The following is a 57,671-nucleotide window of genomic DNA, read 5'->3' on the forward strand; positions in this document are numbered from 1 at the left end:
GGCAGCGGTCGTCTGCTCAGCAAATTCGCTGCACGGGGAGCTGTGCTACACAAGCATATTATATTTTTGAATTTGTAAGGTACTGCACGGCTGTCGCTTTATTTTCAGTCCGAGACCTGCTCATTGTCAGTCAGAAATAAGTCGCACTGCTTCGCTTTCGCTCCCATTGCTCTGTATTTCTTCCACGGCAAGCCAATTTCACGAACTGTCCGCAGAAGCCATACCCTTAACAGTATAATTATACAATATCAGCAGAAAAAAGTCAAGGGGGAGACCATATTTTTCGCCTGACAGAAAAAAACGGCGGAGCGACCGCCGTTTTTTCTGAACACACTTTCTATTTTCGGTTATTAGTTTGCTTCTGTTACTGTAGTGTCGAAGTCCTCTTCATCGAACTCAAAATCGCCTTCAGTTGAGAAATCGAAGGAGAATTCCTCGTCCTCAGGGATCTCACTGAACTCGTTGACCTTTTCAAGGTAAGCAACGAACTCACTTTCATCATCACTCATATCCATAACAAGCTTTCCGTCCTTCAGTGACATATCGAAGTCATCCTCCTCGTCAGAGAATTCCTCGTCGATGAGCTTGATGTTGCCATCATCTGTAAGCTCCCACTCGATCTCGGTAAACTCATATTTCTCCTTGAACTCAAGGGACGAGAAGAAATTAGCCTTGCCGTCTTCGAGGAGCTCGATCTGGAACAGTGCAAATGCATCCATTCCGTAGAAGTTATCTGACTTCTCGCCGTCGATAACGATCTCCTTGCACTCCCACTTGCCGAGATAATCGGAAACATCAGCATCTCCCTCAGCCTTCTTCTCGGCTGTAGTATCCTCAGCTGTGGTATCTGCGGCAGTTGTTGCAGCAGTAGTAGTCTCAGCATCCTTGGATGATGAATCCTTCTTATCTCCGCAGCTGAAAAGGCTTGCAGAGAGGCAAAGAAGAGCGGTTGATAAACATAATAACTTTTTCATGGTAAAAATCCTCCTAATCATTGATCAAACAAGTTCCGAATAACTCTGTACGAGTTCTTTTGAACCTTTGACATATGCATTATACCATAAAAAAATCCGGATGTCAAGTTTTTATCAAAAATTATTAATCTGCACTTTTTGCCTGCAATACGTTGAAATCTCACTTATTGTTAGCTTGTACCAACAAAAATAACTATTTTACACAGCACTTTTTTCACACAAAACATAAGCCCGAAGGCGGTTCCAAAACCACCCTCGGGCAATAACTTCATAGGAAATATTATCAATAGTCCTCGCCGTCGCTGCTCTCGTCAGCGCTGTCCCCGGTCTCCTCGCTGTCAGTATCCTCATCGGAGGTCTCGCTGTCCTCGAATGACTTTGTGGGAGCTTCCTCCACAACGGGCTTCTGACCCTTATATACTGTTACGATGAAGCCGTCCACATTGTTGCCGGATATCTCATATCTTGTACCTGTGGGAACGGGCACTGTGGTCTTTTCGGAGCCGTCATCGGAGGCAACGAAATAAACCTCATAGTCATTTCCGTCGTTGTCTGAGAACTCAAGATGTTCTCCGTCATATGGGTGCTCGCGGACGAGGTCGATGTACTCCTCAAGGCAGAGGTCCTTGCTGTCCATGTAATAAGCATGGGGAATGCCAACATAGCGGAAGTGCCAAGGCTCGTCCTGTATCTTGGTCAGTCTCTGCTTTGCCTCGGTATATCTGACGATAAAGCCGTATTTGAAGCAGTTTGCGTTTATCCATGCGAAGTCGCCCGTACCATTATAATCGTGGTTCACCGACTCGGTAAAGTCAAATGCAAGACCTGTTTCGTGCTCGCTGAATCCGGGCTTTGCGACTCTTGTGGACTCTCCGTCGTCCGACTGGGCAAGGTCGTCCTCGTAGAGCTGCTGCTGGAACTCGGTAGTTCTGTACGAACCGTATATTATAAGGGTATCGTTGTTGTACTTATCGTAGAAGTCCTGAATCATCTCTGCCATAGGACCGTAGACATGTCTGAGAATGGTATAGGTAGAGTCAACAGCGGTAAAGCAGCTGATCTCGTTTTCATAGTTCATATCGGTTATGCTGACAAGGTCCTCATCGCCGCCGAAATACTGGTGCTCCTCATTCACAAGGATGAGATCGCCCTTGAACTTGTCCGTTGTATCTACCTGAAATGACTCATAGATAGTCTGGTTCGGGTCGGGTACAGTAACGTCCGTAGTATCGGGGATCTCTATATCGTTCTGGTCGAAGTAAGGCGACGAACCTACGTCCTTCATATTGGAAAAGGTATTCTTTACAAAAAAAGCGCAGGTGCCTACAAGTACGAGGCTGATGACAGCTTCTGTCATAGTTTTGGCACGCCTTATGCTTTTTTCCTTGCTGATCTTCTGCTTTGACATATGTTCTGCTCCAATCCGCTGCCTGTGCAGCTGAAATAGGGAGTCTGAATAACTCCGTTTACTTTTGTTCTTTTTATCTCTCTTTTTCTACGAATATCGGAACCATAAAATATATCAGACCGTATAAACACACGCGTCTAATAAGCATTATACCATATTTCTCTGTGAAAATATAGAGGTTGGGGAACATCTTTGTAATTCTGCTGTATGCAAACTGATATCCGCCATGTTTGATTGTACTGTTTTCACAAAAAGTTTCCCCTCATACAGCTGCTTAAAATCCCATATATTTAGCTAAAAGCCTCATATCTCCGTCATATAGTGGTAATCTGTACAAAAAGCAGGTATATTTTAAAGCTGTATTGCACAATCTTTTATGTAAGCACTTGAAAAAGAATTAAATTAATGCTATAATGTATATTGTGAAAGTATGGGCACAGCTTGCTGCGGGCGGCATTTGGGTACCGCCTGTTTCGTTTTTTCTATAAAATCACTGTATTTTCACTATAAGGAGTGATTTCTATGAAATGTCCCCGATGCGGAACTGATAACGAAGCGGGTTTCAGATTTTGCGTAAAATGCGGAGTCAATCTTGAAGATCCGCAGGATATCAATATTGAACAGGTCGATATGGGCGGATATCATTCTGAAGAAGATCCTGCTTCGGGTGGCTACACCTTCGGAAGCGGAACATTTACAATTAGTGACACACCTTCGCGCGAGTCTTCTTCCGATCTTTATACCGCCGATGAGCTGAACGACTCAGATGAGGAGTTCGATTTCAGCAGCTTCGACGAGCCCTTTATCCCCAAGCTCGATACAGGACGAGTTACACTCCCCGAGCAGTCAAGGGCTGTAAGACAGGCTCAGTTAAACAATCAGGGCATGATGCGCCCACAGAACAATATGCACACGGCTTCCCGTCAGGGTATGATGAACGGTATGCCTCCTCAGGGCAGTATGCAGGGACTTCCTCCCCAGCAGGGCATGATGAACGGTATGCCTCCTCAGGGCGGTATGCAGGGACTCCCCCCTCAGCAGGGCATGATGAATGCCGTATCTCCTCAGGGCGGTATGCAGGGACTTTCCCCTCAGCAGCCCATGATGAACGGTATGCCTACTCAGAACGGTATGCAGGGTATCCCCCCTCAGCAGGGCATGATGAACGCCGTACCTCCTCAGGGCGGTATGCAGGGACTTCCTCAGCAGAATGGTTCTCAGCAGATGAACGGTATGCCCATGTACGGTCAGCCTATGATGTACGGTCAGCCTCAGATAGTCGGCTACGATCAGAACGGTATGCCCATGTACGGTCAGCCCATGATGTATGGTCAGCCCCAGATAATCGGCTATGACCCCAATGGTATGCCTGTCTACGGTCAGCCCATGATGTACGGTCAGCCCCAGATAATCGGCTACGACCCCAACGGTATGCCTATTTACGGTCAGCCCATGATGTACGGTCAACCCCAGGCTCCTGATACTCACGAGGGCGCTCCCATGGGACAGATGGCAGGTATGCAGGCAGCGCCGTTAAAGCCCCTGAAGCCTATCCCTCCTCCGCCTCCCGCAGAGGATAAGGAAAAGGTGGAGGTGCCCGATGATTTCTGGGAGTTCTTCGACGGCGGAAAGGCTACCGAACACGCAGAGGTGGACTCTGCCGACGACTTCTTCGGAAAGCGCGGCGACGAGATCGAGGGCATGAAGCGCTTCGAGAAGAAAAAGGACGCCTATATGAACGATACGCCCCTTGTGGACGCAAGCAAGCTCAGAAAGAATGAGCCTGCAAAGTTCAACAAGTTCTATATGAAGGCAGCAGGTATAGCCGATCCCGACCAGCTTGAAGCCAAAAAGCAGGAAAAGCATATAGACTATATGAGCGCCACAAAGGACGTTGACGCAAGCGAGCTCCGCGTACACGAGAAGTCAAAGTCGTGGAATATCATGAACAAGGCCGACAAAGCCAACGCAGACGAGCTGGAAGCCAATGTGACCGAGCATAGAGAGGCTCTTATGGCACAGGCAGACCACGCTGTTCAGGCTATGCCAAAGAAACCCAAGACCTACAACGACGAGATCGACGCCATAGAGCTCCCCGAGTCCATGAAGGCGAAGAAAACCCAAAAACAGGTGGAAATTCCCGGCTTGCCGGAAATTTAATAAATCATAATTTTCATATTAAGGAGATGTTGTAAAAAATGAAGAAGTTTTTACAGGAATTCAAGGAATTCGCACTCAAGGGCAACGTTATGGACATGGCAGTCGGCGTTATCATCGGTGCAGCTTTCGGTAACATCGTTACTGCTCTCACAGAAGATTTCATCAACCCCCTTATCGCTTGCATCGGCGGCGCTGAAGTAGCAGGTAAGATCAAGCTCGGCGACACAGGTCAGTACCTCAACTGGGGTCACTTCGTAACAGCTATCATCAACTTCCTCATCATGGCATTCTGCATCTTCCTCATGGTAAAGGCTGTAAACAAGCTCATGAGCCTTGGCAAGAAGAAGGAAGAAGAAAAGCCCGCAGAGCCTCCGAAGGAAGAAGTTCTTCTCACCGAGATCAGAGACCTGCTCAAGGAAAAGAAGTAATTATCCTGTATTACATAAAGACCTCCGCTGCTGCGGAGGCTTTTTGTTTGTCATGGCATAAAAAAGCCGTCACTTAAGAGCAACACTCTTATAGAAGTTTTACAAGTGATATTGAGGAAAACCCTTTTGAAAAAGGGTTCTTCCTCAAACTCCTTTCCTAAAACTTTCAGCATTAAATTTAGCCCAAACAGGGCGCTCTCAGTATTATTACTGATTTTCACATCTTGTGAAGAGCGCCCTGTCGGGGCTAAATTCAGTTATAAAGTCTTTGGAAAAAGGGGGCTTGGGGGAAAAGAACCTTTCCTCAGAAAGGTTTTTTCCTCCAATAATTACATATAAACTTCTATATAAGTACTACTCTTAAAGTGACGGCTTTTTTATAATCTTTCAATTACAGTCTCATAAATACTCCTGCAACGGAATTGAGGAGAGATAATCCAAGACCGATACAGCCCATTATTAAACCTGCCTTGCCCATACCTGCCTTGTTCGACTCCTTGCCCTTGTTGCCGAGGGTGATAGCTACGATGGAAAGGGGGATTCCTGCGATAGGCAGACACCAGAAAATACAAGCCAGTATTCCGCATACAAGTGCTCCTACAGCCTTGCCGTCGTTCTCGCTTCCGTATCCCATATTCACGTTGCCGTAGAAATCAGGAGCATTATTGTAGGGATTCTGTCCATAGGGATCATTGTACCCATTCTGTCCGTACTGGTTATTCTGCTGTGCATTTGAATAACCGCTGTTCTGCCCGTAGGGAGCATTGTAACCGTTCTGTCCGTACTGGTTATTCTGCTGTGCATTTGAATAGCCGCTGTTCTGTCCGTAGGGGGCGTTATTCTGTCCGCCTAAGTTGTTGGGGTCATTATTGTAATTATTATCCATAACACTAAACTCCTTTGACTTTTATACGCCGGAGGCTTCCTGTATTATCCTTATCACAAAGCCTATATTGAAAAATACACCAAACAAGCCGCTTATAGAGGAAAGAACTATTCCTGCAATAGCAAGGCCCTTTTTTCCGCCTTTGCGTCCCTGAATGCCGAGTATCAGTCCGATGAGGCTGGTACAAAGCCCCAGAACAGGAATACACCAATCAAGCCAGCTGAGAATGCCGACTACCAGTGCAGCTATACCTCTTCCGCCGCTTTCGTCGGGAACAGGCTGTCCATAGGGGTCTTTGAAGCCACCGTAATAATTCGGCGCTGGGTAGGGCTGTCCGTTGGGATATCCGTAGCCGCCGTTCATGGGAGCTCCGCCGTAATTTGGAGCACTCTGCTGTGCATTTGAGTAACCGCCGTTCATGGGAGCACCGCCGTAATTCGGAGCACTCTGCTGTGCATTTGAGTAGCCGCCGTTCATTGGAGCGCCGCCATAGTTCGGAGCACTCTGCTGCGCGTCCGAGTAGCCGCCGTTCATGGGAGCTCCGCCGTAGTTCGGAGCGCTCTGCTGTGCATTTGAGTAACCGCCGTTCACGGGAGCTCCGCCATAGTTCGGATCGCTCTGCTGTGCGTCTGAGTAACCGCCGTTCACGGGAGCGCCGCCATAGTTCGGAGTGCTCTGCTGAGGATCATAGCTGCCGACAGACTGAGTGTCGTACTGTGCTGATATATTGCCTTTAAAGCTGTGCTGACCGCCGTACTGCGGCTCAGGCTCAGCACCGCCTGAATTATTCTGATCGTTATTGTAATTGTTATCCATTGCTTTTTAGCTCCTTGGTATCCTGCACTTTTATCGGAACATTATCCGATGCAGGACAGGCTGCGCCTTACGTTCAAGGCACAGCCTGAAAGACTTGTTTTTGATCGTATGAAGTAATGGCTTACTTTATGTCAGCGTGGTGAGCCTGGAGAGACTTTACGCCAAGGTGAGTATTGTTCTTGATAGCCTTGATTCCCTCTGCACTTGCCTTAGCAGCAGCCATAGTTGTCATGTAGGGAACTCTGTGCTTGATAGCAGCCTTTCTGATATAGCTGTCGTCGTGAGCACTTGTCTTGCCTGCGGGAGTATTGATTATCATCTGTATCTCGCCGTTTGCGATCTGGTCAGCGATATTGGGACGTCCCTCGTAGATCTTGAAGATCTTCTCGCAGGGGATACCTGCTTCCTTGATCATCTCATAGCTCTTGCCTGTTGCGATGACCTTGAATCCAAGCTCGTGGAAGGACTTGGCGATGTCAACAAGCTCGGGCTTGTCCCTGTCGCATACGCTGAGGAGAACTGTTCCCTCGAGAGGAAGCTTGTTCTTTGTAGCCTCCTGAGCCTTGTAGTAAGCCTCGCCGAATGAAGGTGATATACCGAGAACTTCGCCTGTTGAACGCATCTCGGGTCCAAGGAGAGGATCTACCTCCGGGAACATATTGAAGGGGAATACAGCTTCCTTTACGCCGTAGTGACCGATCTGCTTATCCTTGAGCTCGGGAACGGGTGAGGGTCTGCCTGTGAGCTTTGAAGTGATGATATCTGTTGCGATACGGACCATGTTGATGTCGCATACCTTTGATACCAGCGGAACTGTTCTTGATGCACGGGGATTAGCCTCGAGAACGTAAACCGTATCGCCTTCGATAGCGTACTGCATATTCATAAGACCGCAGACGTTCATCTCAACAGCGATCTTCTTTGTGTACTCCTTGATGGTAGCTACCTGCTTTTCTGTCAGGTTCTTTGAGGGCAGGATACAAGCGGAGTCGCCCGAATGTACGCCTGCCAGCTCGATATGCTCCATAACACAAGGAACGAAGCAGTGTGTTCCGTCCGAGATAGCGTCAGCCTCGCACTCTGTAGCGTGGTTGAGGAAGCGGTCGATGAGGATGGGTCTGTCAGGAGTTACGCCGACAGCAGCATTCATGTAAACTCTCATCATCTCGTCATCGTGAACGATCTCCATTCCGCGTCCGCCGAGAACGTAGGAAGGACGAACCATAACAGGATAGCCGATCTTGTTTGCGATAGCGATAGCCTCGTCAGCGTTTACAGCCATGCCTGCCTCAGGCATAGGAATGCCCAGCTTGTCCATCATAGCGCGGAAGTGGTCTCTGTCCTCGGCAAGGTCGATGGTCTCGGGAGTTGTACCGAGGATATTTACGCCGTACTTCTTCAGGTCGTTTGCAAGGTTGAGAGGAGTCTGTCCGCCGAACTGAGCGATAACGCCAACGGGCTTTTCCTTCTCGTGGATAGCGAGAACGTCCTCAAGAGTAAGGGGCTCGAAATAGAGCTTATCCGATGTATCATAGTCAGTGGAAACTGTCTCGGGGTTGCAGTTTACGATAATGGACTCAAAGCCCAGCTTCTTCAGAGCAAGTGCAGCGTGAACGCAGCAGTAGTCGAATTCGATACCCTGACCAATTCTGTTGGGACCGCCGCCGAGGATCATGATCTTGGGCTTTTCGGTGCTTACGGGGCTCTTGTCCTCGTCAAGGTGATATGTTGAGTAGTAGTAAGATGCATTCTCTGTACCGCTTACATGAACGCCCTCCCATGCTTCCTTGACGCCGATAGCCATGCGGGCATTTCTGATCTCCTCCTCGGTAACATCAAGGAGAGAGCTGAGGTAGCGGTCTGAGAAGCCGTCCAGCTTAGCCTGCTTCAGTGCGTCAGCAGCAGGAACCGAGCCCTTGTTTGCAAGGAGAGCCTCCTCCTCGTCAACAAGCTCCTTCATCTGCTCGATGAAGTACTTCTTTATCTTAGTGAGCTCGTGGAGCTCGTCAATAGTTGCGCCCTTGCGGAGAGCCTCATACATAACGAACTGTCTCTCGCTGGTGGGGAAGCGAAGCTCTGAAAGGAGCTCCTCCTTGGACATACTGTTGAAGTTCTTTGCGAAGCCGAGACCGTATCTGCCTGTCTCCAGTGAGCGGATAGCCTTCTGGAAAGCCTCCTTGTAGGTCTTGCCGATGCTCATTACCTCGCCGACAGCTTTCATCTGAGTGCCCAGCTTGTCCTCTGCGCCCTTGAACTTCTCGAAAGCCCAGCGAGCGAACTTGATAACTATATAATCTCCGTCGGGAACGTACTTGTCAAGAGTGCCGTACTTGCCGCAGGGGATATCCTTCAGTGTGAGACCGCAGGCGAGCATAGCTGAAACGAGAGCGATGGGGAAGCCTGTTGCCTTGGAAGCAAGTGCGGAAGAACGTGAAGTTCTGGGGTTGATCTCGATAACGACGATGCGTCCTGTCTCGGGATCTCTTGCAAACTGGCAGTTACAGCCGCCGATAACCTCGATAGACTCGATGATCCTGTATGACATCTCCTGGAGCTCCTTCTGAACGTCCTCGGGGATGGTGAGCATAGGTGCGGAGCAGAATGAATCACCTGTGTGAACGCCGATAGGATCGATGTTCTCGATGAAGCATACTGTGATCTTGTTGTTATCAGCGTCGCGGACTACCTCAAGCTCAAGCTCCTCCCAGCCGAAGATACATTCCTCAACGAGGACCTGTCCTACCAGTGAAGCCTGAAGACCTCTTGCACATACGACCTTCAGCTCGTCTACATTGTATACCATTCCGCCGCCTGCGCCGCCCATGGTGTAGGCAGGACGGAGAACTACAGGATATTTCAGCTTCTCAGCTATCTTTACAGCCTCGTCAACGGAGTAAGCGACCTCGCTCCTGGGCATACCGATGCCGAGAGCGCTCATAGCGTTCTTGAACTCGATACGGTCCTCACCGCGCTCGATAGCGTCTACCTGAACGCCTATTACCTGAACATTGTACTTCTTGAGCACGCCTGCCTTGTCCAGCTCGGAGCAGAGGTTAAGACCCGACTGTCCGCCCAGATTGGGGAGGAGAGCATCGGGGTGCTCTTTCTCGATGATCTGGGTAAGTCTTTCCAGATTAAGGGGTTCGATGTAGGTGATATCCGCAACATCAGGGTCTGTCATTATAGTAGCGGGGTTAGAGTTTACGAGAACTATCTCATAGCCCAGCTTTCGCAGAGCCTTACAGGCCTGAGTACCCGAATAGTCGAACTCACAAGCCTGTCCTATTATGATAGGACCCGAGCCGATAATCATGATCTTGTTGATATCCTGTCTTTTTGGCATATTATTCTCCTGACCCGTACACAGAAAAATGTACGTTGATATATTTGCCATGAAACGTCATGGCGCAACTTCTTACCTTATATAATAACATAAATCGCAACAAATTGCAATATAAAAAATCGCTTTTACGATCAGTACAATTTTGGGGAAATTGCAAAAATCAGGCTGTTGAAGTTTGTTCCCTCTTATAAAACGGCATAGAAAAATCGGAATTTTGCTTTGCAAAATTCCGATTTAAGCCCTTAGCCATCAGCCGTTAGGGAGCGGATTCGACGCTTTATTGTCGGGCGGACATTACCGCCGCGCAAGTGCTGAGAGTGAAGAGCCAATGTGTTCGCTCCGCTCACAATATTTAAATCCTGTCGCCGAAGGCGGCTCCGCAACTATTCACCGTTTATCACAAAATGCCCCTGAGCGTTATAAAACCGCACAGGGGCAAAAATTCTATATGGGTGTTCCTCTTAAAGCAGTCCCTTTTTTATCAATATCTTCACAGCGCCGTAAGCGATGTACAATTATTGGTTATGATAATGTAAGTAAGCTTGCGAACGTCAACGTGGCTGCGGTCGAGCCGGCTCAGCTCGCGCTGCACCTTGCAAGCATAGCAAGGGTCAGGGAAATATTCTCGTTATGTACCGCAACGCCCTTGGGAGCGTTGAGATGTACTGCGGCGAAGTTGAGGATAAAGCGTATCCCTGCCTCAGCCATACGGTCACAGACCTCCTGTGCCGCGGTCTCGGGCACGGTGATTATGCCGATAGTTATATCGTTTTCCTTGCAGAAGCTTTCAAGCTCGTCGATATGGCGGACAGGCTTGCCGTTGATGGAGCTGCCCACCCTTTCCTTGTTGCAGTCAAAGCCGCATACGATATCGAAGCCGTAAGCCTCAAAGCCGTTATATTCCAGCATAGCTCTGCCGAAATTGCCCATGCCTGCCACCACGACCCTGTCATGGTTGGCAAAGCCGAGAAACTTTCCGATATCGCCGATAAGCTCGGCTGTGGAGTATCCCACCTTGGGTCTGCCGCCGCTGCTGACGGAAGCGAGGTCCTTTCTGACCTGCACGTCGTTGAGCCCGAGGGCTTCTGCAATGGCTGTGGCAGATATATTGCCCTTTTTGCGCTCCTCGGGGAGCGAATCGAGGTAGTTGAAGTACATGGGGAGCCGCGAAAGGGTCTGTGAGGTAATATTCTTGGTCATATCATACCTCCGTGGGGAAGGCTCACTTGCTCTGCATATACTTGTCCATAGCTGCCGCAGCCTTCTTGCCTGCTCCCATAGCGAGGATAACGGTAGCCGCGCCTGTTACGGCGTCTCCGCCTGCGTAAACGCCCTCCTTGGAAGTAAGACCGTCCTCGTCAGCGATGATACCGCCCCACTTCTGGGTGTCAAGGCCCTCTGTCGTGGACTTGATAAGAGGATTGGGCGAGGTACCGATGGACATGATAACGCAGTCAGCCTCGATATCGATGAAGGCGCCCTCTATGGGAACGGGCTTTGCTCTGCCTGAAGCGTCGGGCTCCGAGAGCTCCATCTGCTGGCAGTGAACGCTCTTTACCCAGCCGTCCTCAGTAGCCTCTATCTCAACGGGGTTGGTGAGGAACTTGAAGATGATGCCCTCTTCCTTGGCGTGCTCGACCTCCTCTGCTCTTGCAGGGAGCTCAGCCTCTGTACGTCTGTATACTATATAGACCTCAGCGCCCAGTCTCTTTGCACAGCGGGCTGCGTCCATGGCAACGTTTCCGCCGCCTACGATAACAGCCTTTGTGCCTGCCTTGATGGGAGTAGCGCTGCCCTCTTTATAAGCCTTCATAAGGTTGATACGGGTGAGGAACTCGTTAGCTGAGTAAACGCCGTTGAGGTTCTCGCCCTTGATGTTCATAAATCTGGGAAGACCTGCGCCTGAGCCGATGAAAATGCTCTCGAAGCCCTCCTCCTTCATAAGCTCGTCAACGGAGATAGTCTTGCCGACAACAGTATTTGTCTCAACCTTTACGCCCAGAGCCTTGAGACCGCCTATTTCCTTCTGAACGATGGACTTGGGAAGTCTGAACTCGGGAATACCGTAGGAGAGAACTCCTCCTGCAACATGGAGAGCCTCGAATATAGTAACATCATAGCCCTTCTTTGCAAGGTCGCCTGCGCAGGCAAGACCAGAAGGACCCGAACCGATAACAGCAGCCTTGTGACCGTTGGGAGCGGGCTTCTCTACGGGAGCCTCGGGCTGTGCATTATGCCAGTCAGCCACGAAGCGCTCCAGTCTGCCGATAGCAATGGGCTCGCCCTTTTTACCTCTTACGCACTTGCTCTCGCACTGTGTCTCCTGAGGACATACTCTGCCGCAGACAGCAGGAAGCGAGCTTGACTTTGTGATTATCTTGTAAGCCTCTGCGAAATTGCCCTCAGCCACCTGAGCGATGAAGGCAGGGATATCTATCTGTACGGGGCAGCCTGTTGAGCAGGGCTTGTTCTTGCAGCCGAGGCATCTCTTAGCCTCGTCGATAGCCTGCTCCTCGGTATATCCGAGAGCTACCTCACTGAAGTTCTTGTTTCTCACATCGGGAGCCTGTACAGGCATCTCGTTTCTTGTAGGCGACATATTAGGCATATCACTTTACCTCCTTGAACAGATTGCAGGCTTCCTCATAGGCGTGGCGCTCAAAGGGCTTATACATAGCACCTCTTGCCATAGCCTCGTCGAAGTCTATGAGATGACCGTCAAATTCGGGACCGTCAACGCAGGCAAACTTTGTCTGACCGCCGACAGTAAGGCGGCAGCCGCCGCACATTCCCGTACCGTCTATCATAATGGGGTTCATGGAAGCAACTGTGGGTATCTCGTACTCCTTGGTGAGACGACAGACGAACTTCATCATGATAAGGGGTCCGATAGTGATGACTCTGTCATACTTCTCGCCGCTTTCGATGAGCTTCTTGAGGGCGTCTGTAACGAGACCCTTCTCGCCTGCTGTACCGTCGTCGCTCATGAGCACGAACTTAGAGCTGGAAGCTCTGAACTCGTCCTCGAGGATAACGAGGTCCTTGTTTCTGAAACCAACTATCGAATGCACCTCAACGCCAAGCTCGTGGAGCTTCTTTGCCACGGGGTAAGCGATAGCGCAGCCTACGCCGCCGCCTACGACAGCGACCTTCTTCAGACCCTCTGTCTCTGTGGCTCTGCCGAGGGGACCAACGAAGTCCTGAAGGCAGTCGCCCTCATTGAGGTGATTGAGCTTTTCTGTTGTAGCGCCAACTATCTGGAAAATGATAGTAACGGAGCCCTTCTCGCGGTCGAAATCAGCGATAGTGAGGGGGATACGCTCTCCGTCGGCGTCTGTCCTTAAAATTATGAACTGTCCGGGTTCAGCCTTCCTTGCTACCTTGGGAGCATTTATACGCATGAGGGTAACAGTGGGGTTGAGGCTTCTTTTTTCAAGAATTTCAAACATAGTCCATACCTTCCTTGCAATAGATTTGCTGCGCGGGTCACTTCCGCAGCCGTCCCCATTGACCGCCGCAGATACAGGCTCAGCATTGATATATTCAATATTATATCACACAAAACCATGTTGCACAAATATAACAGCGGAATATCGATATTCCGATATCGATATTCGTGTAATGATTCCCGTGCTGACGATTGTCAGAAAAAGCCCTGCCGAGGACGGAAAAGAATGGGAATTATGAAAAAGGGCAGCTTTATGCTGCCCTTTTTATCGGTATGTTTTCGGGAAATATGCTATTCTTTTTGAGAATAGCAGCATTCCCGATGTTATATATTATTTGTACTCCGCAAAGGCACTTTCGTTCCTTACCTCATAGAGCCTGTTTACCAGCTTCAGCTCGTTGTCCGAGAGCTTGTGCCCCGAGGCGTAGATTATCATGTCCTTGAAGCTGTTGTCGGGGAATGAGCACTTTCTCTGCACCAGTCCGTACTTTCCGCAGAGCTCCGCAGGCATGGGAGAGTCCAGCATATAAGCCTGAGGTACGGTCAGCAGGAAGTCCAGAGCGCTTCCGCGGTCGTACATACACACCTTTCTCACGGGAACGTCCGCAGGACGGTTTGCGGCGTAGAGCTTCTCAACAGCTCCCGAAACATAGGGGACTGCATCGTCGCCCTGACCCAGCTCGGTGTAGTTGCAGGACAGGTCCGCATAGGTTATGGACTCGGCATCTGCGGCAGGGTGCTCGGCAGACATTACCGCCAGCATACTGAACTCCCACAGGAGCTTGCCGTCAAGATTTTTCTCGGCGAGGAAGTCGGAAAAGTACTTCTCATGTGCCGTATTATAGCGGATAACGCCGAAGTCATAGCCGTTTTCGCGGACATTCTCGATGGTTCTCAGAGAATTGGTCTCGCAGAAGAATATCTCCATATCCTCGGGAGTATTCAGTGAAGCGATGTAGTCCGAGAAAGCCTTTGAGATATAGCCCGTTCTCGGCACGGATATGCGGAGTCGGCTGTTTTTCGGCTTGTCGGGGGAGTGTATCGCCTCCATATTGTCTATCTGTATGAGTATCTGCTTGGCATATTCAAGGAATTTGAGTCCCTGATCGGTGGGGATAACGCCCTTCGAGGTACGTCTGAATATGGTTATGCCCAGATTGCTCTCAAGCTCCTTTATCGCCTTGCTCAGATTAGGCTGAGCCATATAAAGATTTTCGGCAGCCTGGGTTATTGAACGTGTTTTCTCGATCTCTACTGCATATTTGAAGTGCAGAGTGTTCATGGATCAGCCTTCTTTCGTCAGTTATTTTCTTCTGTCGGGAGCTCCTCCGTTATTTCGGGGATCATCCACTCTTGTCAGCTCAATGTGCCTTCTGCGAGGAGGCTCGGCAGGTCTGATACTGCCGTGCATACCGCTGTTTTCGGGGGCTGCCGCCTTTTTCTCCTCGGGAGCCTTGGCAGGTTCCTCGGGAAGGGGCTCCAGTGTCCTGATGACACGGCAGGGATTTCCTGCTGCCACACAGTTTGAGGGTATATCCTTTGTAACAACGCTGCCTGCTCCGATAACGACATTGTCGCCGATAGTAACTCCGCCGATGACATTGACACCGCCGCCTATCCACACATTGTCTCCTACGGTTATGGGCTTTGCGTATTCAAGCCCCTGATTTCTGAGAGCTGCGTCAACAGGGTGCTCCGCGGTATAGAAACCGCAGTTGGGACCGATAAAGATATTATCGCCGAAGACCACCTGAGCACAATCAAGGATAACAAGATTGTGATTTGAGTAGAAGTTATCTCCGAGAAGGATATTGTATCCGTAGTCGCAGAAGAAATTGGGCTCGATAACGGTCTTCTTTCCCTTCATAGCCAGAAGCCTTTCGAGTATCCTCTCCCTCTTCTGGAAATCGTTGCACTCAACGGCATTGTACTCCGAGCAGAGCTTTTTAGCCTTTATCCTTTCATTTACCAGTTCTCTGTCATCGGCGTTGTAAAGCTCTCCCGCCTGTTGTTTTTCTTTTTCGGTCATTTTCAAACCCTCCTTAAAGTTTTTATATTTATGTTCAGTAATACTTCATCAGCAGCATGGCTCCCCACATAGGAGATGAAAAAAGCAGCAGGAAAATGATCAGGAAGATCAGTTTTTTTATTTTTTTCCCGTTGTATAAGGACATCTGCCTGTAATAACAGAACTCGGGCTGTTGGGGATCCACCGACAGTTCAAGTTCGCCTGTCCTTTCAATACCGGTTGTAAATCCATCCACGATCAGACGGTAATCATTTCCCTCATAATTATATATGTATATGAAGTTGCTTTCCTCATCGCCGCCCGAATCGGGGTCGAGAGGAGATACTGTCATGCCTGTCAGTTCCGCCAAAACAGCCTCCGTGCATCTCTTCTTCCTTGCAGATATGGCAGCAGCCGTGACGATAAGGAATACAGCTCTTCCTATGAGCAGCAGTGCTATGACGGCTATGAGCACCTTCATGCAGCCAAAGAAGACCACATCGCCTTTTTTGTCATCTTTCAGTTCAAAGAAGGTGGTAATACCGATAATAATTATGAATAACCCCGCCATAATGGCCGGTGTCCTGCTCCACAGGGTATTTTTTGTAATTTTGCCGTTGCTTTTGAGCCTCCCTGTATTATTCAGACCCGCAAGAATACATACTAAACCGAAAACAAACATCGCTATAACAGGTAATAAAAAGAATAACGGGAACATTGAGATAAAAAGCACTAAAAATACCTTAGTCGGTATATTAAAGCCCATACCCTTTTCGGTGTAGACATGCCCCTGCGATGATCGTTCATCTGAGGGTATCCATTCAGCTTTTGGCAGCAATTGAAGTTTCATTGCAGACTCCTCCTACCTTCGGCAGAGCACAGCGTTTGCCGACGCACGCTGTTGAACAGCTTATCCTGACTATTCTTCGCTCAGCACGAATGCTGTTGGCGGCTCCTTTCGATATTTGGCCTCGATCTTCCATGCGAAGAACAGGAACGTCACGACAGCAGCTGCCGCAAGAAGCAGGAGCACTGCATTTTTTACTGCCTTTCCGAGATCATATCTCATAAGCCTTTCGTTATAGTATCTTTCGGGGTGCTCGGGGTCTGTCATAATGTCAAATTCGCCCTTATAGTCTATATTTTTTGCGTCCTTTGTGCTGACATACAGCTTGTATCCGTCACCCATATAATAATATGAGTAATAGCAGCCTTTTACTATAGGTCCGATGCCGCTTTCGTTATCGGGCTCAATGACATCCGATGAAACAAACTCTGCTTTTGCAGGCACAGTACATCTGCGGCGTCTGCTCTCCGCGGCAACTGCCCTTATAAGAGGACCTATGCCGAAGATAAGAAAGGCGATGACCGCAGCGATATCTGTGAATATGATCAAAAGCTTTATTGTATTGACACCGAAGAACGCTGTCAGAGACAAATACAGCCCAAATGTCATTATACATATGCCCGGAATTATCGATATCATCCGCTTTTGAGTTTTGTCATTTATTGTCCTGTAGCCTGTTACATTAGATCCCACATTTACGTTTGTCCTGGGATCAAAGCTTGCGGCTATGAATACAACGCCGATGAAGAGTATAAAACCCGGAAGAAATATAAAGAACGATGCTATTGCACCTATCATAGCAAGGCCATATATACAGTTCAAGATCATGTTCCTTATCTTATTATTCTTTTCTGCAGCTGCTTTTTCTTCGTCATTGAACAGATAATTTGCCTTTGCCCTTGGCAGAATTGGTATTATCATTCTTTTCACCTAAATGCAGCCGCGCCCGACGCTTGCTGCCCCCCTATATCCGGCAGCTTTCCGAGCTGCCCTGTGTTTTTCACTTGATAATGTTCTTTATAAATGCAATTATATACGGCGATGTGAACAGAGCGATCAACAGTAATGACCGCATGGCGTTCCACGCCTGAAGTGTATCCACCTTGAAATAGCTGTACAGAAAGAACCTGTCGGGATGCTTTGGGTCAGCGTAGAACTCGGGCTGCTCACCCCTGAGGTCTGACAGATATTCCTTGTCCTTTATCATCACCTCATAATACTGATCGTTGCAGCAGTAGGAATACACGGGGATAGTTACCCCGATCGCTCCCTCCCCCGAGGGATCATCCGAAAACAGGTTTACCTCTCTGAAAAAATTCGAGGGCACCTGCTGACTGCACCGCTTATACCTAAGCCATATGGCGATAAATGTACCGAGGGGCTTTACAGTACATCTGTAAAGCTGTCTCAGGATAAATACCAGCACATAGGCAAAAAAGGGGTGCATACCGCTGTCATTGCCTCTGTCTTTCAGAAAAAGCCCGAGGAACCACAGAAAGATAAGTACTGCCCAGAATATCAGGCCGCCTTCCGCCTTTCCGCCTTTTCTCGACATTATTTCCGCGACCTTTCCGTCCACCATCACTACCATGGTGTTTGAAATAAATTCGGCAACGAAAAGCAGCACGATCATGCCAAAGAATAAGATGCCCAGTATCAATTCCCCTATGGTGACTACCGATGAGCGGCTGACACTGCTCATCAGTAAAGCCGACGCGACGATAACAGCGACGATAACAGCAAACACTTTCATCGGTATATCCAGTTTCAGTATACGGTCATTGAAGGTAGCATTTTCCATGTCCTCCCGTGATATCTTAGTCGCTCTCGGGATAAATGAAGGTAATCTCATATCAGCCTCCGACTAAAGCTCCTGCCGGCTCTCAGCGCTTGCTGCCCTTTGAACCGAAGCTTCCCCCCATTGAAAGGATATTGGTGTCAAAGGTGTAGCTTATCTTCTCGCCCTGTCTGTAACGCTTGAGCGCGAGCTGGATAAGTCTCTCGAGGAGCTCTGTGTACTTCACACCCTTGGGCTCCCAGAGATAGAACGCCAGAGAGCCGGGGATAGTGTTTATCTCATTTATGTATACCTTGTCAGTTGCCATATCTATCATGAAGTCGATACGGGTAACGCCGTTGAGACCCAGATAGCGGAATGCGTCAACTGCTGTCTTTCTGATGAATTCGTCCTGCTCGGGAGTTATCTCGGCAGGGATCTTTCTCTTGAGAGTAGCCATACCCTTGCTGCCGCCCTTGCCGCCGCCGACGTACTTCTGATCGTAGCTGAGGATATCGTCACCGCTTGCCTGAACGGGCTCCTCACATACGGAAGCCTCTGCGGACTCGCTGTCGCCTGCAACAGCGCAGTTTATCTCCTTAAGCTGAACAACGCAGGGCTCAACGAGGATACGGTCAGCGAACTCGAAAGCCTCCTCGATGGACTTGATGAGGCTGTCTCTGTCCTTTCCCTTGGAGATACCAACACTGGAGCCGAGATTGATAGGCTTTACGATAACGGGATAACCGAACTTCTTCTCGACCTCCTCAACCATTCTGTCCATTTCGTTTATCTCGTATGAGGAGAAACGGCAGCAGTCCAGAACAGGGAAGCCTGCGTCCTTGAGGAGTATCTTCATTACGAATTTATCCATGCCCACAGCCGATGCCAGAACATCACAGCCAACATAGGGCAGGTCAAGTGTCTGGAGGTAGCCCTGCAAAGCGCCGTCCTCAACATTGGTGCCGTGAACGATGGGGAAAGCCACGTCTATATCGGAAATGACATTTGAGCCGAACTTCTTCATCTTCTGGCGGATGAGCTGCACCTTGCCCTCGCTCCTTACGAAAACACACTCTGTACATTCCTTCAGAAGTGCGGGGATATCCTTGAAGCTGTTGATATCCATGAGCTTTTCGCCTGTCCAGAATTCGCTCTTTTTGGTCATATAGACGGGGATGATGTTGTATTTCTCCTTGTTTATGCTTGCCATAGCCTGAACTGCCGAGATGACAGATACCTCATGTTCAACGCTTCTTCCACCGAAAAGAACTGCAAGATTGATCTTCATTGTAATTACTCCTTTTATTTAATGCATAATGCATAATTCATAATGCATAATTAATTGTATTCGCTTCGCTCATATATTTATTTTTTCGCCGTAAGGCGACACCATAATTATGAATTATGCATTCATAATTATGCATTGATCAATAGTTGTCGGGCAGGTCGTTTTCAAGAAGGACTATCTTCTTCTTGTCGGTCTGATATGCCCTTACATGGTCCAGAGCCTCTCCGAGGCTGTCTGCCACGAATACGTTGTCCATATCATAGCCTGCGTCCTTGATGCCGTTGTATATGGGAACTGTCTGAGCCTTGCCCACAAGAACTATGTGGTCGCAGGCCTTTGCAGCCTCCTGACCGAACTCAAAGTTCAGTTCCTCCTGCTTTGCACCCAGCTCTACCATACCGGGAGTTACCAGTATACGGCAGGCATCAAAGAGTCCGAGGACATTGAGGGCTGCACGGCAGCCGCTGGGGTTTGAATTGTATGCGTCGTCGATAAAGGTCATATTGCCGCCCTTGTCGAGAAGCTGCAATCTGTGGGGAACTGCGGCGATACGCTTGACGGGGAGAGTCAGCTTGTCAAGGGAGATGCCCGTGCCGTGAGCGTAGGCGATAGCGCCGAGGACGTTCTGAACGTTGTGCTCACCCAGAAGCTTCATGGAGAAGCGCTGTGTCTCGCCGTCGGGAGCAGTTACCGTGAACTCCGTACCCCTGTCGGAAACGGAAATATCAGTCGCGCGGTAGTGGTTGCCCTCGTTCAGACCGTAGAGCACCGCATTGGGGTACTCGGGAGCCTTTTTGCGGATAAGCTCATTGTCGCCGTTGAGGTATATTTTTCCGCCCTTAGCCTTGACGTGGTCGGCAAGCTCGAACTTTGTATTGAGCACGTTGTCGATGGAGCCGAAGGTCTCAAGGTGCTGAGGACCAACGGATGTGATGATACCGTCGTGTGGGTCTGCGATGCCGCAGAGCTCCTTTATCTCGTGAACTCGTCTTGCGCCCATTTCGCAGATGAAGTATTCATGCGTGGGCTTCAGGTCGCGGCGGATAGTTATTGTAACGCCCATGGGAGTATTGAAACTCTCGGGAGTTTTCAGTGTGTTGTACTGGGAGTTGAGAAGCTCGTCAAGGTAGAACTTCATGCTGGTCTTGCCGTAGCTTCCCGTGATACCCACCTTGTGAAGTGTGGGGCACTCGGAGAGTATGCGCTTTGCGTCGTTGATGTACCAGTTCTGTACTGCCTTTTCAACGGGCTTGTTGATAAGATTGGAAAGGGGGACAAGCAGGGGAGTCACATACAGTGCAGAGCCTGCAAGTATATAGGGAAGTCCGTTTGCAAACCAGCGTTTTTCCATAGAATCGTAGGTAAATTCCGTATGAGCTTCATTCCATATACGGCATATATATACCGTAGTTTCGCCTTTAAGGACAGCTATGACGTAATAAACGGCAACGAGGATACAGAATGTAACCATCATGCGCTTCATTCGGGCTGTGTAGACCAGCGGCTTCTTGAACTTCTTGCCCGGCTTGTTGAGCAGTCCGATCATGATATTGAAAAGGCTCAGCACTATTATAAGTGCCACTGCCGCGCCGCTGTGCAGGAAAAGCAGTGCGAACTGCACCACGAACAGCACCGCAGGGAGGATATACCTCTTTGCGTTCTTCTTCATCCAGCGTGAATGCTCGGGGGTCTTGTAGCCGTTGAGCTGGAGCATATGGAACTCTCTCAGTCCCAGAAATACCGTGGCTCCCAGCGCAATGACCGCATATACCACAAATAAAACTATATTCATAAACATCTCCTTAAAATGCGTAATTCGTAATTCGTAATTCGTAATTAATGGTATCGCCTTACGGCGATGAATCAGAAATTTTCCGATCCGTCCGCACAAGCGGACACCTCAATTACGCATTACGCATTACGCATTACGAATTAAAATCATTCTTCTATCTTCATAAAGCTGCACATCACGCGGTTGAAGGTGAACTGCTGCTCTAAGAAGGAATAATGTCCTGCGTTTTCCAGCTTTACAAGACCGGCATCGGGAATGAGCTTCTCCATTTTCTCGCCGTCGGAAAGGGGAGTCGCTGTATCGTTGACGCCCCACACAAGCAGAGTGGGAGCCTTGATATTGGTCAGATAGGGCTCTAAGTCCTCGTTTACCACCTTTACCATGACCTGTCTCATCATGGGTGAAGCGGCGGCGTAGTCCGCGCTGCCCATCTTCTTTCGGAAGTTCTCCAGCGCGTCGGGGAAGAACTTCTTAACTATGCCCCACGAAAGGACAGTCCTGCCCAGCTTGTAATAACGTGTGCGCCAGCTCTTTTTATTGGACTTTGGCGGCATTATGCCTGCACTGTCCACAAGAATGACCTTTGTGACCTTGAAAGGGAGATCGTCGCGGCTGTGCATTTTTATGATGACACGTCCGCCGAAGCTGTGACCCAGAAGCATTACCTCCTTGGTGTCATAGTCCCTGAGGAAGTCGATGACGAACTGCACATACGAGCTTACGTCCCAGACCTCTTTCGGCTCATCGCTCTTTCCGAAGCCCGGCATATCCATTGCCACGACCTTATACTTCTTCGAGAGAAGCTCGATCATATTTGCAAAGAGGGTTATATTGCTTCCCCAGCCGTGAAGCAGGACGATGAGGTCGCCCTCGCCCTTTTCCTCGTAGTTTATCTTTAAACCGTTAACTGTTTTTATCAATTCTTTATCTCCAAACTGTTATTATATTGGGAATGTAGAATGCAGAACTGAGAATGAATGTATTGGCTTTACTCACATAAAAGCAGAATAACTCTCAACTCTCAACTCTATATCATATACGGCATACAGCCGCAAATATACATATATAATTTATTATATCACTTACAGTATTCAATGTCAATCACAGAAGCAAAAAAATTACACAGCTGTAAAAAGTCCCGATAACGCCCTGTTTTCGGGGATAAAAAAATTCTTGACAAAACTCTCCGTTTATGGTATCATATTAAAAGAGCATCGTCTGCTCGTATAAACGGGTATGAAATTCCGAAATATAGATGTGTGGGCCCTGTGCAACAAGACCCCGTGAACCATGTCAGGCGGGAGACCGAGCAGCATTAAGCGGTGCGTGTTGTGTGCCGCAGCAAGCCTGCACATCTATGTTCCGGAATTTTTCTTTAACAGGGGGTGTGCCGTATGTTCCTCAATATGCTCGCCATAAGAGCTAAAAGAGTGCTGCTGTGTATAAAGCGCTCTCTGGTGAAAGCGGCTGCCTTCGCGTTTCTTTGTGTGGCAGTACAGATGCTGTACTACTTCATAACCGACGGTGGCAGTGACGGCATGGACTGGTTCATGATATTCAATATCATCATAACCTCATTCATCGGCTCACTGGTGGGAGCCACACTGCTCTCCCTCAGGGACTACAAGGGAAACCTCTACCACCGCGCCGATGAGGAGATAATCGGCAAAGCCTTTACGGGGCTGGGAAAGAAGTCCCTCATGTTTGAGAAGGGTCTGGAGCTGTTTGAAAAGAGCGATTTCCGCATGGCTCTCGAGGTCTTTACAGACCTTGGAAACAGCAATTTCAAATTCACTCAGCACGAGACCGCCGTCAATGAATTTTACCGCGGACGCTGCTATCATATACTGGGAGCCTATCCCAATGCCCTTATGTGCTATGACAATGCCCGTGAAAAGGGCTTCTATATCCCCGAGCTGCCCATCTTCATCGGAAGATGCATGGCTGCCAACGGGAGTACAGAGCGTGCCGCCGAATACTTTCAGGAGCTGCTCCGCGATGACTATCTCTTTCACGGAAGGATACGCTTCGAGATAGGCAGTATCTACCTGAAAGCCGAACAGGGCGAAAATGCCCTCAAATGGTTCACAGAATCCATCGCACACAATGAAAAGACCGCAGACTCTCTCGGAGGTGCTGCCCTCGCCCATGTCATGCTGGGCAACTGCGAGGAGGGCGAGCGCTGCTTCCGTCAGGCTCTGGTAAACCATATAAGCGACCCTGTGGAGTTCACAGCCTTTTTCAAGGAGATGCTGAGCTCTGCAAAACGAAGCGCAGACAAAGAACAGTGAAAGGAGAAAGGCTGTGTACAAGGCACTCTACCGCAAATGGCGTCCCCTTACCTTTGATGACGTCATCTCTCAGGAATACACCACGGAAGCCCTGAAAAATCAGATAATCAGCGGAAAGACTGCCCACGCATACCTTTTCACGGGTTCGAGAGGCACGGGTAAGACCACCTGCGCCCGTATCCTCGCAAAAGCAGTGAACTGCCGCAACATGAAGGACGGCAATCCCTGCCTTGAATGTGACATCTGCCGTGACGCCGACAGCGGCGCACTTACCGATATCGTGGAAATTGATGCCGCTTCCAACAACGGCGTGGACAATATCCGCGACCTCCGCGATGCCGCAGTTTATACTCCCGAGCGCGGAGCCTATAAGATATACATTATAGATGAGGTGCATATGCTCTCTCAGGGAGCCTTCAATGCCCTCCTTAAAATAATGGAGGAGCCCCCTCCGTATGTGAAGTTCATACTCGCCACCACCGAGATACACAAGGTGCCTGCGACCATAGTCTCACGCTGCCAGCGCTACGATTTCCGCAGGATAAAGGCAGAAGACATCGCTAAAAGGATAAGCTATATCGCTCAGCAGGAGGAGCTTAACCTCACCGAGGACGGCGCCGCCATGATAGCTAAGCTTGCCGACGGAGGTATGCGTGACGCTGTTTCGCTTCTGGACCAGTGCTCCGTGTGTGCCGAGGTAATAAACGCCGAGTCCGTATCCGCTGCCGCAGGTATCGCAGGCAGGGACTACCTATATGATATGCTGGACGCCGTTTCCGACTCCGATGCCCCAAAGGCTCTGAGAGTTACGGCAGCCCTCTACGATATGTCAAAGGACCTGACAAGGCTCTGTGAGGAGCTTATCACCCAGCTTCGCAACATCATGCTCATAAAGGCTTCTCCCGATACCGCGGAAAAGCTCATAGTGTGTATGCCCGACGAGCTTGAGCGGCTGAGAGCTCTTGCGGAAAAGACCGACCTCTCCACCGTTATGGACAGGCTGTCCGTGCTTCAGGAGTGCCGCGAGCGTATGCAGCGAGCCATGAACAAGCGCGTGGAGTTCGAGATGACGCTGATAAAGCTGTGCTCGGGTCCCGCAAAAACCGTTCAGGGTATTGACAATTCAGAAATATATGATAAAATAAAACAGTTGGAGGACAAGATAGCTTCCGCACCGAGAGCCGCCGCAGGTCAGGCTCCCGAGCAGCCCGAGGTCCTTGAGGCAAGTGCCGCACCCTCGGATGAGAAGATAGTCCCCACTATTGATATCAAGAAGCTCAACCCCGAGGATATCGTTAATTGTGAACGCTGGGGAGAGATACTTGAGGAGTTCAAGAACATCAATCCCGCCGTTGCGGGAAGCCTTGACGGCTCCTTCGCAGGCACAGCAGGAAACTACATCTTTATCAAAGTCAAAAACCGTTTTTTCATGGATCTGTTCAAGGTCAAAGAGAACGCAAATTCCCTTGAAATAGCAATAGCAAAGGTGCTCGGTCAGCGATATATAATGAAGGCAAGCTGTGCTACTACCGTCAATGAGCAGAAAAACCTCGCCGAGAGCATCATCAAAAAGGCTATGGAGAGCAAGATAGAGACAGCTGTGGAAAAGGAAAACGCTTAAAAGCAAATACTATTTGCTTTATATAAATATGAAATCAAATTTTCAAAGGAGAATTTAAAATGAAAGCAAGAATACCAAGGAACGTAAACGGCGGCGGCGCCCAGAATATGAACCAGATGATCAAGCAGGCTCAGAAGATGCAGGATCAGATCACAGAGCTCCAGGAGGACATCGAGGCAAGAGAGTTCTCTGCAACCGCAGGCGGCGGTGCTGTTGAGGTAACCATCTCAGGCAAGAAGACTATCAAGTCCCTCACACTCAAGCCCGAGGTAGTTGACCCCGAGGACATCGATATGCTTCAGGATCTCATCATCAGCGCTGTCAACGAGGCTATCAACAATGTTGAGAACACAACAGAGACCGAGATGAGCAAGATCACAGGCGGAGTTTCTCTCCCCGGTCTTTTCTGATAGATAATGGCAGATCATAACGCGCTCCCGCTGGTCATACTGGCTGAGAAGTTCGCTTCTCTCCCCGGTATCGGCATGAAGTCCGCACAGAGGCTGGCTTATCACGTCATGTCAATGGACGAGGAAGCCGTGGAGGACTTCGCAAAGGCGCTTATCGACGCAAAGAAGAATGTTCACTGCTGCAAGTGCTGCCAGAATCTGACGGAGAGGGATATTTGCCCTATCTGCGACGATCCCCAGCGCGACAGGAGCGTTATCTGCGTGGTCGAGAACCCCAAGGACGTAACTGCCTTTGAGCGCACAAGAGAATACGGAGGAGTATATCATGTGCTCCACGGTCTCCTGTCACCCATGGACGGCATAACTCCCGACAAGCTCCGCGTAAAGGAGCTCCTTGCAAGGATAGCCGAGGGCGGTGTCGAGGAGGTCATCATGGCGACGAACCCCACTGTTGAGGGCGACGCCACCGCAATGTATATAGCAGGTCTGCTGAAGCCCATGGGCATAAAGGTGACCCGTCTCGCATTCGGACTTCCCGTTGGCGGTATTCTGGAATACGCCGACGAGGTAACGCTTTTCAAAGCGCTCGAAAACAGGAATGATATGTAAAAAACGGGCATCAAGCCCGTTTTTTTCTGAGTATTTTGTTTTTAAAGGGGCTTTCTCTCAAAGAGCAGCACAGGATAGCCCTCGTAGTAGGGCTTGACTATCTCGGGATGGAGGTCGGCATAGGCAAAGATGGTATCCGCCAGCCCCTCCTTCAGAAAGCCCACAAGCTGAGAAAGGGGTCTGTGATAGAGCTCGTCGCATATGGACGCAAAGGTTATGGCGCGTCTGCCCCCTACCTCCATTATGCGGTAAGGCCAGATACGGCAGTCAAAGGGCTTGTCATCCCCCAGCATACAGCCCTTGTCCGTAAGTGCGGGACATGAGAACAGCTCGTCCCCTTTCAGCTCGCCCACTCTGAATATGTAGCCCCCGTCCTTGGTGACGAACTCGGTCTGCGGACGGGCAGCCTTTATCCTCTCGCAGAGCTCCGCGGTGAAAACGGGGGTCTCCCAGACGTCATAGCGGTCGAATATGCAGCACAGGCGGCACTTCGCACAGGCTTCGCCGCTGAGTATCTTTTTCAGCATGGCTCCTTCTCCTTTCATCAATAAAAAAGGGGCATTTCCGCAATGCCCCTTTCCCGATCACTTCTTGATCTTATCAACGATATCCTCGACCTTGTCCTTGACCTTTTCGAGGTTCTCCTTGGTAGCCACCTTGCCGACTACATCCTTTACCTTATCGATGTTTTCCTTTGTAGCGACTTTGGAAATTGTCTTCTCGATCTTCTCATCGGGGAGGTCGATGCCTGTTTTCTTTTCAACTGCTTCTACTGCTTTTTTGATCTCCATAGGGGGATACCTTCTTTCGTAAAAATTTGTACTTATATTATACCACATCGGGCAGCAAAAATCAATATCTTTTTGAACTTTTGCTCCCGCACCCGACATTTTACCGAAAAACAGGCAATTGCAACCGCCGTGTGACAAATTGTAAAGCGCGGTTGCTTGTATGTAACCGCCCGAAATGATAGAATTTAACCATAGACCACGGGGGATACTCCCGAGGAAATCTTACAACGGAGGAAATAAATATGATACTTGCAGACAAGATAATCGAACTCAGAAAAAGGTCGGGTATGTCACAGGAGGAGCTGGCTGAGAAGCTGGGCGTCAGCCGTCAGTCGGTCTCAAAGTGGGAGGGCGCACAGTCCACTCCCGACATCAACCGCATACTTCAGCTCTCGGAGATATTCAGTGTGAGCACAGATACATTACTTAAAGATGAAGCAGACCTCCCCGCAGCGGAAGCCTCTCCTCAGGAGCCCTCGGTAGAGACCGAGCCCCCTCTCAGAAAGGTATCCATGGAGGAGGCAAACAGCTTCCTCGCCGTAAACGAAAAGCGCTCTGTACGCACACCTCTTGGTGTTGCCCTGTGCATACTCGGCATAGTTCCCACAATTCTCATCGAGTGCTTTGACACCACCGAAAAAATCGCTGATATGCTGGGAGCTCCCCTGCTTTTCATAATGGTCGCCATAGGCGTTGCCCTGTTCATAATCTCGGGACAGAAAATGAAGCCCTATGACTACCTCAGCAGAGAGGGCATCGACACTGAGTACGGAGTTTCAGGCATGGCAGGCGACAAAAAGGCAAAATACGCGCCAAAGCACACTATATTCATCGTTGTGGGCGTTATCCTGCTCATACTTTCGGTTATCCCCACCATCATCATCGACGCCGCATTCCCTGACAGCAGCACTGCCGACTCCGTATCGGGAGCACTGTTCTTCGGCATGGTGGCTCTGGGAGTAGCTTTACTCACCCACACAGGCATAATCATGGGCGGCTACAAGAAGCTCCTTGAGGAGGACGACTTCACACGCAAAAGAAAAAAGCGCAGAAGCAAGCCCAATCCTGCAATGGGAATATACTGGTGCTGCATAACAGCTGTATATCTCCTCTGGAGCATCATCACCAAAGCATGGGATGTATCATGGATAATCTGGGTGCTGGGAGCTTTGCTCTGTCCCCTCATTGCCGTAGCATTCAGAAATAAGGACGAATGATTGACAGTTCCCCTCTTTCGTGGTATAATCAGCACAAAGGAGGGGGATTTCCATGAAAAAATACGAAGACCAGCCCATGAACTACGACGAAAACGGCTATTACTCCGACGAAAAGCCCGAGGACAGCAAGCAATTCAGAGTATTGGATAAGATCACAGGCATTCTTGTGCTTATGCTTTTTGCAGCCGCCGTTATATATATGTTTGTGATGGGAAAACGCAGCGGTGAGCAGTACAAGGCTATATACGCATTTTTCGCCCTTTTCGGCGGAATCGGACTCATCGTCATCATAACCGACCTTATCAAGGGAAAGAAGCTTCAGGCAGGCGCTTTCGTGGCGTTAGCAATAGGTGTTGCAGGCATTGTGTGTGCCCGTATGGTGCTGACAGGCGGCGACAACATGAAAATGAAGCTGGTAAAGCTGTTCGCCTATGGTATACCGCTGTTTTTCGCCTGTCTTGGCGCATACTACGCCTCAGCAGGCATAAAGCACTCCCTTGTGTCAAAGGATAACTGCACAACTCACGTTTCCGCGGTCTGCAAGAGCGTCACCACCGAGACCACCTCCACCAATGGCAGGATAACAAGCATAAAGTACCGTCCCACCTACGAATACACCTATGAGGACAAGACCTACACCGCTGCAGGCGGACGCACATCCTGTCTGCGTGTAAACGGCGACATTTACGACATATTCATTGACCCCGAAAATCCCACTCTCGTATCCGACCCCGAAGCAGAAAAGGAGTCCTTGGGCGGTGCCCTGCTCCGTGCCTTGTTCCTTGTGGGAGGTCCCCTTGCGCTGATGGCGCTGTTTATATACGCTTTTCACGAGGCAGGAATATAATACCACATATCGGACAATAATAAAAAGGCAGACCATTTCGGTCTGCCTTTGGTGTTTTTATCAGAGCTTGTTCTTCTCTTCCTCTATGAGCTTGAGGAGGTCGTCAACGGACATATCCGCAGCCTTCTTCTTGCGCTCATTGTGCTCGGTCTTGCTGATAATATCGGAGATATCGGGAGTGCTGCTCTTTCTGGGCGCCTTGGGAGCCGCTGCTGAAGGAGCGGACTGGCTTCTCAGAGGAGTTGTCTTGGGAACGTCGTTTCTCGACATCTCTGCAAGCTGGCTCTTTGAGAGGATTCCTGTGTTATCGCTTACGGGCTCGGAAGCCTGCTGTGAAGTGCTTGTGGTCTTGATATTGAATGTACCTGTGCGCTCAGCCTCTGCTGTCTTGCGGAGCATTTCCTCTCTGAGGGCGTCGGCTGTGGGAGCTGTAGATGACGAACCGCCGAGGTTTCTTGCGGCGAATGTGCTCTCAGCACTGCGCTGTGCCTTGAACTGCATGGTGCGCTCCTTCTCCTTCTGATAGGGAGAATCGGGGTTTACCTTCTTCTGGCTGAAGTTCTCGGCAATGGACATCTTCTTGCGCTCAAGCTCATTGCTGGGCTGTATCTCCTGAGAGGGCTCAAAGAGGGGATTTGCAGTCTTGTCATGGATATTCTTCCTGCTCTCGAAGTCTGCTCTCTCCTTTTCCTTCTCGTCGTACTCGTAGAAGCCGAACTCATCATCGTCGTCATCGCCCTTTGAGGAAGCGATCTTTGCAATGAGGAATATAACGAGGAGAACGCAGGGGAGAACGAGGAGTGCGAGTATACCCTTGATGCCCGAAGCAAATCTTATGAGTCCGCCGATCTCATCGCTCTGGGTGTGACCTGTGCAGAGAGCAGCAATCTTGTCCTTGGTTATAGGCTCCTCACTGCCTACGTTGGCAGCGTCTGCGGTAACGTACTTCTCTGTGCCGTCCTCTGCGGTAACGATGTCGTAGATGCTGAGAACGTGGAGCTTTTCGGGATCAGCAGCAGGATAGGCGAGAACTATGTCGCCCTTTGCGATGGTCAGATCCTTTGCGTCGGGAGCTATGAGAGCCGAGCCTGTGGAGACATTGTTGCCCATATTGTCGGATTCCTTGACAATGTAGACGTAGTTTCCGAAGAGCTTGGGAGTCTTGCCGCCCGAGAATGCAATGTTGACGAAGATCGAGATAACGATCAGTATTATACAAAGTACGATAAGAACGAATTTAAGTACCGAGAAACGCTTTTTCTTTTCCATTAAACATCACCTTTTTCATTTTCTTTTGTTGTCTTTTTCTACACTATTTTTCTTCGCGGGTCTGTTTTTCGGGAACCGCTTTATCTATTATATCACATATTATTACAAATTTCAAACATTTTCTAAGTTTTATCTTTTAAAAATATAGAAAATTTTTTCAAACCAAATTTTTTCGTTTTTCTGCACAAATACAGACTTGGTTTTCTTCTCATTCAGTCAATGTGCACAACGCAAAAACGCACCTTCGGGGCACGTTACACTGCTTTTTTGGCGATTTTCCGCAATATGTAAATTTAGTGGACAAATATTTGTTGAAATAAGCACTTGAAATCTCTTATAAATCATAGTATAATTAAAGGTGTATACCGCTTGTAGAATAATTTCTCCCCATTTACCGAAAGCACGTTTGTTATCGGAGAGAGGAGTTATACAAAGGGTAATAACGCCGCTTCTGCGGCAGAATGGAGATCAGATATGGCTACAAAAAAAGCAAACCCTCTCATGGACAGGATCAAGGAAGAGTTCCCGAGAAAACTTCAGCTTTTGTACAGCGTTTCTCCCGAGGAAGCTTCTGACAAACAGGTTTACCATGTTCTTTCCTCGATAATCGTGGAAATTCTTGGTGCAAAGAGGCAGAGCTTCATCAATCACACCCACTCGGTGGGCGGTAAGCAGATCTACTACCTTTCAATGGAGTTCCTCATGGGACGCTCCCTCAAAACAAGCATCTACAATCTCGAGCTTGCTGACGGCATAAAGTCTATGCTGAAGCAGTATGACATCAATCTCGATAAGATATACGAAAACGAGCCCGATGCAGGTCTGGGCAACGGTGGTCTGGGAAGACTTGCTGCCTGCTACCTTGACGGTCTTGCTACCATGGGCTTCCCCGCAATGGGCTATTCTATCTGCTATGAGTACGGTATCTTCCAGCAGAAGCTGGAGGACGGCTGGCAGACAGAGCTCCCCGACAACTGGCTCCCCGGCGGCTCGGTATGGCTGGTACCCAAGCCCGAGCTCTCCATCGACGTCCACTTTGAGGGCGACCTTCAGGAGTACTGGGACAACCAGTATCACTACATCTCTCATGTGAACTACAATACCGTTGTGGCTACACCCTACGATATGTACGTTTCGGGCTACGACTCAGAGGGCGTTTCCGTGCTCCGTCTGTGGTCCGCAAAGGCGCCAAACTTCGATATGGAAATGTTCAACAAGGGCAATTATGAGAGCGCTCTTGCACAGAACTCCATCGCAAACGCCATCTCGAAGATACTCTATCCCAACGACAACCATCTCGAGGGCAAGAGCCTCCGTCTCCGCCAGCAGTACTTCCTCTGCGCGGCTTCAATCGGCGACATCGTAAACACCCACATGAACGTTTACGGCACACTCGAGAACTTAGCCGACAAGGTGGCTATCCACATCAACGACACTCACCCCACTCTGGCTATCCCCGAGCTCATGCGAATACTCCTTGACGACTGCGGCTACAGCTGGGAGAAGTCATGGGATATCGTTACAAAGACCTTTGCCTATACAAACCATACCGTTATGGCTGAGGCTCTGGAGAAGTGGGACGTTAACCTCGTCAAGACGGTCATCCCGAGAATTTTCTCAATCATCGTTGAGATAAACAACCGCTACTGCGCTTCTCTCATGGAGAGAAACGGCGGCGACAGCGCAAAGACTACCCGTATGTCCATCATCAAGGACAACCAGATACACATGGCTACTCTCTGCGTTGCGGCTTCACACAGCGTAAACGGCGTTTCCAAGCTCCACTCGCAGATAATCAAGGACTCCGTATTCCATGATGAATATGAGAATACTCCCGAGAAGTTCAAGAACGTCACCAACGGAATCGCTTACAGAAGATGGCTCTATCAGTCCAACCCCGGACTTACAAAGCTCCTGAAGGACACCATCGGTCCCAAGTTCATCAAGGACGGCGCAGAGCTTGAAAAGTTCCGCAAGTTCGAGAACGACGAGGAAGTCCTCACAAAGCTCATGGCAGTAAAGAAGGAAAACAAGGAAGCCTTCGCAAAGTACGTCAAGAGCGAATCGGGCATCATCCTCAATACAGACAGTATTTTCGACGTTCAGGTAAAGCGTCTCCACGAATACAAGAGACAGCACCTCAATGTCATGAATATCCTTACGGATTACGCATATCTCCTCAATAACCCCGACGCTCCCTTTACTCCCAAGACCTATATCTTCGCAGCAAAGGCAGCTCCCGGCTATTATCTGGCAAAGCAGATAATCAAGCTCATCTGGGCTATCTCCGAGGAGATAAGAAAGAACCCCAAGATAAACCAGAAGCTCTCTGTTGTGTTCCTTGAGAATTACTGCGTAACTCTCTCAGAGCACCTCATGCCTGCTTCCGATGTTTCCGAGCAGATATCCCTTGCGGGTACAGAGGCTTCGGGTACGGGCAATATGAAGCTCATGCTCAACGGCGCAATTACTCTGGGTACTCTTGACGGTGCAAACATCGAGATAAAGGAAGCCTGCGGCGACGATAACATCGTCATCTTCGGCATGACGACTCCCGAGGTCAACGACCTCAGGGCAAGAGGCTACAATCCCTGTGAGCGCTATAACAACGACGGACGCATACACGAGGCTATCGACCGTATGTACCACGGCATAAACGGCTGTACCTTCAACGATGTGGCAAACTCACTGAAGGACAGAGACCCCTATATGGTCCTCGCCGACTTCGACAGCTACAGAAATGCACAGCAGTATATCACTGAGTGCTATAACGATAAGCTGAAGTGGGCAAAGATGTCACTCAACAATATCGCAGGCGCAGGCATCTTCTCGGCAGACCGCGCTGTAACGGAATACGCCGACAACATCTGGCATTTAAGATGACCGGAGCATAAAATACAATAAGGGGACGTTGTTTTCTTCGTCCCCTTTTTACCTTTTTGCAGATACACCCATAAGGGATTATTGATAACGGAGTGTTTTGTTTATATGAGACCTATCTATGATACATGGAATTTAGGCTATAAATCTATATTCGGTGCGGTAAGGCAGTTCGAGACCTGCCGCTTCACCATAAGGCTTCCCAAGGATATCGTCCCCGACTTCTCTCCCGTGCTGGTGCTGTTCAGAACAGGCTTCAAGGAGCGCTTCATCACCATGAACGAGGTCACCGAGGAGGAGGACTGCATAGCCTATACAGCCGAGTACAACGCCAGATACACTGACGTCCACTACTACTATTTCTCCTATACCACAGGAGGAATACGCCACTATATCAAGAAAGTGAACGTCCACGAGGGCGGTCTGGATCAGGGGGATATGTTCCAGCTGACAGTATATAAGAATACCTACGAGACCCCCGATTTTCTCAAGGGCGGCGTTATGTACCAGATATTCCCCGACCGCTTTTGCAAAAGCGGCAAGCCCAAGGAGAATATCCCCGATGGCAGGATCCTACGCGAGGACTGGGACGGCACTCCGTTCTACAAGCCCGATGAGAACGGCCATGTATGGAACAACGACTACTTCGGCGGCGATTTCGCGGGAATACAGTCAAAGCTCCCCTACCTTAAAAGTCTGGGAGTAACCTGCATATACCTCAATCCCATTTTCGAGTCCCACGAAAACCACAGGTACAATACTGCCGACTATATGAAGGCTGACCCCCTCCTCGGCACCAACGAGGAGTTTGAGGAGCTGTGCAGAGAAGCCGAAAGCATGGGGATCTCCATCATTCTCGATGGCGTTTTCTCCCATACGGGCGCTGACAGCGTATACTTCAACAAGTTCGGACGCTATCCCGAGGTCGGCGCTTTCCAGTCAAAGGACAGCAAGTATTACGACTGGTACTCATTCATAGATTACCCCAATACATACGAGGCGTGGTGGGGCATCGACACCCTCCCCAACGTATGTGAGAACAACGAGGACTACACCGAGTTCATCTGCGGCGATGAGGGAGTCCTCCGCTACTGGCTGGACAGAGGTGCCGCAGGCTGGCGTCTTGACGTTGCCGACGAGCTTCCCGACCAGTTCCTCAATAATCTGAGAAAATGCGTAAAGGGCTATGACAAGGACAAGATAATCATCGGAGAGGTCTGGGAGGACGCCTCCAACAAGGAGAGCTACGGCGTAAAGCGCCGCTACCTCCTTGGCGACCAGCTTGACTCCGTTATGAACTACCCCTTCCGCGAGGCTATAATCAGCTTCATGAAGGGCGGCAAGCCCATCGACTTCATAAATTCCGTCATGACAATAGTGGAGAACTACCCCAAGCCCACCATTGATGTGCTCATGAACTTTGTCTCCACCCACGACATCGAACGCGCTATCAACCGCCTCGGCGGCGAGAACTGCGACGACAAGAGCAAGGACTGGATGGCGGAAAAATGGCTCTCAGAGGAGCAGTATGCCCACGGCAAGGAGCTTCTCAAGGCAGCAATGGCGCTCCAGTTCTTCCTGCCCGGAGTTCCCAGCATATACTACGGCGACGAGGCAGGACTTCAGGGCTACAAGGACCCCTTCAACCGCCGCTGCTATCCGTGGGGACACGAGGACACCGACCTTATCTCCTACGTTTCCGAGCTCAGCCGCGTGAGAAAATCCATACCCAACATGATAGACGGCAGGATATACTTCGTCATCAACGAGAAGGAAGTCCACGACAGCCGCCTTATCGGCTTCACCCGTCAGGGTCAGAAGCTGGACTATATCATCTTCGTCAACAGAAGCGGCGATACCGTTCACCTCGGCAATATGAGCGGCATTCTCTCACGCTTTGAGGACCTCCAGCCATTCTACGGAGAATTCATGGACGATACCATCACCGTGAAGCCCTACGGCTATACTATCATCAAGGCAAGATTCGTAAAATGAGCAGAAGCGGCACAGTCCGCGGTATATTGACATATCCTTACTGCTGTGATATACTGTTAGTAACATAAACATCTGAAAGGGAATACAAACATGAATAATCCTGAAATTCTTTACATGGTAGTACCCTGTTACAATGAGCAGGAGGTACTCCGTGAGACCGCAGCACAGCTCAAAACAAAATATAATGATCTGATGTCGGCAGGTCTTATCTCCAAGGACAGCCGCGTGGTCTTTGTAAACGACGGCTCAAAGGATAACACATGGAGCATAATCAAGGAGCTCCATGCAGCCGACCCCCAGCTTTTCTCGGGCATTGACCTCGCCCACAACAGCGGTCACCAGAACGCTGTTCTCGCAGGTCTTATGACCGTAAAGGAGCTCTGTGATATGTGTATCACCATGGACGCAGACCTCCAGGACGACATCGACACCATCGACGAAATGGTAAAGCAGTACTATGAGGGCAATCAGGTGGTCTACGGCGTAAGAAGCGCCCGTGACACCGATACATTTTTCAAGAAATTCACCGCCGAGAGCTTCTATAAGTTCATGAAGGTAATGGGCGCAGATGTGGTGTATAACCATGCGGACTTCCGCCTCATGAGCAAAAGAGTGCTTCAGGAGCTGGCAAACTTCAAGGAGGTAAACCTGTTCCTCCGCGGAATGGTGCCCCTTATCGGCTTCCAGAGCACAAAGGTATACTACGAGCGCCATGAGAGACTGGCAGGCGAGAGCAAGTATCCTCTCAAGAAGATGCTGGCATTCGCCATCAACGGCATCACCTCCTTCAGCACCAAACCCCTGAAGCTCATCACGACTCTCGGTATCATTATGTCCATCGCCAGCATACTTGCCTTTATCTGGGCATTTATCGCCAAGATAGGCGGCTTTACCGAGCACGGCTGGTCAAGCACCATGTGCTCGATCTGGCTCATCGGCGGCTTACAGCTCTTCTGCCTCGGAATCATAGGCGAGTACGTCGGAAAGATATACGCGGAAGTAAAACAGCGTCCGCGCTACATAATCGCGGAATTTCTCACCGATGCCGAGAAAAAGGACGATAAATGATAAGGAATATTTAATATGGACGATATTATCAACAGCATAACCGGTTTTCTCTCGCAGTACTGGGCTATAATCTTATTTATCATCGTACTGATAATACTCATCAAGATAAAGCACAAGATAAAAAAGGCGATATTCTTTGCTATTCTCATAGGTGCAGCCCTGTTCGCATCGGGCATTACCTTCTTCAATTTCCAATGATATTAATGTGTAGGGGCTGGCGTCCCCGACAGCCCGTTTTATGGGACGTCAAGGATGCCGTCCCCTACATTTTTTATTTGTGTCGGGACTTTCTGGCGGTGAAAGAGCGCCCCTGCGATCACGCATTGACTGGAGCCCGTGAACGGGCGCCCCTGCAATGGCTAAAAAGTCTTGACTTTTTCCCGCGTTTGAGTTACAATATAATGTGACTATTAAATTTTAAAGCGAGGTTGCTCATTATGCTTAAAAACAATGAAAAAGTAATGGATAAGATCGTTGACCTTTGTAAATCCAAGGGCTTTGTATACCCCGGCTCGGAAATTTACGGCGGTCTTGCAAATACATGGGACTACGGTCCTCTCGGCGTTGAGCTGAAAAACAACATCAAGAGAGCTTGGATGAAGAAATTCGTCCAGGAGAACAAGTACAACGTTGGTCTTGACTCCGCTATCCTCATGAACCCCCAGACATGGGTGGCTTCGGGACATATCGGCGGATTTTCAGACCCCCTTATGGACTGTAAGGAGTGTAAGACCCGTCACCGTGCCGACAACCTCATCGAGGACTTCGACGGCACTAACGTAGCAGGCTGGTCAAACGAGCAGATGATGGACTACATCAAGGAAAAAGGCATAGTCTGCCCTAACTGCGGCAAGCAGAACTTCACAGATATCCGCCAGTTCAACCTTATGTTCAAGACATTCCAGGGCGTTACAGAGGACAGCAAGTCTGAGCTCTATCTCCGTCCCGAGACTGCACAGGGTATCTTCGTAAACTTCGCAAATATCCAGAGAACTACCCGTAAAAAGGTGCCCTTCGGCGTTGCTCAGGTAGGTAAGTCATTCCGTAATGAGATCACTCCCGGAAACTTCATCTTCCGTGTAAGAGAGTTCGAGCAGATGGAGCTTGAGTTCTTCTGCAAGCCCGGCACAGACCTTGAGTGGTTCGATTACTGGAGAAGCTACTGCAAGAACTTCCTCCTCTCACTGGGACTCAAGGAGGAGAACCTCCGTCTCCGTGACCACGATCAGGAGGAGCTCTGCTTCTACTCAAAGGCTACTACCGACTTCGAGTACCTCTTCCCCTTCGGCTGGGGCGAGCTCTGGGGCGTTGCCGACAGAACCGACTACGACCTGACACAGCACATCAACACCAGCGGAAAGTCACTTGAATACTTCGATCCCGAGACAAACGAGAAATACATCCCCTACGTTATCGAGCCTTCACTGGGCGTTGAGAGACTCTTCCTCTCCATCGTTACCGAGGCTTATGACGAGGAGGAGCTTGTCTCCACAGACAAGAACGGCAACGAGAAGAAGGAAACAAGAACAGTTATGCACTTCCATCCTGCTCTTGCACCTTACAAGGCAGCTGTTCTGCCCCTCGTAAAGAAGCTCACTCCCAAGGCTGAGGAAGTATACGATATGCTCTCCAAGAAGTTCATGGTAGACTTCGACGAGGCAGGTACCATCGGTAAGAGATACCGCCGTCAGGACGAGATCGGTACACCTTTCTGCATCACATACGACTTCGATACACTTGAGAAGGACAACTGTGTAACAGTCCGTGACCGTGACACAATGCAGCAGGAGAGAGTTGCTATCGATGACCTTGTAGCTTACCTCGAAGCTAAAATGGTATTCTAATCCATTAGCCTTTAGCTGTTAGCTATTAGCTTTTAAGGACGCCCAATGGGCGTCCTTTTTAATTTGTAATCACGATGTCTGCCTATGCGGACGAATAAAAAATTAAGGACTGCTTTTGCAGTCCTTTCAGTTTGGCAATAAACCCTGTTCTCGCTGAAACAGATGCGGACGGCATTCTGCCGCCCCTTAATTATGCATAAAAAAGGCACCCTATGATGCCCTTTTTTTATTTCGTTACCTGTCCCTTGCGGTATCTTCCGAAGAATATACCGTCATCGACATATTTATCAGCCTGTGATACCCACATAGGGAATTTTCCCGTAGCCAGAGCAGTCTGACCGTTGAGCATTCCCGTGTGGAAAGAGATATGCCTGAACTGTCTCAGTACCAGCTCCATGCGCGTGTACTCGCAGTTTTCGGGGCATTCATAGAGCATTTCGTCCGTGAGACTGTCGATGTAATCGAGAGTCTTTTTCTCAACAGCGTCCAGATACTCTAAAAGCTGCTCATCCGAGAGAACTACCGTCGTGGGATTATCGGGATTGTCCATGCCCTCCTCATGGAAAGGCGGCTCATCGTAAACACAGGGATTTATGAACCACTTGTCCGCTGAATGTATAGCGTGATACGCCCATCTCCAGCAGGGAGAGCCGCAGCAGAGAGCGTCTCTGTCGTAAGTTCGCAGTGAAGTCCTTATGTTCATAAAGTTAGGGATCACCATTTCCCTGATTATCTTGCAAAGTTCGTTCATAAATATCCCTCCGTTTATAATAATATTGATATAAAAGCCGCCGCCCTCAGACTAAGGGCTAAGGGCTGACGGCTAAAGGCTTTTTTACAGTGTATCGATGATGTCGAGAGAGTGCTCCTCGTTCATAGTTCTGCACATCTCGATGAACTTGTCAAGAGGCACGTTCTTGAGCTGCTTGTTTCCTCTGATGTTGATGGAGACCTGCTCGTTCTCAGCCTCGCTGTCACCGATGATGACAACATAGGGATCCTTGAAGTCCTTGAACTTTCTGATCTTGTTCTTCATGTTGTCGTCAGTGTAGTCCACCTCAGCTCTGATGCGGTTCTTCTTGAGGAGATCGGCTACCTTCTTGGCGTAGTCGTTATGCTCTGTTCTGATAGGAACGATACCTACCTGCATAGGAGACAGCCAGAAGGGGAATGCTCCTGCGAAGTTCTCGGTGATGATACCGATAAATCTCTCGAATGAACCGAATATAGCTCTGTGTATCATTACAGGCTGCTTCTCGGAGCCGTCGGAAGCGATGTACTTCATCTTGAAGTTGAGAGGAAGCTGGAAGTCGAGCTGGATGGTACCCATCTGCCACTCACGTCCGATAGCGTCCTTCATCTTCAGGTCGATCTTAGGACCGTAGAATGCGCCGTCGCCCTCGTTGAGCTCGTATCCGTCGGGACCGTACTTCTCCTCAAGGATAGCCTTCAGGTCAGCCTCAGCCTTGTCCCATACCTTGATATCGCCCATGAAGTCCTCGGGGCGTGTTGAGAGCTCAGCCTTGTATTCAAGACCGAATGTGTTGTATATTTCTGTAGCGATATCCATGATATCGTTGATCTCGGAAGCGATCTGCTCCTCAGTTACGAGGATATGAGCATCGTCCTGTCTGAACTGCTGTACGCGGAAAAGACCGTTGAGCTCGCCTGACTTCTCCTTACGGTGGATAACGTCCACCTGATTGAACTTCAGAGGAAGCTCCTTATAAGAGCGCTGTTTGTTCATATATACCTTGATAGCGTTGGGGCAGTTCATAGGCTTAGCGCAGTAGACCTCGTTGTCCTCCTCAGCAGGGATAACGAACATACCGTCCTGATAGTGGTCCCAGTGACCCGAAGTCACCCACAGCTCCTTCTTGGAAAGAACAGGACCCGATATCTCTGTATAGCCGTGATCCTCATGAACACCTCTCCAGTACTCGAGAAGTGCGTTGAACAGCTTCCAGCCTCTGGGGAGCCAGTAGGGCATACCGGGAGCAGTGTGGTCGAACATGAACAGAGCCAGCTCCTTGCCCAGCTTCTTGTGGTCGCGGAGCTTAGCCTCCTCGATCATCTTGAGGTACTCGTCAAGCTGTGAAGCCTTGGGGAATGCGATAGCGTAAACACGGCTGAGCATCTTGTTCTTCTCGTTTCCTCTCCAGTAAGCACCTGTGCATGAGAGGAGCTTGAATGCCTTTACGGGACCTGTTGTCATAAGGTGAGGACCTGCACAGAGGTCAACGAACTCGCCCTGCTTGTAGAATGAGATAGGCTCGCCCTTGTCAACGTGCTCCTCGCAGAGCTCTACCTTGTAGGGCTCGTCCATTTCCTTCAGCTTTGCAACAGCCTCAGCAGGAGAAAGCTCGAACTTCTCAAGCTCAAGGTCCTCCTTGACTATCTTCTTCATCTCAGCCTCGATCTTCTCCAGCTCCTCGGGAGTGAAGGGCTTCTCAAGGTCAAAGTCATAGTAGAAGCCGTTGTCGATAGCAGGACCGATAGCCAGCTTTGCAGCAGGGTAGAGTCTCTTTACAGCCTGTGCAAGGATATGTGAAGCTGTGTGCCAGAGGGTCTTTTTGCCGTCGAGGCTGTCAAATGTACATACCTCGAAGTGGCAGTCACCGTCGATGACTGTGCGGAGGTCCTTGACCTCGCCGTTTACCTTTACGCAGCAGGCAGCCTTGTAAAGTCCCATGCCGATACCCTTGATTATCTCAGCAGCCGACTGTGCAGCCTCGATCTGACGGACACTGCCGTCTGGAAGTGTTAAATTGATCATATCGATCTCTCCTTTTTATTGATTCATAATTCATAATGCTTAATGCATAATTGTTGCGTTTTTTATGCGATGACCAGTTATTCCTTGCAGAATAATCCATCGTTTTCACGGTTTGCGGGCTTGTTTTCAATGTATTGCCATGCACCGCAGTATTCAAATTCATTCCGCCCAGCCCGATATCTCAAACAGCTCACCGAACAGCTCCACATGGACATAATTTTCCATATAGCCGTCATCGGTGCCTGTCTCGAAGCAGACCACAGTCTCGTCCTCGTCGATATCCACATAGACGTTTCTCAGCTTCAGCAGCTTTGCGAGAGCCTCGGCGTTTCCGCCCTCATAGAAGCCGTCGTCGATAAGCATTGCTGCTATGGTGCTTCTGCCGCCGTCCAGCCTTGCCAGCTTTTTGGCTATATCCGAGAGGTTGGCGATGATAGTCTCCTCGCTGTCGGTATAGAAGCGGACTGTCATCATCTCGTCCCATAGCTTATAGGGCAGCTCGTAGGCTTCCTCCCTCTGGTTGTAGCTGATATTGCTCATCTTGTCACCTCCCCGAAGACAGAATAACAAAAAAGCCCCTTACGCCTGTAATTAGGCACAAGGGACGATAGTCTACCGTGGTTCCACCCTGATTCACACGGAGCTTTCTCCGTATCTCAAGTGCTCTGTAACGGGAGCTCCCGACGCTTATTGGGCGCACTCAGAGGCGGTGTGCTGTATATCCTTTGCCGTGCAGCCTTGCACCGAACGGCTGCTCTCTGTAACGGCTGGGGAAAAGCCTTCCTCATCGACGTTTTACGGGATATTGTACACTTATCTTAGCACAGATTTTACTATTTGTCAAGAGGGAAAAGTGTGAAATCCAAGTTTTTCCGCAATGGATTAAACATTCTGTTGAAACTCACGTTAAAAACCACAAAATAACGGGTTGAAATAGTTTGAAATCTGTGGTATAATATTAATGTATAATCAAATCACGGTCAGAAAAAGAGACGAAAATAATAAAACGTCTTAATGACTGAGAATAAGGGAGATATGCATGAACATCGAGATCGCAAGAATAAATCAGGGGATAGAGAAAGACCCTAAGGAATACGTCAGGACCATCAATGAGGACTACCTCTACAAGCTCAGCAAGATAGCTGACGATATAGCCGAAAACCGCAATGAAAAGCCTGTTGTGCTGCTGTCGGGACCCTCGGGCTCGGGCAAGACCACAACGGCTATGATGATAGAAAAGCTCCTCGATGAAAGGGGACTCCAGACCCACACCCTCTCCATGGACAACTGGTTCTGTCCGCTGACAGAGGCTGAGAAGGCTCTTGCCGCTGAGGGCAAGATGGACCTTGAATCCCCTCTCCGCGTGGACAGCCAGCTCCTCAACCAGCAGATAGAAGCCATAAGCGCCTGCCGCGAGATAGAGCTCCCCAAGTACAACTTCAAGACCTCTACACGCACAGGCTCGGGCAAGAAATTCAAGCGCAACAAGGGCGAGATAGTTATATTTGAAGGCATACACGCCCTCAATCCCTCGGTAATAACCGTTCCCGACACCATGATAAGCAAGATATACGTCAGCGTCCGCACGAGGATATCGGGCGACGGGATACTCCTTCACCCGTCAAGAGTACGTCTTATGCGCCGCATGATAAGAGACAAGAACTTCCGCAAGCGCTCTCTCCGCGAGACCATGAATATGTTCCACAGCGTGGAGGCAGGAGAGAACAAATACATAATGCCCTACAAGTACCGCTCGGACTACGATGTGGACACCTTTATGGCGTATGAGCTCTCCGCTTACAGAAACGACCTGCTCACTCAGCTTGAGGAGATGCTTGATGTCCCCGAGATAGCCGAGTCCGTAAAGGTACTGGAGCAGCTTGTTCCCCTGAGCAAAAAGGACATTTCCCCCGACTCGCTCATATGCGAATTCATAGGCAACGGACAGTTCAAATACTGATAACAAGGGAGACTATATATGGAATATCTTGAAAACAGAGAGCTGTCATGGCTCAAATTCAACAAAAGAGTACTGGAGGAGGCAACAGACCCCGATACTCCGCTGCTTGAGCGGCTCTCATTCTCTGCTATATACCAGAGTAATCTGGACGAATTCTTCATGGTCCGCGTGGGCTCTGTCACAGACAAAGCCAAGAGCGAGGGCAAGAAAAAGGATAAATTCTCGGGCATGAACGCTGCCCAGCAGCTCGATGCCATATTCACCGCTGTACGCAGGCTCCAGCCCTCAGTGGAGGAGGCTCTCCGCAGCACTATGAAAGAGCTGGCTCCCTACGGCTTTGAGCACGTTACCTTCGACAAGGCGACCAAGGAGGAGCAGACCTTCCTTGAGCTCTATTTCAAGCGTGAACTGAAGCCCTTTATATCGGGAATAGTGGTCAACGACGCGCTGCCCTTCCCCTTTCTCAAAAACAAGTATATCTACGCAGTTGTGCAGCTTGGCGCCAAAAAGGGCGTATCCATAGGCGTTATCCCCGCCTCCACCAGCCGCTCCGAGAGGATAATCCACCTTGGCAGGGACGGCAAGAGGTTCATACTGGAGGAGGAGGTAATCCTCCGCTTCGCACACCTGCTGTTCAAGAACTACAAGGTCATGGACCGCGCTCTCATCAGAGTCACCAGAAGCGCCGATATCATGGTATCAGGCAGAGGTCCCGAGTTCCGCCAGCGCATGGAGGAGCTTGTTGACAAGCGACAGAAGCTGGCACCCGTACGCCTTGAGATATCCGACGTCTTCAACCGCACTGCTCTGGACTACCTCTGCAAGAAGCTGAAGCTGAAAAACGTCAATGTTTTCACCTCCCGTATCCCTCTTGACCTTTCCTACCTCTATACTTTGCAGGAATACGACGAGGACCCCAAGCTCCATTACGCCCCCAGAACGCCCAGAAAGCCCGCGGCTCTGTCGGACACAAGACCCGTTTTCTCACAGGTAAAGTCAAAGGATATGCTGCTCAGCTTCCCCTTTGAGTCCATGAATCTGTCCTTTATAAGGCTCCTTCAGGAGTCCGCCAACGACCCCAAGGTCACTTCCATAAAGATAACCCTCTACCGCCTCGCAAGGAACAGCAAGGTCATCGACGCTCTCTGCACTGCCGCCGAGCAGGGCAAGGAGGTACTGGTCATGATAGAGCTCCGCGCAAGGTTCGATGAGGAGAACAATATCGAATGGTCAAAGCAGCTTCAGGAGGCCGGAGTCAAGGTCATCTACGGTCCCAAGGACTTCAAGGCTCACTCAAAGCTTCTGCTCATCACCCGTAAGGCTCAGGGCGGCGGCTTCGACTATGTGACACAGATAGGCACGGGCAACTATAACGAAAAGACCGCTGCGCTCTACACTGACCTCATGCTCCTCACCGCCGACAGGGACATCGCTGCCGACGCCGAGGCTGTATTCTCGGGACTGCTCAACGGTACCTTCGTTGAGAACACCAACAAGCTCCTTGTGTCTCCTCTTGCTCTCAGACCTCAGGTTCTGGAGCTCATGGACGGACAGATAGAGCTGGCTAAAAACGGCGGAAAGGGCTATATCGCCGCAAAGGTGAACTCCCTCAACGACCCTGTCATCATCGACAAGCTGGTCGAGGCTTCGCAGGCAGGGGTAAAGATAGAGCTCATAGTCCGCGGACTCTGCTGCCTTATCGCAGGAGTGCAGGGCTATACCGAGAATATCACCGTCCGCAGCATCGTGGGACGCTTCCTCGAGCACAGCCGTATATTCATCTTCGGCGAGGACAGTCCCGACCAGAAGATATACATAGGCTCAGCCGACTATATGAGCAGGAACACTGTCCGCAGAGTAGAGGTGGCTGCACCCATTGAGGACGAGCGCCTCAGAAGACGTATCCGCGAGATGTTCCGCGTGCTCATGCACGATAACGTCAAGGCAAGGATAATGCTCAGCGACGGCAGGTATATCCGCGAGCGCAGGAACGCTGATACTCCCCTCAATTCGCAGGAGTACTTCTATGACGAGGCTTACAGACGCCTTGAGGACAAGACCGCAAGACAGGAGCAGCTCCGCGTGAACCGCGAAAAGGGCGCTGCAAAGAAAAAGGCAGCTGCGAAAAAAACCAAGACTGCTGCAAAAAAGACAGCCGCAAAAGCTGCCGCCGATACTTCCCCCAAGCCCGCTGCAAAGCGCGGAAGGAAGAAAAAGTCCTCATAAGTCATTTATATGCGAAAAAGCAATAAAACACTTGAAACTTTGCCGATAATATGATATAATATCTGTTATACTCTATATAAAAAACGGGTATGCGCGGCAAAAAGTTTTATTTGAGGTTTGGATAATGATTGGATATTATAACTATACGGTTATTCTTACATATATGAGTCTCATCTCGTCTGTCATAGGTATGTTCTTCGCGGCAGGCTTCGGCGGGATGGAACGTCACCCCGAATATGCCATAATATGCCTTATGGTGTCGGGACTTTGCGATATGTTCGACGGTAAGGTCGCCCGTACAAAGAAAGACCGCACCGAATGCGAAAAGAAATTCGGTATTCAGATAGATTCGCTTTGCGACGCCATCTGCTTCGGCGTCCTGCCCGTGGTCATCGGCTATTCCGTAGGCATGAGAGACTGGGCAGACCTTCCCATACTGGTGATATTCCCTCTCTGCGCCGTCATAAGGCTCGCATACTTCAATGTGGCTGAGGAGGAAAGACAGAAAAAGACTGCGGAAAACCGCAAGGTCTATGAGGGTCTCCCCGTTACCAGCGTGGCACTGATACTCCCCCTGCTTTACAGCTTCCACAAGGATATCGGTGAGTGGTTCCCCGAGGTGTACGGCGGCGCTCTCCTGCTCATAGCTATCGCCTTCATCACCAGATTCAAGGTCAAGAAGCCCAGTATGAAGACCATGCTCTGCTTTATCGGAGTAGGTGTGGGCGAGCTTGTCTGGATGCTCTACAAGACCAAAACAAGATGAACGGAGGGCTGCTGCGGTCTGCGGCAGCCCTTTCGGATTAACATACTTTTTACCGTGATGCCTTATTCGGTATCCCATAAGGAGCGTTAATATGAAAAGTTTTTCCTGCTTTGCATTTCTCGCAGCTGCCATGATGTGTTCTTCAGTATCATGCGGCAGCCGCCCCGTCTCCACAGATAGTGTCACTGCCGAGGCAGATGTTCACAACACTATGACAAATGATGAGATAATCTCAGCAGTCACAGGCAACTGGGAAACAGTTTCCGAGCTCGTTGACGGCAAAGACATCATGACAGACATAAAGAGCTATACCTTCCACGATAACGGCAACGGAGGCTACTTCGACCCCGAGGGTGTCCCCCACCAGATAGGCTGGAGCATCGGCGAAGGCGGCACCATACAGATATTCTATGTTGAGACAGAACAGCTCTCGGGAAGATATACCCTTACGGGCGATGAAATGGTCATCACGGAACAGGACGGCGACAAGGTCTGTGAGACCCACCTAAAAAAAGTCGCCGAATTCTCGAACAAAAACATTAAGGAGAGTTGATAATGAAAAGGTTGATTCTGATAGCATCTGCTGCCCTTATGCTCATGTGCTGCGCCATAGGCTGCGGTGCAAAGCGTGACAAGAAGTATGTGGGCAAATGGGAAGCCTCGGAGATGATGGTGGACGGTACCAAATACACCGATATGCTGGGAGTTCCGCTGTCTGCCCTGTTCAGCTTTGAGATGACAGGCGACGGCAAGGTCATCTGGAAGTCGGCTGTGGATAACAAGGTCATCCAGAATGCAAACGAAAATGTGGACATAACATGGAAACAGACCGATGACGATATCATTCAGATAAGAGTCACCGACCTGACAGGCAAAGACCCCGACAACACAATGGACATGAGATACCGTGACGGAATGCTGGTAATAGAAGAAGAAGGCTCATACATCAATATGAAAAAAGTAGATGAATTTACCGAAATAAATCCCGATGATATCAATGCTGCGGCAGGTGTCATCCAGAACTTCGGTATCACGGAATAACAGGAGTTTATCATGAAAAAACTATTTTGCTATTGTATGACAGCTGCCCTGATAGCAGGATGCAGCTTCGGCTGCAGCGGCAAGGGCTCGGGCAAAAACAGCAGCTCCTCCGCAGTTTCGGAGCCTGTTTCGGAAAGTACCGTCGTAAATAACGCGGCAAGACCTTTCCTCGGAAAATGGGAAGCCTATAAGGCTTTCGTTCTTGATGAGGAGTACGAGGACGAGTATGCAGGATATCCCCTCAGTGCCCTTATGAAGCTGGAGATCTTCGAGGATCACACAGCAGCTATCACCACAGCCACCAACCCAAGACGCAAGGACTACACCAACGACTATTACAAATGGAACATCACCACCGAGGACGGCAATGATACTCTCCATATCAACAGTCCCGAGGACAACTACGACTGCCGCATAGAGCAGGGACAGCTTATAGTCACCTATACCGACGCAAATGACGGTTCTGTGATCTACCTGCTGCCTGTGGATAAGTTCAGCGAAAACCAGTCCACTACGGAGGCAGGTCTCGATAAGGTAGACTTCAGCGGATATTACGGCAAATGGGAGTCAGAGGAAGCCACCGCCGAAGGCGAGACATACACCGAGACCATGGGAGATTATCCGATCAACGTTGCATTCAGACTGGAGCTCAGAGGTGACAGCAGCGCGACTCTGTCCGTGTTCGGCGAGTCCATGGATTACGAGTGGGAGCCCGATAAAAAGGATGAGCTCTATATGTGGGACGACTATGAGGGCTTCTCCATAAAAACAGACGGCGACAGGCTCGTACTGGACAATGAATACGGTCTGGTGATAAAGCTCCGCAAGGTAGAGGAGTTTGAGGATTATGACTTCTCAGCCGCCGCGGACTCAGCTCCCGACGATGACGCTATCCTCTATCCCGAGGAGCCTGAGGAAACTACCTGACGTCTTTTTCCCGATTTTTATGCAAATACACAGGCTTTGCCCCGAGACGGTCTTTGGATCGCTTCGGGGCTATTTTTGTTCCGGACATATTTTTCACTGTCCGCCATCACCGGTATTTGACTTTATCCCCTATAAATGGTATAATTATATTAAGTATGGACTTTTTGAAGTATTAAAGGGCATCTCTAAAAATCCATTTCAGTAAGAAAAATCAGATAGGTGCGGAAGATGCAAGGAAAGCTCCCGAAGGCGTGCTGTCGCACTGCGAGGGAGGTTGACGCAGCAGATGCCGTGCATAGCTGGTTTTCCTTGGAAGGGGTTTTTAGAGATACCCTAAAGGAGGATACTATGCATAAGGAATTTTTAATGGGTAATGCTGCCATAGCACGCGGCGCTATCGCAGCAGGTCTGAATTTGGTTTCAGGCTACCCGGGTACTCCCTCCACGGAGGTACTTGAAACTACCGCAAAAGCCAACGACGGCTCAATATACGTCGAGTGGTCGGTAAACGAAAAAGCCGCTATGGAGCTTGGCGCAGGTGCGGCTTACAGCGGCGCCCGCTCAATGGTAACCATGAAGCAGGTGGGTCTCAACGTGGCTTCCGACCCCCTCATGAGCCTTGCCTATATAGGCGTAAAGGGCGGCATGGTAATTCTTGTGGCTGACGACCCGGGCCCCATTTCTTCACAGACAGAACAGGATACAAGACATTTCGCCTCTTTCTCAAAGCTTCCCTGCTTCGACCCTTCGTCTGTACAGGAAGCATATGACATGATACAGGAGGCTTTCGAGTATTCCGAGAAATACCACACTCCCGTGCTTTTCAGACCTACAACAAGAGTCTGTCACGGCTACGCTTCCATTGAGGTCAAGGACAAGGAGGAATACAAGGTAAACAAGCCCGAGGGCTTCGTCAAGGACTCATCAAAGTGGGTCATCTTCCCCCGTCTTTCATACAACGCTCATATCCACATCGAGGAGCGCAATGTTGAGCTTTCCAAGGTATTCTCGGAATATGAGAGAAACATCATCACCGAGGCAGGCGATAAGAGCTGCCGCAGGGGTATCGCTACCCACGGCATCAGCTACACCTACACCATGGAGGCACTCCGCGGAAAGAGCGCACCCAGAGTGTTCAAGGTGTCAACACCCTTCCCATTTCCCGAGCAGGCTGCCGTAAAGTTCCTTGAGGGACTGGACGAGGTGCTCTGTATCGAGGAGCTGGACCCCATCATCGAGAGAGAGCTGACCTACATCTGCGGAAAGTACCACCTTTCCACAAAGATACTGGGCAAGCTTACTCACAATGTAAAGACCGCAGGCGAGAACACCTGTGCATCAGTTGCCGCAAATATTGCCGAATTCATGGGCTGGGAGAAGCCTGCTTCCGCAGAGACCGAGACTCCCCCCGCACTTCCCGTAAGACCTCCCGTGCTCTGCGCAGGCTGTCCTCACAGAGCCTCATTCTTTGCAGTAAAGGAAGCAATGAAGGGCAAGAAGTCAGTATTCTGCGGTGATATCGGCTGCTACACCCTCGGAAATGCCATGCCCCTCGACATGGTGGACACCTGCCTCTGCATGGGCGCAGGCGTGAACATCACTCAGGGTATCGGCAAGATAGAGCCCGACACCAACTGCTTTGCATTCGTGGGCGACTCCACATTCTTCGCATCGGCTATAACAGGCGCCGTGAACGCTGTCTACAATCAGGCTGACATGACACTGGTAGTCCTTGACAACTCCACCACCGCCATGACAGGTCACCAGCCCCACCCAGGCACAGGCCGCACCATGATGGGCGAGGTCGTTGAAAAGGTCAGCATTCAGGAGGTCCTGAAGGGCGTGGGCGTAAAGACAGTTGAGACCGTTGATCCCCTTGAGCTCAGCAAGGCTATCGACACGGTAAAGCGTGTTTCCGCCGAAAAGGGCGTAAAAGCCATCGTGTTCAAGTCACCCTGTGCTGTGCTCATCAAGGGCAACAAGCCCGCTGTTATCGACAGCGTAAAGTGTACCTCCTGCAAGAAGTGCATAAAGACCCTCGGCTGCCCCGGCATCGTACTGAGGGACGGCAGGGTAACTATCGAGAATTCCCTTTGTACAGGCTGCGGACTCTGTTCGCAGGTATGTCCTTTCGGTGCTATAGGAGGTGGCGAAGATGCAGAGTAATATCCTTATCTGCGGCGTAGGAGGTCAGGGAATAGTCCTCACCTCAAAGCTCATCGCCGCAACAGCTATGGAGCATGATATTCCCGTTATGAGCGCAGAGACCATCGGTATGGCTCAGAAGGGCGGAAGCGTTTTCAGCTTTCTGAGACTTGGCGACGATATCTACTGCCCTATGTTCCCCGAGAAGACCGCTGATATAATCATCGGCTTCGAGCCTGCCGAGGCTGTCCGTATGCTGCCCTATCTCAGGGACGGCGGTCAGGTGGTAGTCAATACCCACCCCATAATGCCCGTTACAGCTACTCTCAGCGGCTCTGACTACACAGGGAACGAGATGCTGGATTACCTTCAGCGCAATGTGGAGAATGTGGTTCTCGTTGACGGAAACCGCGCTATCGAGGAGATAGGCTCACCAAAGGTGCTGAACATGGTAATGCTGGGTGCAGCTGTCCGCAACGGCGTGCTCCCGTTCTCGGTGGATGATATCGAGGACACCATGAAAAAGACAGTAAGACCCCAGTTCGTGGAGCTCAACAGCAAGGCTCTGCGATATGACATAAAATAAACCGACACAGACAAGGAGCTATACAATTAATGGAAATTAACTATGTTGACCCAAATACTGCCGCAGAAAATGCAGGTAACGTCTTACCATCAAGAGAAAAATTCGACTACATAAGGGATGAGATGCTTCATGTAAAGGGCTTCAAGAGAGTCTACTTCAACAAGCAGTTCAAGCGTCTCGGAGGCTACCTCATGAACGGCGATACACAGCCCGCAGTCGTGGTATCCGTATCACCGCTGATAATATCCGCCTACTCAGACGAGATGGACGGTGTGCTGTTCCTGAAGTTCCCCGATGCTCTGGCTGATATGTACGGTCTGAGCGTGGGTGCGAGACTTGTTACATCAAACATCTATATCCCCGGAAACAAGCCCGTCAAGGACGTCTACGCAGGTCCTTACTATATGGGCAATTACTGCGACTTTACACCCACTGTACAGCTCTTTATGTGCGACGGCGAGGACAGTATAAGAAACCGTACCGCTCTTTTCGGCGAGGACGTCTGGAAAAGGGTCGAGGAGATGTCATTCTCACGCTTCTCTCAGAAGCACAAGACAAGGGACGGCTTTCAGCTCATGACGAAATTCAGACTACTGTTGCTTATCTTCTGATAAATGTTAATGTGAAAGGAAAGAACGATCATGCAGATCTCTCAGCAGCAGCTTGACCTGGTCAACGACCGCATACGCGCTCTCGTTGAGGCAGGCAGCTTCTATGGAAAAAAGCTTGCAGAAGCAGGCATTACCCACGTTGAAACTCCCGAGGACTTCACAAAACTGCCCTTCTCCGAGAAGAAGGACCTCCGTGACGCATATCCCCTCGGACTCATGACTGCTCCCGAGGAGGAGATAGTCCGCATACATTCATCATCGGGAACTACCGGTACTCCCGTAATTATCCCCTATACAGCCAAGGACGTTGACGACTGGGCTATCATGTTCAAGCGCTGCTACGAAACAGCAGGCATAACCAATATGGACCGCATTCAGATAACCCCCGGCTACGGCCTCTGGACAGCAGGTATCGGCTTCCAGAACGGTGCCGAGAAGCTGGGCGCAATGGTAATACCAATGGGTCCAGGAAATACCGACAAGCAGCTCCAGATGATGCAGGATATGAAGAGCACCGTGCTCTGCTCAACATCTTCATATGCACTTCTTCTTGCTGAGGAGATAGAGAAGCGCGGCATAAAGGATAATATCCACCTCAAAAAGGGAGTTATCGGCTCTGAGAGATGGAGCGACAAGATGCGCAAGCACATCTCCGAGTCGCTGGGCATAGAGCTCTACGATATCTACGGACTTACCGAGATATACGGTCCCGGTATCGGCATAAACTGCGAATATAACGAGGGTATGCACTACTGGGACGACTACCTCTACATAGAGGTCATCGACCCCAAGACAGGCGAGCCCGTGCCCGACGGAGAAATGGGCGAGATCGTCATCACGACCCTCGTCAAGGAGGGCGCTCCCCTTATCCGTTACAGAACACATGACCTTTCAAGGATAATCCCCGGCAAGTGCAAGTGCGGACGCTGCTATCCCCGTCTTGACACCATCATGGGACGTACAGACGACATGATGAAGATAAAGGGCGTCAACGTGTTCCCCAGCCAGATAGAGGAAGTTCTTGCAAACTTCAGCGAGATCAACAGCGAATACCAGATCCGCATATCTCACCTTGACGGCAAGGACACCATGCGTATCTACGTTGAGTCAACAGGCGATGTGGACTTCGATGCACTGAGCAAGAGGATAGCCGAAAAGGTAAAGAGCAGGATAGGCTTCACTCCTATCGTAAAGGTAGTAGAGGTGGGAGTTCTGCCCAGAAGCATGAAGAAGACCGCAAGAGTTATCGACGAGAGATTTGACTGATGAGACACAGCTTTATTGCAGCTGTTATGGGGGCGCTCCTTGCAGCGCCCCTCATTTCGGGCTGCTCGGATAACAATACCTCATATGAAAGCAGCTCTGAGCTCACCACCGAAGCACCAGAGACTACTGCTCCTGCCGAGGAGGAGACCACGGAAAAGGCGTCTGAAGCCGAATCGGAAGAAATATCCGCAAACATGGCGGACGTTGTCTCCAACGGCAATGATATCCTTTATATCATGGACAACGGCGACTATGTCTATGTTACCGAAAAAAACGATCAGGACGGTCCTCACGAGGTCTATGTCCGCGACAACAGAAAGGGCAGTACCGAGGAGCTCGACCTGCCCGAATACAGCGTGGTATACCACTGTGACGGGGAAAAGCTCTATTACTACTCTCCCGATGAGGGACTGTGCGTTTACGATGAGGGGAAGTCCTCCCTGCTCAGCAAGGATACAAAGTCCGCGGACTTTGTACCGAGGAGAGAGAGCTTTTACTTCTTCGATGACGGCATACTTTTCTGCTGTCCCGACGGCGAGGAGACCGAAATAAAGATCATGGACTACTCGGGAAAGCTCTCACAGGAAAGCTTTCACATAGACCATAAAAACGCCCGTATCGTGGGATATGCGGATATCGGCGGAAAGACCTGCCTTATCTGCTCCTATGATGTGGGAGTCAAGGAGCATATCATCGCATTTGACGGAGCCTCCTCAGCCTCCTACAAGGAGCTTGCTGTGGGCGAGCGCCCCGTTATCACAGGCGGAAAGCTGTACTATATCGACTTCAACAAGCTGTACAGCATCCCTGTGGATGGCGGAGAGCCTAAGCAGGTAAGCGAAACTCCATGCATGAAATACTGCTTCCTCGGGGACAAGCTCATCTTCACGGACACAAAGTCAGTCTTTTCCCTTGACAGCAGCGGCGAAAAGGAGATCATGGACTGCAGCGACCTGACAGAGTGTGACTTCATAAAAGAAATAGGCACAGCCGACGGCAGGCTCTTTGTACGCGGAGGCTCGGGAGCTTTCTACTCCTGCCTTGCGGAAACAGACGAAAATGGCAGTATCATCGAGGAGATATACTCGGGCGAAAAACGATAACTGATATATGGATATAAACGAACTTCTCGCGCTGATATTTATAATAGCCCTTATCGCTTTTGCGGTATGGCTGTACAAAAGGCTTCACAAGCCCGATATTACCAAGCTCTACAACGCCAAGACCATCCTCACCGACAGGGAGTATGAGTTCTACACCCGTCTGAAGCCCCTTGCGGATCAGTACGGGCTTAATATCTACACCAAGGTCAGGCTTGCGGACCTTATCGAGCCCAAGCCCAAGGAGGAGAACCCATACTGGATGGAGTGCTTCAACAAGATAAAGGCAAAGCATATCGACTTTGCCCTTGCCGACGATGAGACCTGCATCGTGGCGCTCATAGAGCTGGACGACACCTCCCACGCCCGCGCTGACCGCGTGGAAAGGGACGATTTCGTCAACGCCGTGCTGGAGAACACGGGCTACACCCTGCTCCGAACCTACGGCGACCTTGACGTTATCGAGGAATACCTGAAATAAAAAAGCATGGCTACTGTGATGCTTATATAGAAATTTATACGAAACTATCGGGGAAAAACCTTTCTGAGGAAAGGTTCTCCTCTGACGGAGGCGCGCCCCTCTGTCACTGCGTGACATCTCCCCGCACTGCGGGGAGTCACCCCGAACCCCTTTTCCAAAGACTTTTGGCTGGTTTTTATCAGGACAGGGCGCCTTAAATATAATAAAAAGGCATATATTATCAAGCGCCCTGTCCTGATAAAAACAAAACAGAGTCCTCAGAAAAAGAATTAAGGGAAGCACTTCTTCAAAAGGACTTCCCTCAAAATTACGCGTAAAACTGCTATATAAGTATACCGATAGCCATACTTTTTGTAGGGGCGCACAATGTGCGCCCCTGCGCTTTCAGCTCTCAACTGTCAATCTGTATACCTTATCCACGGTATGTAAGCTGTATGTCAAAAAGACCTCACCGCCGGCACCGACCATGGTGTTCTCCACATTATGTATACTGTTGAAGGATATTCCGTCCTCCTGCCTTCTGATGTCCCCATATATGCCCTTTTCGCAGACAGGGTAGGTGAGTCCCAACTCGGGCATTATGCAGTATACAGGCATCCGGAAGGTATTGCTCCTGTTTCCGATGAACACCATTCCGCAGCTGTAGGTTATCTCGTCACCCATGTCCGTGATGTCGGAGATATAGTGCTCCATCTTCGTGATATCATAGGTGTGGAGCTTATTCCCCGACCTTATGATGAAGCACTCTGCGTCGGCATATACGATTATGCCCGTGGAGACAGAGGTCTCCGCGTGGTAAAACTCGTTGTCCATATCCAGCTTGCGGCTGCCCTCACGCTTTACCAGATGGCTCTGTACACCGTTGAAGCGGTCGTTTGACACCGAATTTTAGGGAGCTTCTATATCCTCGCTCAGCACAAATCCATCCTTGTCGCTGTCAAACTTGTAAAGCACCCCGTCATCATCGCTGTCCTTTGGATATGCGAGTATGCAGACAGCTCCCGTATCATCGCTCAGCACAAATCCGTCCTTGTCGCTGTCAAACTTGTAAAGCACCCCGTCATCATCGCTGTCCTTTGGATATGCGAGTATGCAGACAGCTCCCGTATCATCGGTATGGAGCCATAAATACTCCTCGGTGCTGCCCTCAAAGACCTGCTCCGTCTCATGGGTATAGAGGTCGGTCTTATAGATCACGCTGCCCTTTTCACCCGAGGAGTCGTAGACCTCACTGAACAGGGCTCCATTTCCGAAGCATGGGGGATTAAAGTGATCCTCCAGTCTCTCGGCTGACCAGCTGTATACCTCCTCAGTGCTTCCGCTTTTCGGGTCATAGCATAACACTTCCCAGTCATATATGTCAAACTTGAAATTGGGGTAGGAAATGTAGAGGAAGCAGAGGTCATTCTCGGTATAGCAGTTTTCTATGACTCCCTCTATGGGCTTGTCTACGAAATCCTGCCAGTTATATACAGTCTGGTCGTTCCAGTATTCCTGCCCGTAGCATTGCTCGGCGAACTCCGCCCTGTTGCAGACAGGTATCCTCTCGCCCACCTCAATGCCGCTGAGGTCTGTGCTCTCCACCTTTACGGGAGCCTCTCCCTCGGGATAGCTCAGTGTGACGTTCAGCACCTTGAAATCGCTGTCGCTGTACTCAGCCTTTGTACTTATTTCGTTTTCCTCGGTGTAGTCGCCCGTGATGTCATCGGTCACCGAGCTGACCTTTTTCTTCTCGGCGCAGCCCCAGCCCAGCACCGAAACTGCCGCCAGTATCAGGGCTATTCTCTTATTCATCGTTTTCATCCGCAGTGAACCAGAAGTATATGTACTCATAGTCAGAATACTCCGTATGTGTGAAGTCACCGTCAGGGGTACTTACCGTCACTGGCTTTGATTTTGTAGGACGGTAGGTCATGAACATCGCATTTTTTCTGTCATTGCCGAAAAGTCCCGTACTCATGTTCATCAGGCTTCCGTCATCATGAGGAGCTGACTCAATAGGGAAAACAAGTCCCAGAGAAGGCATGATGTAGTAAGCGCCACCTGTACGCATACCGCCCATATATGTGATAACTCCGTCACCGAAGGCAATGCAGTTTCCGCCGTAGTTGGTATAATCAATGACATAGTGCTGCATGGTCTCAAAGTCGAATTCGTGCAGGACATATTTAGAAACGCCGCCATTTCCTCCGCCGTTGGAAAGGGTAAGAATAAGCTTATCCCTGCCCGCATATACTATATCGCAGTTGTTGAGACCTGTTGACACTCTGTATTCCTCGGTTACAACGTCGTATTTTCGTGTGCCCTCTGGCTTTTCCTTCCACGCAAAGAGCTCCCCGTATATGTTGGGGAACTCCTCTGTGCCCCATTTGCTTTCTTCAGCAGGGCTGAAAACGGAATAAAGCTCCTTCCACTCCCCCGTATCGAAATCGTACTCCTTCATGGTCATGTCCGAGCCATGCTCAATGAAGAAGTTCTCATTGTCGTTGGAGTATACTATCTCTCCTTCCTTGGGCTTATAGTCCTTGTCCACCTTTTCCCTCTGAGGGACGGAAAATGTAACTATGAGCCTGTCGGCGTCATTGGAGACCATGTGGCCATAACCGTCATCTTCGCTTTCCAGTATCTGCTCCATCTCGCCTGTTTCCCCGTCAAAGCGGCAGATGCCCATAGTATCCGTATCCACGAAAAGCTCTCCGCGGACGGAGCATATCTGCCTTATCTCAAGGCTGTTTTCGGGGTCGGAGTGATGGAGTATCTCCTTCAGCTCTCCCTTTTCCGTATCATAGCGGAAAACCGAGCTCTCATGGCATCCGTAACAGAGCGTATCGAAATTTACGGCTATATAGGCAGTTGTGCCGCAGCCAATTGCGGAGGTGATCATAAGATCATCGGGGGTGACAAAGCTCGCTTCCCATTCCGCTACCCTGTCTGCTATAAATCGTTCCTCACGGTAGCCGCTGTCTAAATATTCCATGAACCTGTCGCGGTATTTCTCGTCCCTGCACGGGGATATCCTGCTGCCGAAGTCCTGCTCCTTAGATGAAAATTCGCAGCGCTTATAGGGGAACTCCCTGTCCGTAATGGTAGTATTCACATCCACTGTGGCGAAATCCTCGGCGGAATATGTCATAAACTCCCTTTCCACGGGCTCTCCCGAAATGTCCTCACCTGTCTCCGACACGGGAGCCGAGGACTTTTTATTCTTATTCTCACTGCATGAGAAAGTGCTGAAAGCAAGCATTGAAGCCGCAAATAAACATAATACCCTTTTCATGATGATGCTCCTTTCGGATAGTCTTCATATATAAGTGATTTCAGAGGGCGGAAAAGACGAAGATTTTTCATGTTAAAACAAAAAAATATATATCCATTATATCGCACCGACCTCACACTGTCAATACCAAACCAAGCACTAATCACTAACAACTAATATCTCAATACTTGCTTTATCAGTAAGTTTATGTTATAAGCGGAGTGCCTCCGCTGCCTGTTTCGCGGCAGAATACTGTAAAATATCGGCTTTATCGCCGCGCCACTTGCTTTATCAGTAAGTTTATGTTATAAGCGGAGTGCCTCCGCCGCCTGTTTCGCGGCAGAATACTGTAAAATATCGGCTTTATCGCCGCGCCACTTGCTATTTTAAAGCATTTATGTTATAATAGTAAGATACACAAACTATTGACATTTTTCCACACGCTATGAACCAACGATACTATATTCCCATAGGAGATACAAATGAGTACTGAAACTATAATGAAATACG

Annotated in this window: 51 protein-coding genes and 1 other RNA gene (1 of these 52 cut by a window edge); 27 read left to right on the forward strand and 25 right to left on the reverse strand. The window is 49.8% G+C overall.

What is annotated here, in order from left to right; translation table 11 throughout:
• Positions 1-350 precede the first annotated feature (350 nt).
• The gene (locus tag DSZ37_RS13165) at positions 351-974 is read right to left on the reverse strand and encodes a hypothetical protein (protein ID WP_109727354.1); all 624 of its coding nucleotides are present in this window, start codon (positions 972-974) and stop codon (positions 351-353) included.
• A gap of 283 nt (positions 975-1,257) precedes the next feature.
• Positions 1,258-2,382 (reverse strand): M15 family metallopeptidase, encoded by a 1,125-nt coding sequence (locus tag DSZ37_RS13170; RefSeq protein WP_109727355.1) that lies wholly within the window; start codon positions 2,380-2,382, stop codon positions 1,258-1,260.
• Positions 2,383-2,904: 522 nt separating this feature from the next.
• Here DSZ37_RS13170 and DSZ37_RS17790 point away from each other — a divergent pair.
• Together DSZ37_RS17790 and mscL are read left to right on the forward strand one after the other, a co-directional pair.
• Entirely contained in the window at positions 2,905-4,542 is a 1,638-nt protein-coding gene (locus DSZ37_RS17790; protein ID WP_181380322.1) for a DUF7577 domain-containing protein, read from the forward strand.
• A gap of 38 nt (positions 4,543-4,580) precedes the next feature.
• Complete coding sequence (gene mscL / locus DSZ37_RS13180) at positions 4,581-4,970, forward strand: large conductance mechanosensitive channel protein MscL (protein ID WP_109727356.1); 390 nt, start codon at positions 4,581-4,583, stop codon at positions 4,968-4,970.
• A 391-nt stretch (positions 4,971-5,361) separates the two neighbouring features.
• On the opposite strand, the gene DSZ37_RS13185 is transcribed toward mscL, so the two are convergent.
• The 14 genes from DSZ37_RS13185 to DSZ37_RS13250 form a co-directional block, all read right to left on the reverse strand.
• Complete coding sequence (locus DSZ37_RS13185) at positions 5,362-5,856, reverse strand: DUF4190 domain-containing protein (protein WP_109727357.1); 495 nt, start codon at positions 5,854-5,856, stop codon at positions 5,362-5,364.
• A gap of 21 nt (positions 5,857-5,877) precedes the next feature.
• On the reverse strand, positions 5,878-6,672 hold the full coding sequence (locus DSZ37_RS13190) for a DUF4190 domain-containing protein (RefSeq protein ID WP_109727358.1): 795 nt from the start codon (positions 6,670-6,672) through the stop codon (positions 5,878-5,880).
• 121 nt (positions 6,673-6,793) lie between these two features.
• Positions 6,794-10,015, reverse strand: a complete 3,222-nt coding sequence (gene carB / locus DSZ37_RS13195; RefSeq protein ID WP_109727359.1) for a carbamoyl-phosphate synthase large subunit — start codon at positions 10,013-10,015, stop codon at positions 6,794-6,796.
• A gap of 576 nt (positions 10,016-10,591) precedes the next feature.
• A complete protein-coding gene (locus tag DSZ37_RS13200; protein ID WP_109727360.1) occupies positions 10,592-11,215 on the reverse strand; it encodes a redox-sensing transcriptional repressor Rex in 624 nt (207 codons plus the stop codon).
• Between the two features lie 22 nt (positions 11,216-11,237).
• On the reverse strand, positions 11,238-12,623 hold the full coding sequence (gltA, locus tag DSZ37_RS13205) for an NADPH-dependent glutamate synthase (RefSeq protein ID WP_109727361.1): 1,386 nt from the start codon (positions 12,621-12,623) through the stop codon (positions 11,238-11,240).
• 1 nt (position 12,624) lies between these two features.
• Positions 12,625-13,464 (reverse strand): sulfide/dihydroorotate dehydrogenase-like FAD/NAD-binding protein, encoded by an 840-nt coding sequence (locus DSZ37_RS13210; protein ID WP_109727362.1) that lies wholly within the window; start codon positions 13,462-13,464, stop codon positions 12,625-12,627.
• A gap of 330 nt (positions 13,465-13,794) precedes the next feature.
• A complete protein-coding gene (locus tag DSZ37_RS13215; protein WP_109727363.1) occupies positions 13,795-14,745 on the reverse strand; it encodes a LysR family transcriptional regulator in 951 nt (316 codons plus the stop codon).
• Between the two features lie 21 nt (positions 14,746-14,766).
• The gene (locus DSZ37_RS13220) at positions 14,767-15,492 is read right to left on the reverse strand and encodes a sugar O-acetyltransferase (RefSeq protein WP_109727364.1); all 726 of its coding nucleotides are present in this window, start codon (positions 15,490-15,492) and stop codon (positions 14,767-14,769) included.
• Positions 15,493-15,526: 34 nt separating this feature from the next.
• On the reverse strand, positions 15,527-16,321 hold the full coding sequence (locus tag DSZ37_RS17525) for a hypothetical protein (protein ID WP_146198190.1): 795 nt from the start codon (positions 16,319-16,321) through the stop codon (positions 15,527-15,529).
• 69 nt (positions 16,322-16,390) lie between these two features.
• Positions 16,391-17,239, reverse strand: coding sequence for a hypothetical protein (locus tag DSZ37_RS13230; RefSeq protein WP_109727366.1), 849 nt, complete (start codon positions 17,237-17,239; stop codon positions 16,391-16,393).
• 79 nt (positions 17,240-17,318) lie between these two features.
• The gene (locus DSZ37_RS13235) at positions 17,319-18,170 is read right to left on the reverse strand and encodes a hypothetical protein (protein WP_146198191.1); all 852 of its coding nucleotides are present in this window, start codon (positions 18,168-18,170) and stop codon (positions 17,319-17,321) included.
• A gap of 31 nt (positions 18,171-18,201) precedes the next feature.
• Positions 18,202-19,386, reverse strand: coding sequence for a D-alanine--D-alanine ligase family protein (locus tag DSZ37_RS13240; RefSeq protein WP_109727368.1), 1,185 nt, complete (start codon positions 19,384-19,386; stop codon positions 18,202-18,204).
• A 139-nt stretch (positions 19,387-19,525) separates the two neighbouring features.
• On the reverse strand, positions 19,526-21,178 hold the full coding sequence (locus DSZ37_RS13245; protein ID WP_109727369.1) for a Mur ligase family protein: 1,653 nt from the start codon (positions 21,176-21,178) through the stop codon (positions 19,526-19,528).
• A 146-nt stretch (positions 21,179-21,324) separates the two neighbouring features.
• The gene (locus DSZ37_RS13250) at positions 21,325-22,098 is read right to left on the reverse strand and encodes an alpha/beta fold hydrolase (RefSeq protein ID WP_109727370.1); all 774 of its coding nucleotides are present in this window, start codon (positions 22,096-22,098) and stop codon (positions 21,325-21,327) included.
• A 337-nt stretch (positions 22,099-22,435) separates the two neighbouring features.
• Between DSZ37_RS13250 and ffs the strand changes: the two genes are divergently transcribed.
• The 5 genes from ffs (at position 22,436) to recR (ending at position 26,109) form a co-directional block, all read left to right on the forward strand.
• An RNA gene (gene ffs / locus DSZ37_RS13255) (signal recognition particle sRNA small type) lies at positions 22,436-22,534 on the forward strand.
• A gap of 38 nt (positions 22,535-22,572) precedes the next feature.
• Positions 22,573-23,469: a tetratricopeptide repeat protein gene (locus tag DSZ37_RS13260; RefSeq protein WP_109727371.1), complete on the forward strand. Its 897-nt coding sequence runs from the start codon at positions 22,573-22,575 to the stop codon at positions 23,467-23,469.
• Between the two features lie 13 nt (positions 23,470-23,482).
• Complete coding sequence (dnaX, locus tag DSZ37_RS13265; RefSeq protein ID WP_109727372.1) at positions 23,483-25,090, forward strand: DNA polymerase III subunit gamma/tau; 1,608 nt, start codon at positions 23,483-23,485, stop codon at positions 25,088-25,090.
• A gap of 59 nt (positions 25,091-25,149) precedes the next feature.
• Positions 25,150-25,500, forward strand: a complete 351-nt coding sequence (locus tag DSZ37_RS13270; RefSeq protein ID WP_028521587.1) for a YbaB/EbfC family nucleoid-associated protein — start codon at positions 25,150-25,152, stop codon at positions 25,498-25,500.
• Positions 25,501-25,506: 6 nt separating this feature from the next.
• The gene (gene recR / locus DSZ37_RS13275; protein WP_109727373.1) at positions 25,507-26,109 is read left to right on the forward strand and encodes a recombination mediator RecR; all 603 of its coding nucleotides are present in this window, start codon (positions 25,507-25,509) and stop codon (positions 26,107-26,109) included.
• A gap of 41 nt (positions 26,110-26,150) precedes the next feature.
• Here recR and DSZ37_RS13280 read toward each other — a convergent pair whose 3' ends face one another.
• Together DSZ37_RS13280 and DSZ37_RS13285 are read right to left on the reverse strand one after the other, a co-directional pair.
• Positions 26,151-26,636 carry a YkgJ family cysteine cluster protein gene (locus DSZ37_RS13280; RefSeq protein WP_109727374.1) on the reverse strand — a complete coding sequence of 162 codons (486 nt, stop codon included), beginning with the start codon at positions 26,634-26,636 and terminating at the stop codon, positions 26,151-26,153.
• Positions 26,637-26,693: 57 nt separating this feature from the next.
• A complete protein-coding gene (locus DSZ37_RS13285; protein WP_109727375.1) occupies positions 26,694-26,900 on the reverse strand; it encodes a hypothetical protein in 207 nt (68 codons plus the stop codon).
• A gap of 242 nt (positions 26,901-27,142) precedes the next feature.
• Between DSZ37_RS13285 and DSZ37_RS13290 the strand changes: the two genes are divergently transcribed.
• Positions 27,143-28,117 (forward strand): helix-turn-helix domain-containing protein, encoded by a 975-nt coding sequence (locus DSZ37_RS13290; RefSeq protein ID WP_109727376.1) that lies wholly within the window; start codon positions 27,143-27,145, stop codon positions 28,115-28,117.
• A gap of 52 nt (positions 28,118-28,169) precedes the next feature.
• Positions 28,170-28,964, forward strand: a complete 795-nt coding sequence (locus DSZ37_RS13295) for a hypothetical protein (RefSeq protein ID WP_109727377.1) — start codon at positions 28,170-28,172, stop codon at positions 28,962-28,964.
• Positions 28,965-29,024: 60 nt separating this feature from the next.
• Here the strand turns inward: DSZ37_RS13295 and DSZ37_RS13300 are convergent, their stop codons facing one another.
• Positions 29,025-30,233 carry a hypothetical protein gene (locus DSZ37_RS13300; protein ID WP_109727378.1) on the reverse strand — a complete coding sequence of 403 codons (1,209 nt, stop codon included), beginning with the start codon at positions 30,231-30,233 and terminating at the stop codon, positions 29,025-29,027.
• Between the two features lie 474 nt (positions 30,234-30,707).
• Between DSZ37_RS13300 and DSZ37_RS13305 the strand changes: the two genes are divergently transcribed.
• From DSZ37_RS13305 to DSZ37_RS13325, 5 genes are all read left to right on the forward strand, one after another.
• On the forward strand, positions 30,708-33,116 hold the full coding sequence (locus tag DSZ37_RS13305; protein ID WP_109727380.1) for a glycogen/starch/alpha-glucan phosphorylase: 2,409 nt from the start codon (positions 30,708-30,710) through the stop codon (positions 33,114-33,116).
• A gap of 105 nt (positions 33,117-33,221) precedes the next feature.
• The gene (locus DSZ37_RS13310) at positions 33,222-35,108 is read left to right on the forward strand and encodes a glycoside hydrolase family 13 protein (RefSeq protein WP_109727382.1); all 1,887 of its coding nucleotides are present in this window, start codon (positions 33,222-33,224) and stop codon (positions 35,106-35,108) included.
• A gap of 90 nt (positions 35,109-35,198) precedes the next feature.
• A complete protein-coding gene (locus DSZ37_RS13315; protein WP_109727383.1) occupies positions 35,199-36,176 on the forward strand; it encodes a glycosyltransferase family 2 protein in 978 nt (325 codons plus the stop codon).
• Between the two features lie 15 nt (positions 36,177-36,191).
• Positions 36,192-36,374 carry a hypothetical protein gene (locus DSZ37_RS13320; RefSeq protein WP_109727385.1) on the forward strand — a complete coding sequence of 61 codons (183 nt, stop codon included), beginning with the start codon at positions 36,192-36,194 and terminating at the stop codon, positions 36,372-36,374.
• Between the two features lie 239 nt (positions 36,375-36,613).
• Positions 36,614-38,020: a glycine--tRNA ligase gene (locus DSZ37_RS13325; RefSeq protein ID WP_109727386.1), complete on the forward strand. Its 1,407-nt coding sequence runs from the start codon at positions 36,614-36,616 to the stop codon at positions 38,018-38,020.
• A 226-nt stretch (positions 38,021-38,246) separates the two neighbouring features.
• Here DSZ37_RS13325 and DSZ37_RS13330 read toward each other — a convergent pair whose 3' ends face one another.
• The 3 genes from DSZ37_RS13330 to DSZ37_RS13340 all read right to left on the reverse strand — a co-directional run bounded on the left by DSZ37_RS13330 (position 38,247) and on the right by DSZ37_RS13340 (position 41,336).
• Entirely contained in the window at positions 38,247-38,771 is a 525-nt protein-coding gene (locus tag DSZ37_RS13330; RefSeq protein WP_109727387.1) for a hypothetical protein, read from the reverse strand.
• An 84-nt stretch (positions 38,772-38,855) separates the two neighbouring features.
• Complete coding sequence (gene thrS, locus DSZ37_RS13335; RefSeq protein ID WP_109727388.1) at positions 38,856-40,796, reverse strand: threonine--tRNA ligase; 1,941 nt, start codon at positions 40,794-40,796, stop codon at positions 38,856-38,858.
• Positions 40,797-40,955: 159 nt separating this feature from the next.
• A complete protein-coding gene (locus DSZ37_RS13340; protein WP_109727389.1) occupies positions 40,956-41,336 on the reverse strand; it encodes a hypothetical protein in 381 nt (126 codons plus the stop codon).
• A 499-nt stretch (positions 41,337-41,835) separates the two neighbouring features.
• On the opposite strand from DSZ37_RS13340, the gene DSZ37_RS13345 reads away from it, so the two are divergent.
• From DSZ37_RS13345 to DSZ37_RS13400, 12 genes are all read left to right on the forward strand, one after another.
• Entirely contained in the window at positions 41,836-42,756 is a 921-nt protein-coding gene (locus DSZ37_RS13345) for a uridine kinase family protein (protein ID WP_109727390.1), read from the forward strand.
• 18 nt (positions 42,757-42,774) lie between these two features.
• Positions 42,775-44,982 (forward strand): polyphosphate kinase 1, encoded by a 2,208-nt coding sequence (gene ppk1, locus DSZ37_RS13350; protein ID WP_109727391.1) that lies wholly within the window; start codon positions 42,775-42,777, stop codon positions 44,980-44,982.
• A gap of 124 nt (positions 44,983-45,106) precedes the next feature.
• Positions 45,107-45,748 (forward strand): CDP-alcohol phosphatidyltransferase family protein, encoded by a 642-nt coding sequence (locus DSZ37_RS13355; protein ID WP_109727392.1) that lies wholly within the window; start codon positions 45,107-45,109, stop codon positions 45,746-45,748.
• 91 nt (positions 45,749-45,839) lie between these two features.
• Complete coding sequence (locus DSZ37_RS13360; RefSeq protein ID WP_109727393.1) at positions 45,840-46,301, forward strand: hypothetical protein; 462 nt, start codon at positions 45,840-45,842, stop codon at positions 46,299-46,301.
• Between the two features lie 2 nt (positions 46,302-46,303).
• Positions 46,304-46,789: a hypothetical protein gene (locus DSZ37_RS13365; protein ID WP_109727394.1), complete on the forward strand. Its 486-nt coding sequence runs from the start codon at positions 46,304-46,306 to the stop codon at positions 46,787-46,789.
• A 12-nt stretch (positions 46,790-46,801) separates the two neighbouring features.
• Complete coding sequence (locus DSZ37_RS13370) at positions 46,802-47,716, forward strand: hypothetical protein (protein ID WP_146198192.1); 915 nt, start codon at positions 46,802-46,804, stop codon at positions 47,714-47,716.
• A gap of 348 nt (positions 47,717-48,064) precedes the next feature.
• Positions 48,065-49,882: an indolepyruvate ferredoxin oxidoreductase subunit alpha gene (gene iorA / locus DSZ37_RS13375; protein ID WP_109727396.1), complete on the forward strand. Its 1,818-nt coding sequence runs from the start codon at positions 48,065-48,067 to the stop codon at positions 49,880-49,882.
• Entirely contained in the window at positions 49,872-50,447 is a 576-nt protein-coding gene (locus DSZ37_RS13380) for an indolepyruvate oxidoreductase subunit beta (RefSeq protein ID WP_109727397.1), read from the forward strand. Before iorA ends, DSZ37_RS13380 begins: the two co-directional genes overlap by 11 nt.
• 29 nt (positions 50,448-50,476) lie before the next feature.
• Positions 50,477-51,058, forward strand: coding sequence for a hypothetical protein (locus DSZ37_RS13385; protein WP_109727398.1), 582 nt, complete (start codon positions 50,477-50,479; stop codon positions 51,056-51,058).
• 30 nt (positions 51,059-51,088) lie between these two features.
• On the forward strand, positions 51,089-52,324 hold the full coding sequence (locus tag DSZ37_RS13390; RefSeq protein WP_109727399.1) for a phenylacetate--CoA ligase family protein: 1,236 nt from the start codon (positions 51,089-51,091) through the stop codon (positions 52,322-52,324).
• Positions 52,324-53,427, forward strand: a complete 1,104-nt coding sequence (locus DSZ37_RS13395; RefSeq protein WP_109727400.1) for a hypothetical protein — start codon at positions 52,324-52,326, stop codon at positions 53,425-53,427. Before DSZ37_RS13390 ends, DSZ37_RS13395 begins: the two co-directional genes overlap by 1 nt.
• Before the next feature lie 7 nt (positions 53,428-53,434).
• The gene (locus tag DSZ37_RS13400; protein ID WP_109727401.1) at positions 53,435-53,905 is read left to right on the forward strand and encodes a DUF2726 domain-containing protein; all 471 of its coding nucleotides are present in this window, start codon (positions 53,435-53,437) and stop codon (positions 53,903-53,905) included.
• Positions 53,906-54,289: 384 nt separating this feature from the next.
• Here DSZ37_RS13400 and DSZ37_RS13405 read toward each other — a convergent pair whose 3' ends face one another.
• The 3 genes from DSZ37_RS13405 to DSZ37_RS13415 are packed head-to-tail and all read right to left on the reverse strand — an operon-like array spanning position 54,290 to position 57,182.
• Entirely contained in the window at positions 54,290-54,787 is a 498-nt protein-coding gene (locus DSZ37_RS13405) for a hypothetical protein (protein WP_109727402.1), read from the reverse strand.
• 6 nt (positions 54,788-54,793) lie between these two features.
• Positions 54,794-55,699: a hypothetical protein gene (locus DSZ37_RS13410; RefSeq protein ID WP_109727403.1), complete on the reverse strand. Its 906-nt coding sequence runs from the start codon at positions 55,697-55,699 to the stop codon at positions 54,794-54,796.
• The gene (locus tag DSZ37_RS13415; RefSeq protein ID WP_109727404.1) at positions 55,692-57,182 is read right to left on the reverse strand and encodes a hypothetical protein; all 1,491 of its coding nucleotides are present in this window, start codon (positions 57,180-57,182) and stop codon (positions 55,692-55,694) included. The genes DSZ37_RS13410 and DSZ37_RS13415 overlap by 8 nt, the downstream gene beginning before the upstream one ends.
• 461 nt (positions 57,183-57,643) lie before the next feature.
• Between DSZ37_RS13415 and DSZ37_RS13420 the strand changes: the two genes are divergently transcribed.
• Positions 57,644-57,671, forward strand: the beginning of a protein-coding gene (locus DSZ37_RS13420; RefSeq protein WP_109727405.1) for a glycoside hydrolase family 95 protein. Its footprint extends 2,294 nt past the window's final position; only the first 28 of its 2,322 coding nucleotides appear in the window; it begins with the start codon at positions 57,644-57,646; the stop codon falls past the right edge of the window.

Origin of the sequence: Ruminococcus flavefaciens, assembly GCF_900116855.1 — a bacterium.
Lineage (GTDB): Bacteria > Bacillota > Clostridia > Oscillospirales > Ruminococcaceae > Ruminococcus > Ruminococcus flavefaciens_R.

What these genes read in the sequence shown, in the direction of transcription:
- DSZ37_RS13165 (WP_109727354.1), bottom strand. Translation starts at nt 974, where the DNA reads ATGAAAAAGTTATTATGTTTATCAACCGCTCTTCTTTGCCTCTCTGCA.
- DSZ37_RS13170 (WP_109727355.1), bottom strand. Translation starts at nt 2,382, where the DNA reads ATGTCAAAGCAGAAGATCAGCAAGGAAAAAAGCATAAGGCGTGCCAAA.
- DSZ37_RS17790 (WP_181380322.1), top strand. Translation starts at nt 2,905, where the DNA reads ATGAAATGTCCCCGATGCGGAACTGATAACGAAGCGGGTTTCAGATTT.
- mscL (WP_109727356.1), top strand. Translation starts at nt 4,581, where the DNA reads ATGAAGAAGTTTTTACAGGAATTCAAGGAATTCGCACTCAAGGGCAAC.
- DSZ37_RS13185 (WP_109727357.1), bottom strand. Translation starts at nt 5,856, where the DNA reads ATGGATAATAATTACAATAATGACCCCAACAACTTAGGCGGACAGAAT.
- DSZ37_RS13190 (WP_109727358.1), bottom strand. Translation starts at nt 6,672, where the DNA reads ATGGATAACAATTACAATAACGATCAGAATAATTCAGGCGGTGCTGAG.
- carB (WP_109727359.1), bottom strand. Translation starts at nt 10,015, where the DNA reads ATGCCAAAAAGACAGGATATCAACAAGATCATGATTATCGGCTCGGGT.
- DSZ37_RS13200 (WP_109727360.1), bottom strand. Translation starts at nt 11,215, where the DNA reads ATGACCAAGAATATTACCTCACAGACCCTTTCGCGGCTCCCCATGTAC.
- gltA (WP_109727361.1), bottom strand. Translation starts at nt 12,623, where the DNA reads ATGCCTAATATGTCGCCTACAAGAAACGAGATGCCTGTACAGGCTCCC.
- DSZ37_RS13210 (WP_109727362.1), bottom strand. Translation starts at nt 13,464, where the DNA reads ATGTTTGAAATTCTTGAAAAAAGAAGCCTCAACCCCACTGTTACCCTC.
- DSZ37_RS13215 (WP_109727363.1), bottom strand. Translation starts at nt 14,745, where the DNA reads ATGAACACTCTGCACTTCAAATATGCAGTAGAGATCGAGAAAACACGT.
- DSZ37_RS13220 (WP_109727364.1), bottom strand. Translation starts at nt 15,492, where the DNA reads ATGACCGAAAAAGAAAAACAACAGGCGGGAGAGCTTTACAACGCCGAT.
- DSZ37_RS17525 (WP_146198190.1), bottom strand. Translation starts at nt 16,321, where the DNA reads ATGAAACTTCAATTGCTGCCAAAAGCTGAATGGATACCCTCAGATGAA.
- DSZ37_RS13230 (WP_109727366.1), bottom strand. Translation starts at nt 17,239, where the DNA reads ATGATAATACCAATTCTGCCAAGGGCAAAGGCAAATTATCTGTTCAAT.
- DSZ37_RS13235 (WP_146198191.1), bottom strand. Translation starts at nt 18,170, where the DNA reads ATGAGATTACCTTCATTTATCCCGAGAGCGACTAAGATATCACGGGAG.
- DSZ37_RS13240 (WP_109727368.1), bottom strand. Translation starts at nt 19,386, where the DNA reads ATGAAGATCAATCTTGCAGTTCTTTTCGGTGGAAGAAGCGTTGAACAT.
- DSZ37_RS13245 (WP_109727369.1), bottom strand. Translation starts at nt 21,178, where the DNA reads ATGAATATAGTTTTATTTGTGGTATATGCGGTCATTGCGCTGGGAGCC.
- DSZ37_RS13260 (WP_109727371.1), top strand. Translation starts at nt 22,573, where the DNA reads ATGTTCCTCAATATGCTCGCCATAAGAGCTAAAAGAGTGCTGCTGTGT.
- DSZ37_RS13270 (WP_028521587.1), top strand. Translation starts at nt 25,150, where the DNA reads ATGAAAGCAAGAATACCAAGGAACGTAAACGGCGGCGGCGCCCAGAAT.
- recR (WP_109727373.1), top strand. Translation starts at nt 25,507, where the DNA reads ATGGCAGATCATAACGCGCTCCCGCTGGTCATACTGGCTGAGAAGTTC.
- DSZ37_RS13280 (WP_109727374.1), bottom strand. Translation starts at nt 26,636, where the DNA reads ATGCTGAAAAAGATACTCAGCGGCGAAGCCTGTGCGAAGTGCCGCCTG.
- DSZ37_RS13285 (WP_109727375.1), bottom strand. Translation starts at nt 26,900, where the DNA reads ATGGAGATCAAAAAAGCAGTAGAAGCAGTTGAAAAGAAAACAGGCATC.
- DSZ37_RS13290 (WP_109727376.1), top strand. Translation starts at nt 27,143, where the DNA reads ATGATACTTGCAGACAAGATAATCGAACTCAGAAAAAGGTCGGGTATG.
- DSZ37_RS13295 (WP_109727377.1), top strand. Translation starts at nt 28,170, where the DNA reads ATGAAAAAATACGAAGACCAGCCCATGAACTACGACGAAAACGGCTAT.
- DSZ37_RS13300 (WP_109727378.1), bottom strand. Translation starts at nt 30,233, where the DNA reads ATGGAAAAGAAAAAGCGTTTCTCGGTACTTAAATTCGTTCTTATCGTA.
- DSZ37_RS13305 (WP_109727380.1), top strand. Translation starts at nt 30,708, where the DNA reads ATGGCTACAAAAAAAGCAAACCCTCTCATGGACAGGATCAAGGAAGAG.
- DSZ37_RS13310 (WP_109727382.1), top strand. Translation starts at nt 33,222, where the DNA reads ATGAGACCTATCTATGATACATGGAATTTAGGCTATAAATCTATATTC.
- DSZ37_RS13315 (WP_109727383.1), top strand. Translation starts at nt 35,199, where the DNA reads ATGAATAATCCTGAAATTCTTTACATGGTAGTACCCTGTTACAATGAG.
- DSZ37_RS13320 (WP_109727385.1), top strand. Translation starts at nt 36,192, where the DNA reads ATGGACGATATTATCAACAGCATAACCGGTTTTCTCTCGCAGTACTGG.
- DSZ37_RS13325 (WP_109727386.1), top strand. Translation starts at nt 36,614, where the DNA reads ATGCTTAAAAACAATGAAAAAGTAATGGATAAGATCGTTGACCTTTGT.
- DSZ37_RS13330 (WP_109727387.1), bottom strand. Translation starts at nt 38,771, where the DNA reads ATGAACGAACTTTGCAAGATAATCAGGGAAATGGTGATCCCTAACTTT.
- thrS (WP_109727388.1), bottom strand. Translation starts at nt 40,796, where the DNA reads ATGATCAATTTAACACTTCCAGACGGCAGTGTCCGTCAGATCGAGGCT.
- DSZ37_RS13340 (WP_109727389.1), bottom strand. Translation starts at nt 41,336, where the DNA reads ATGAGCAATATCAGCTACAACCAGAGGGAGGAAGCCTACGAGCTGCCC.
- DSZ37_RS13345 (WP_109727390.1), top strand. Translation starts at nt 41,836, where the DNA reads ATGAACATCGAGATCGCAAGAATAAATCAGGGGATAGAGAAAGACCCT.
- ppk1 (WP_109727391.1), top strand. Translation starts at nt 42,775, where the DNA reads ATGGAATATCTTGAAAACAGAGAGCTGTCATGGCTCAAATTCAACAAA.
- DSZ37_RS13355 (WP_109727392.1), top strand. Translation starts at nt 45,107, where the DNA reads ATGATTGGATATTATAACTATACGGTTATTCTTACATATATGAGTCTC.
- DSZ37_RS13360 (WP_109727393.1), top strand. Translation starts at nt 45,840, where the DNA reads ATGAAAAGTTTTTCCTGCTTTGCATTTCTCGCAGCTGCCATGATGTGT.
- DSZ37_RS13365 (WP_109727394.1), top strand. Translation starts at nt 46,304, where the DNA reads ATGAAAAGGTTGATTCTGATAGCATCTGCTGCCCTTATGCTCATGTGC.
- DSZ37_RS13370 (WP_146198192.1), top strand. Translation starts at nt 46,802, where the DNA reads ATGAAAAAACTATTTTGCTATTGTATGACAGCTGCCCTGATAGCAGGA.
- iorA (WP_109727396.1), top strand. Translation starts at nt 48,065, where the DNA reads ATGCATAAGGAATTTTTAATGGGTAATGCTGCCATAGCACGCGGCGCT.
- DSZ37_RS13380 (WP_109727397.1), top strand. Translation starts at nt 49,872, where the DNA reads ATGCAGAGTAATATCCTTATCTGCGGCGTAGGAGGTCAGGGAATAGTC.
- DSZ37_RS13385 (WP_109727398.1), top strand. Translation starts at nt 50,477, where the DNA reads ATGGAAATTAACTATGTTGACCCAAATACTGCCGCAGAAAATGCAGGT.
- DSZ37_RS13390 (WP_109727399.1), top strand. Translation starts at nt 51,089, where the DNA reads ATGCAGATCTCTCAGCAGCAGCTTGACCTGGTCAACGACCGCATACGC.
- DSZ37_RS13395 (WP_109727400.1), top strand. Translation starts at nt 52,324, where the DNA reads ATGAGACACAGCTTTATTGCAGCTGTTATGGGGGCGCTCCTTGCAGCG.
- DSZ37_RS13400 (WP_109727401.1), top strand. Translation starts at nt 53,435, where the DNA reads ATGGATATAAACGAACTTCTCGCGCTGATATTTATAATAGCCCTTATC.
- DSZ37_RS13410 (WP_109727403.1), bottom strand. Translation starts at nt 55,699, where the DNA reads ATGAATAAGAGAATAGCCCTGATACTGGCGGCAGTTTCGGTGCTGGGC.
- DSZ37_RS13415 (WP_109727404.1), bottom strand. Translation starts at nt 57,182, where the DNA reads ATGAAAAGGGTATTATGTTTATTTGCGGCTTCAATGCTTGCTTTCAGC.